This is a genomic window from Brevibacterium jeotgali (assembly GCF_900169175.1).
Lineage (GTDB): Bacteria > Actinomycetota > Actinomycetes > Actinomycetales > Brevibacteriaceae > Brevibacterium > Brevibacterium jeotgali.
In genome coordinates this window covers 113,661-171,331 of sequence record NZ_FXZM01000008.1, presented here as the reverse complement: position 1 = coordinate 171,331, position 57,671 = coordinate 113,661, and the positions used below count along the sequence as shown (strand labels likewise).

At 69.5% G+C, this 57,671-nt stretch carries 47 protein-coding genes and 1 pseudogene (2 of these 48 cut by a window edge); 32 read left to right on the top strand and 16 right to left on the bottom strand.

Annotated features, from left to right (window positions below; translation table 11 throughout):
• Positions 1-268: the start of a mechanosensitive ion channel gene (locus tag BJEO58_RS09625; protein WP_101589257.1), read on the bottom strand. Its footprint begins 1,001 nt before the window's first position; 268 of the gene's 1,269 nt are visible here — the first part of the coding sequence; the start codon lies at positions 266-268; the stop codon falls past the left edge of the window.
• Positions 269-606: 338 nt separating this feature from the next.
• On the opposite strand from BJEO58_RS09625, the gene groES reads away from it, so the two are divergent.
• From groES to BJEO58_RS09610, 3 genes are all read left to right on the top strand, one after another.
• Positions 607-900, top strand: a complete 294-nt coding sequence (groES, locus tag BJEO58_RS09620; protein ID WP_101589256.1) for a co-chaperone GroES — start codon at positions 607-609, stop codon at positions 898-900.
• A 78-nt stretch (positions 901-978) separates the two neighbouring features.
• Entirely contained in the window at positions 979-2,568 is a 1,590-nt protein-coding gene (groL, locus tag BJEO58_RS09615) for a chaperonin GroEL (RefSeq protein ID WP_101589255.1), read from the top strand.
• Between the two features lie 153 nt (positions 2,569-2,721).
• The gene (locus BJEO58_RS09610; protein ID WP_101589254.1) at positions 2,722-5,334 is read left to right on the top strand and encodes an ATP-dependent Clp protease ATP-binding subunit; all 2,613 of its coding nucleotides are present in this window, start codon (positions 2,722-2,724) and stop codon (positions 5,332-5,334) included.
• Between the two features lie 139 nt (positions 5,335-5,473).
• Here BJEO58_RS09610 and BJEO58_RS09605 read toward each other — a convergent pair whose 3' ends face one another.
• From BJEO58_RS09605 to BJEO58_RS09575, 7 genes are all read right to left on the bottom strand, one after another.
• Complete coding sequence (locus BJEO58_RS09605; protein WP_180951899.1) at positions 5,474-6,952, bottom strand: LLM class flavin-dependent oxidoreductase; 1,479 nt, start codon at positions 6,950-6,952, stop codon at positions 5,474-5,476.
• A gap of 2 nt (positions 6,953-6,954) precedes the next feature.
• Complete coding sequence (locus tag BJEO58_RS09600) at positions 6,955-8,889, bottom strand: dipeptide ABC transporter ATP-binding protein (RefSeq protein ID WP_101589253.1); 1,935 nt, start codon at positions 8,887-8,889, stop codon at positions 6,955-6,957.
• A gap of 1 nt (position 8,890) precedes the next feature.
• Positions 8,891-9,793, bottom strand: a complete 903-nt coding sequence (locus BJEO58_RS09595) for an ABC transporter permease (RefSeq protein WP_101589252.1) — start codon at positions 9,791-9,793, stop codon at positions 8,891-8,893.
• Positions 9,790-10,839: an ABC transporter permease gene (locus BJEO58_RS09590; protein WP_101589251.1), complete on the bottom strand. Its 1,050-nt coding sequence runs from the start codon at positions 10,837-10,839 to the stop codon at positions 9,790-9,792. Before BJEO58_RS09590 ends, BJEO58_RS09595 begins: the two co-directional genes overlap by 4 nt.
• On the bottom strand, positions 10,817-12,484 hold the full coding sequence (locus BJEO58_RS09585) for an ABC transporter substrate-binding protein (RefSeq protein ID WP_101589250.1): 1,668 nt from the start codon (positions 12,482-12,484) through the stop codon (positions 10,817-10,819). Before BJEO58_RS09585 ends, BJEO58_RS09590 begins: the two co-directional genes overlap by 23 nt.
• 254 nt (positions 12,485-12,738) lie before the next feature.
• Positions 12,739-14,376 (bottom strand): thiamine pyrophosphate-binding protein, encoded by a 1,638-nt coding sequence (locus BJEO58_RS09580; protein WP_180951898.1) that lies wholly within the window; start codon positions 14,374-14,376, stop codon positions 12,739-12,741.
• Between the two features lie 159 nt (positions 14,377-14,535).
• Positions 14,536-15,417, bottom strand: coding sequence for a glutamate ABC transporter substrate-binding protein (locus BJEO58_RS09575; RefSeq protein ID WP_101589248.1), 882 nt, complete (start codon positions 15,415-15,417; stop codon positions 14,536-14,538).
• A gap of 130 nt (positions 15,418-15,547) precedes the next feature.
• Between BJEO58_RS09575 and BJEO58_RS09570 the strand changes: the two genes are divergently transcribed.
• From BJEO58_RS09570 to BJEO58_RS09560, 3 genes are all read left to right on the top strand, one after another.
• Positions 15,548-16,600: a pseudouridine synthase gene (locus tag BJEO58_RS09570; RefSeq protein WP_101589247.1), complete on the top strand. Its 1,053-nt coding sequence runs from the start codon at positions 15,548-15,550 to the stop codon at positions 16,598-16,600.
• A gap of 118 nt (positions 16,601-16,718) precedes the next feature.
• Positions 16,719-17,375, top strand: a complete 657-nt coding sequence (locus tag BJEO58_RS09565; protein ID WP_101589246.1) for a hypothetical protein — start codon at positions 16,719-16,721, stop codon at positions 17,373-17,375.
• A 182-nt stretch (positions 17,376-17,557) separates the two neighbouring features.
• Positions 17,558-18,382, top strand: coding sequence for a lytic transglycosylase domain-containing protein (locus BJEO58_RS09560; RefSeq protein ID WP_101589245.1), 825 nt, complete (start codon positions 17,558-17,560; stop codon positions 18,380-18,382).
• Here the strand turns inward: BJEO58_RS09560 and BJEO58_RS09555 are convergent.
• Positions 18,367-19,458, bottom strand: coding sequence for an alcohol dehydrogenase catalytic domain-containing protein (locus BJEO58_RS09555; protein ID WP_101589244.1), 1,092 nt, complete (start codon positions 19,456-19,458; stop codon positions 18,367-18,369). The two genes, BJEO58_RS09560 and BJEO58_RS09555, sit on opposite strands and share 16 nt — an antisense overlap.
• 54 nt (positions 19,459-19,512) lie before the next feature.
• Positions 19,513-21,297 (bottom strand): AMP-binding protein, encoded by a 1,785-nt coding sequence (locus BJEO58_RS09550; protein WP_101589243.1) that lies wholly within the window; start codon positions 21,295-21,297, stop codon positions 19,513-19,515.
• Between the two features lie 173 nt (positions 21,298-21,470).
• On the opposite strand from BJEO58_RS09550, the gene BJEO58_RS09545 reads away from it, so the two are divergent.
• From BJEO58_RS09545 to BJEO58_RS09530, 4 genes are all read left to right on the top strand, one after another.
• Positions 21,471-22,214, top strand: coding sequence for a GntR family transcriptional regulator (locus tag BJEO58_RS09545; protein ID WP_101589242.1), 744 nt, complete (start codon positions 21,471-21,473; stop codon positions 22,212-22,214).
• Between the two features lie 43 nt (positions 22,215-22,257).
• Complete coding sequence (locus tag BJEO58_RS09540; RefSeq protein ID WP_101589241.1) at positions 22,258-23,697, top strand: short-chain fatty acid transporter; 1,440 nt, start codon at positions 22,258-22,260, stop codon at positions 23,695-23,697.
• A gap of 192 nt (positions 23,698-23,889) precedes the next feature.
• Complete coding sequence (guaB, locus tag BJEO58_RS09535) at positions 23,890-25,416, top strand: IMP dehydrogenase (RefSeq protein ID WP_101589240.1); 1,527 nt, start codon at positions 23,890-23,892, stop codon at positions 25,414-25,416.
• 62 nt (positions 25,417-25,478) lie between these two features.
• Complete coding sequence (locus tag BJEO58_RS09530; RefSeq protein ID WP_101589239.1) at positions 25,479-26,798, top strand: MFS transporter; 1,320 nt, start codon at positions 25,479-25,481, stop codon at positions 26,796-26,798.
• A gap of 239 nt (positions 26,799-27,037) precedes the next feature.
• Here BJEO58_RS09530 and BJEO58_RS09525 read toward each other — a convergent pair whose 3' ends face one another.
• On the bottom strand, positions 27,038-27,844 hold the full coding sequence (locus BJEO58_RS09525) for an acyl-CoA thioesterase (protein WP_101589277.1): 807 nt from the start codon (positions 27,842-27,844) through the stop codon (positions 27,038-27,040).
• A gap of 312 nt (positions 27,845-28,156) precedes the next feature.
• On the opposite strand from BJEO58_RS09525, the gene thiM reads away from it, so the two are divergent.
• The 14 genes and pseudogenes from thiM (at position 28,157) to BJEO58_RS09455 (ending at position 40,652) form a co-directional block, all read left to right on the top strand.
• Positions 28,157-29,008 carry a hydroxyethylthiazole kinase gene (gene thiM / locus BJEO58_RS09520; RefSeq protein ID WP_101589238.1) on the top strand — a complete coding sequence of 284 codons (852 nt, stop codon included), beginning with the start codon at positions 28,157-28,159 and terminating at the stop codon, positions 29,006-29,008.
• A complete protein-coding gene (locus tag BJEO58_RS09515; protein WP_101589237.1) occupies positions 29,005-29,889 on the top strand; it encodes a thiamine phosphate synthase in 885 nt (294 codons plus the stop codon). Before thiM ends, BJEO58_RS09515 begins: the two co-directional genes overlap by 4 nt.
• A gap of 77 nt (positions 29,890-29,966) precedes the next feature.
• Positions 29,967-31,019, top strand: a complete 1,053-nt coding sequence (gene thiD, locus BJEO58_RS09510) for a bifunctional hydroxymethylpyrimidine kinase/phosphomethylpyrimidine kinase (protein WP_101589236.1) — start codon at positions 29,967-29,969, stop codon at positions 31,017-31,019.
• Positions 31,016-31,720, top strand: a complete 705-nt coding sequence (locus BJEO58_RS09505) for a TenA family protein (protein ID WP_101589235.1) — start codon at positions 31,016-31,018, stop codon at positions 31,718-31,720. The genes thiD and BJEO58_RS09505 overlap by 4 nt, the downstream gene beginning before the upstream one ends.
• Before the next feature lie 136 nt (positions 31,721-31,856).
• A complete protein-coding gene (locus BJEO58_RS09500) occupies positions 31,857-32,138 on the top strand; it encodes a mycoredoxin (protein WP_101589234.1) in 282 nt (93 codons plus the stop codon).
• A gap of 147 nt (positions 32,139-32,285) precedes the next feature.
• A complete protein-coding gene (locus BJEO58_RS09495) occupies positions 32,286-33,422 on the top strand; it encodes a GuaB3 family IMP dehydrogenase-related protein (protein WP_101589233.1) in 1,137 nt (378 codons plus the stop codon).
• On the top strand, positions 33,423-34,319 hold the full coding sequence (locus tag BJEO58_RS09490) for an SURF1 family protein (RefSeq protein ID WP_101589232.1): 897 nt from the start codon (positions 33,423-33,425) through the stop codon (positions 34,317-34,319).
• A complete protein-coding gene (locus BJEO58_RS09485) occupies positions 34,316-34,759 on the top strand; it encodes a DUF3817 domain-containing protein (RefSeq protein WP_101589231.1) in 444 nt (147 codons plus the stop codon). The genes BJEO58_RS09490 and BJEO58_RS09485 overlap by 4 nt, the downstream gene beginning before the upstream one ends.
• 46 nt (positions 34,760-34,805) lie before the next feature.
• Positions 34,806-35,192: a GntR family transcriptional regulator gene (locus tag BJEO58_RS09480; RefSeq protein WP_101589230.1), complete on the top strand. Its 387-nt coding sequence runs from the start codon at positions 34,806-34,808 to the stop codon at positions 35,190-35,192.
• Positions 35,193-35,214: 22 nt separating this feature from the next.
• On the top strand, positions 35,215-36,819 hold the full coding sequence (guaA, locus tag BJEO58_RS09475; protein WP_101589229.1) for a glutamine-hydrolyzing GMP synthase: 1,605 nt from the start codon (positions 35,215-35,217) through the stop codon (positions 36,817-36,819).
• A 158-nt stretch (positions 36,820-36,977) separates the two neighbouring features.
• Complete coding sequence (locus BJEO58_RS09470) at positions 36,978-37,607, top strand: biotin transporter BioY (RefSeq protein ID WP_101589228.1); 630 nt, start codon at positions 36,978-36,980, stop codon at positions 37,605-37,607.
• Positions 37,604-38,410: an energy-coupling factor ABC transporter ATP-binding protein gene (locus BJEO58_RS09465; RefSeq protein ID WP_101589227.1), complete on the top strand. Its 807-nt coding sequence runs from the start codon at positions 37,604-37,606 to the stop codon at positions 38,408-38,410. Before BJEO58_RS09470 ends, BJEO58_RS09465 begins: the two co-directional genes overlap by 4 nt.
• Before the next feature lie 10 nt (positions 38,411-38,420).
• Positions 38,421-39,032, top strand: coding sequence for an energy-coupling factor transporter transmembrane component T family protein (locus BJEO58_RS09460; protein ID WP_101589226.1), 612 nt, complete (start codon positions 38,421-38,423; stop codon positions 39,030-39,032).
• Between the two features lie 120 nt (positions 39,033-39,152).
• Positions 39,153-40,652, top strand: a pseudogene (locus BJEO58_RS09455) (alanine/glycine:cation symporter family protein).
• An 11-nt stretch (positions 40,653-40,663) separates the two neighbouring features.
• Here BJEO58_RS09455 and BJEO58_RS09450 read toward each other — a convergent pair.
• A complete protein-coding gene (locus BJEO58_RS09450; RefSeq protein WP_219617100.1) occupies positions 40,664-41,851 on the bottom strand; it encodes a glycosyltransferase family 4 protein in 1,188 nt (395 codons plus the stop codon).
• 234 nt (positions 41,852-42,085) lie between these two features.
• Between BJEO58_RS09450 and BJEO58_RS09445 the strand changes: the two genes are divergently transcribed.
• The 3 genes from BJEO58_RS09445 (at position 42,086) to BJEO58_RS09435 (ending at position 46,083) form a co-directional block, all read left to right on the top strand.
• A complete protein-coding gene (locus tag BJEO58_RS09445; protein ID WP_101589225.1) occupies positions 42,086-42,700 on the top strand; it encodes a hypothetical protein in 615 nt (204 codons plus the stop codon).
• Positions 42,697-43,602, top strand: coding sequence for a tRNA pseudouridine(38-40) synthase TruA (truA, locus tag BJEO58_RS09440; RefSeq protein WP_101589224.1), 906 nt, complete (start codon positions 42,697-42,699; stop codon positions 43,600-43,602). Before BJEO58_RS09445 ends, truA begins: the two co-directional genes overlap by 4 nt.
• A 117-nt stretch (positions 43,603-43,719) precedes the next feature.
• Entirely contained in the window at positions 43,720-46,083 is a 2,364-nt protein-coding gene (locus tag BJEO58_RS09435; protein ID WP_101589223.1) for a bifunctional metallophosphatase/5'-nucleotidase, read from the top strand.
• A 379-nt stretch (positions 46,084-46,462) separates the two neighbouring features.
• On the opposite strand, the gene BJEO58_RS09430 is transcribed toward BJEO58_RS09435, so the two are convergent.
• Entirely contained in the window at positions 46,463-48,580 is a 2,118-nt protein-coding gene (locus BJEO58_RS09430; protein ID WP_101589222.1) for a hypothetical protein, read from the bottom strand.
• Positions 48,577-50,955 (bottom strand): hypothetical protein, encoded by a 2,379-nt coding sequence (locus BJEO58_RS09425; RefSeq protein WP_101589221.1) that lies wholly within the window; start codon positions 50,953-50,955, stop codon positions 48,577-48,579. The genes BJEO58_RS09430 and BJEO58_RS09425 overlap by 4 nt, the downstream gene beginning before the upstream one ends.
• Before the next feature lie 263 nt (positions 50,956-51,218).
• On the opposite strand from BJEO58_RS09425, the gene rplM reads away from it, so the two are divergent.
• The 3 genes from rplM (at position 51,219) to glmM (ending at position 53,747) form a co-directional block, all read left to right on the top strand.
• Entirely contained in the window at positions 51,219-51,662 is a 444-nt protein-coding gene (rplM, locus tag BJEO58_RS09420) for a 50S ribosomal protein L13 (RefSeq protein ID WP_101589220.1), read from the top strand.
• Positions 51,663-51,695: 33 nt separating this feature from the next.
• Positions 51,696-52,193, top strand: coding sequence for a 30S ribosomal protein S9 (rpsI, locus tag BJEO58_RS09415; RefSeq protein ID WP_101589219.1), 498 nt, complete (start codon positions 51,696-51,698; stop codon positions 52,191-52,193).
• Positions 52,194-52,382: 189 nt separating this feature from the next.
• The gene (glmM, locus tag BJEO58_RS09410) at positions 52,383-53,747 is read left to right on the top strand and encodes a phosphoglucosamine mutase (protein WP_101589218.1); all 1,365 of its coding nucleotides are present in this window, start codon (positions 52,383-52,385) and stop codon (positions 53,745-53,747) included.
• Positions 53,748-53,767: 20 nt separating this feature from the next.
• Here glmM and BJEO58_RS09405 read toward each other — a convergent pair whose 3' ends face one another.
• Both BJEO58_RS09405 and coaA read right to left on the bottom strand, forming a co-directional pair.
• Positions 53,768-55,645, bottom strand: a complete 1,878-nt coding sequence (locus BJEO58_RS09405) for an ABC transporter ATP-binding protein (protein ID WP_101589217.1) — start codon at positions 55,643-55,645, stop codon at positions 53,768-53,770.
• 142 nt (positions 55,646-55,787) lie between these two features.
• On the bottom strand, positions 55,788-56,834 hold the full coding sequence (coaA, locus tag BJEO58_RS09400) for a type I pantothenate kinase (RefSeq protein ID WP_101589216.1): 1,047 nt from the start codon (positions 56,832-56,834) through the stop codon (positions 55,788-55,790).
• Positions 56,835-56,921: 87 nt separating this feature from the next.
• On the opposite strand from coaA, the gene BJEO58_RS09395 reads away from it, so the two are divergent.
• Together BJEO58_RS09395 and BJEO58_RS09390 are read left to right on the top strand one after the other, a co-directional pair.
• Positions 56,922-57,503: a TetR/AcrR family transcriptional regulator gene (locus tag BJEO58_RS09395; protein WP_101589215.1), complete on the top strand. Its 582-nt coding sequence runs from the start codon at positions 56,922-56,924 to the stop codon at positions 57,501-57,503.
• Positions 57,503-57,671: the beginning of a DMT family transporter gene (locus tag BJEO58_RS09390; RefSeq protein WP_101589214.1), read on the top strand. It continues 200 nt past the right edge of the window; 169 of the gene's 369 nt are visible here — the first part of the coding sequence; the start codon lies at positions 57,503-57,505; its stop codon lies beyond the right edge, outside the window. The genes BJEO58_RS09395 and BJEO58_RS09390 overlap by 1 nt, the downstream gene beginning before the upstream one ends.

Below are 57,671 nucleotides of genomic sequence, written 5' to 3'. Positions count from 1 at the left end.
GGACGGGCCGCAGGACCTGCTCGAGTGCGAAGACCTGCAGAATCGCGATGAGTGCGAACAGCCACACCAGCAGGGAGGCGATCTGGCCTATCGAATTGCCGAGCGATTCTCCGTTGCCGTCACTCCTCTGCAGGAGTGGAACTCTGGTGACCAGTTTCTTGAGCACCCATTTCACAGCCCAGGCCACGATCCACGCGACCAGTAGGATTGCAATGACTGCAATGGCCTTCTCCAGTAGTGCTGCCCAGTCGAATGATTGCAGGTCCATTGAGTCTCCTCAGGAAAGCTGACGTCGTCGGTGACGCATTCGGTGCGACGGCGGGATGATGACCGCCAGTTTTCACACTACCTGCTTCTATATCTGTCAGCGATACCTGCTCGGCAACAGGTCAGGGGCGGTGCGAGAAGCGGCTGGCACTCGGGTTGACCGAGTGCCAGCGCCTTACTAGAGTTCTGATTAGCACACGCACCACGTGAGTGCTAGAAGTGCGCAATCGGCATCGCAGCCCGGCACCCGCGACGACGGGCCGCGATACACGCCCCGCCCGGGGTGTGCAGTCCTGGCGCACGCAGTCACGACATACCTATTAAGGAGAGTGTCCGCACATGTCGGTCTCCATCAAGCCGCTCGAAGATCGCATCGTCGTCCGTCAGGTCGAAGCAGAGCAGACCACCGCTTCCGGTCTGGTCATCCCTGACACCGCCAAGGAGAAGCCCCAGGAGGGCGAGGTCGTGGCAGTGGGCCCCGGCCGCGTCGCTGACAACGGCTCGCGCGTCCCGCTGGACGTCAACGTGGGCGACAAGGTCGTCTACTCGAAGTACGGCGGCACGGAGCTCAAGTACAGCGGCGAAGAGTACCTCGTCCTGTCGGCTCGCGACGTCCTCGCAGTCATCTCCTGACTCCCTCGCGCGTTCTGAACGCGCATCGCAGCACATTCGCTGATACGTACTCACTCCAGAGGGAGGAAGAACTCAGATATGGCAAAGACCCTTCAGTTCGACGACGAGGCGCGCAAGGCCCTCGAACGCGGCGTGAACGTGCTGGCAGACACCGTGAAGGTGACGCTGGGACCCCGCGGCCGCAATGTCGTCCTCGACAAGGCGTGGGGCGCTCCGACCATCACGAACGACGGTGTGACCATCGCTCGTGAGGTCGAGCTCGACGACCCGTACGAGAACCTCGGCGCACAGCTCGCCAAGGAAGTCGCGACGAAGACGAACGACGTCGCAGGCGACGGCACCACCACCGCGACCGTGCTCGCACAGGCACTGGTCCACGAAGGCCTCCGCAATGTGGCGGCCGGAGCAGCGCCCAGCCAGCTCAAGGCGGGCATCGAGGCAGCAGTCGAGGCCGTCGAGGCCCGTCTGCGCGAGAACGCCCGTGAGGTCGACGGCTCCGCAGAGATCGCGCACGTCGCGGCCCTGTCGGCCCAGTCGCAGGAGATCGGCACGCTCATCGCCGACGCCTTCGACAAGGTCGGCAAGGACGGCGTCATCACGATCGACGAATCGCAGGCATCCTCCGTCGAACTCGAGTTCGCAGAGGGCATGCAGTTCGACAAGGGCTTCCTGTCCCCGTACTTCGTGACGGACGCGGATCGTCAGGAAGCAGTTCTGACCGATCCGTACATCCTCATCAACCAGGGCAAGATCTCGAACATCCAGGAGCTGCTCCCGGTGCTCGAGAAGGTGCAGCAGGCCGGCAAGCCGCTGTTCATCGTGGCCGAGGACATCGAGGGCGAGGCGCTGTCGACGCTGGTCGTCAACAAGATCCGCGGCATCATCAACGTCGCCGCGGTCAAGGCGCCCGGTTTCGGCGATCGTCGCAAGGCGATCCTGCAGGACCTCGCGACGCTCACCGGCGGCGAAGTGGTCACGCCCGACATGGGCATGAAGCTCGACCAGGTCACGCTCGACCAGCTGGGCTCGGCACGCACCGTCACCGTCACGAAGGACGCCACGACCGTCGTCGACGGCGCGGGCTCCGATGAGGACGTCGCCGGACGCGTCGCGCAGATCCGCTCCGAGGTGGAGAACACCGATTCGGACTGGGACCGCGAGAAGCTCCAGGAGCGTCTGGCAAAGCTGGCCGGCGGCGTGGCCGTCATCAAGGTCGGCGCAGCCACGGAGGTCGAGCTCAAGGAGCGCAAGCACCGTGTGGAGGACGCTGTGTCCGCCACGCGCGCTGCGATCGAAGAGGGCATCGTCCCCGGCGGCGGCTCCTCGCTCATCCACGCTGCGAAGGCGCTGGACGGCACGGACCTCGGGCTCACGGGCGACGCGGCCACCGGTGTGAACATCGTCCGCCGCGGCATCGTGCAGCCGCTGCGCTGGATCGCTGCGAACGCGGGCCAGGACGGGTTCGTCGTCGCGAACAAGGTCGCAGAGCTGGAGCCCGGCCAGGGCTACAACGCTTCGACCGGCGAGTACGGCGACCTCATCGCCGCAGGCATCATCGACCCGGTCAAGGTGACTCGCTCCGCACTGCGGAACGCAGCCTCGATCGCGGCCCTGGTGCTCACGACGGAGACGCTCGTCGTGGAGAAGCAGGAGGACGAGGAGGCCTGATCCTCTGACGTCCCCTTCGCTCACGCGAAGACCGAGGCCCCGATCGCCGCCCGGCGACCGGGGCCTCGGTGCATCCGGGTGCTCGCATCGGGAATATCTGGATCGCCCATACGTTGACTTGAGCGTACGTCACTCAATCTTTCGGGAGTTCTCTTGGCAACCTTCTTCGGATCATCCGGTGCGGGCGGCGATTCCTTCGAGGAGTTCCTCGCCCGTCTGCTGCAGAATCAGGGCCGCGCTCGTCGGCCCGTCGACATCACGCGCCTGCTCACGCGCCGCACGCACGAGCTGCTGGGCGCTGCGGGGACTTTCGCCGCAGAGCACGGTCATGCGGAGGTCGATGTCCTCCACCTGCTCCGCGTCATGATGGAGCACGATCAGATCAGCGCCCAGGTCGCAGCGACGGGCGCGGACCCGAAGGCGATCGCGCAGGCGGCGGAAGCCCGACTGCCCGAACGCGCCGAGTCCCGAGTGCCGGGGCAGGTGGCGCTCACGCAGGCGACCCAGAAGTCGCTGCTCGACGCCTACCAGGTGGCACGCGGCTTCGGCTCGACGTACATCGACCCGGAGCACGTGTTCCTCGCCTTCGTGCTGAATCAGGAATCATCCGTCGGTCAGCTGCTCGTGAGCGCGGGGGTCACCCCGCAGTCGCTGCAGCAGGCCGCAGCGCAGGCGGCCGAATCCGGTCAGGCCTTCGGCCAGTCCGAGGACGGCATGGACACGGAGTTCGGAGAGTCCGCCACCCCGATGCTCGACGCCTACGGCCACGACCTCACGGCCGAAGCCCGCGAAGACCGGTTGGACCCGGTCATCGGGCGGACCGAGGAGATCGCCGAGGCCATCGAGATCCTCGCTCGCCGGACGAAGAACAACCCGGTGCTGCTGGGCGAAGCGGGCGTCGGCAAGACCGCCGTCGTGGAAGGACTGGCGCGCGCGATCATCGCCGACGAGGTCCCCGCACTGCTGCGCGGCAAGCGCGTCATCTCCATCGACCTGGCGGCGATGCTCGCCGGCACCAAGTACCGCGGTGACTTCGAGGAGCGCCTCACGACGATGCTCGACGAGATCAGCGACGGCGAGGGCGAGTTCATCGTCTTCCTCGACGAGGTGCATACGGTGCTGGGCGCCGGTGGCGGCGGTGACTCCGGCGGCATGGACGCCGGGAACATCCTCAAGCCGCGCCTGGCCCGGGGCGAGTTGCGTCTCATCGGCGCGACGACGCTCGACGAGTTCCGCCGTGTGGAGAAGGATCCCGCGTTCGCGCGCCGCTTCCAGCCGGTGACGGTGGACGAGCCGTCGCGCGACGACGCGGTGACGATCCTCATGGGCCTCAAGGAGCGCTACGAGGAGCACCACCAGGTCCGGTACACGGATGAGGCGGTGCGCGCGGCCGTGGAGATGTCCTCCCGCTACATCACGGACCGACAGCTGCCGGACAAGGCGATCGACCTGCTCGACCAGGCCGGGGCCCGCGTGAGCCTCACCCGGGTGCCGACGATCGACATCGCCGCACTCAAGGAGAACGAGGACAAGCTCGAGAAGGAGAAGAGCGCAGCCGTCGCGGCGGAGCTCTTCGAGGACGCCGCCCGCCTGCGCGACGAGATCGTCGGTGTGCAGGAGCAGATCGCCGCGGCCTACCAGAAGCAGCCCGGGGCCGGGACCTCGGCGGGGGCGGCCGGTGACCGGACGTCGGACGAGGTCCTTCCCGTCGACGAGGAGCGCATCGCAGAGGTCGTCGCACGGGCGACGGGCGTCCCGGTCGCACGCCTCACCCAGAACGACCGCCAGCGGCTCGGGAGCCTGGAGACGGAGCTGCACGAGCAGGTCGTCGGCCAGGACGACGCGGTGGCCGCCGTCGCGCGGTCGGTGAGGCGCAGTCGCACGGGCATGAGCGACGCCAGCCGGCCGGTCGGGTCGTTCCTGTTCCTCGGACCCACGGGCGTGGGCAAGACGGAGCTCGCACGGGCGCTCGCGACGTCGCTGTTCGGCGACGAGGACGCGATGGTCCGCTTCGATATGAGCGAGTTCGGCGAGAAGCACACCGTGAGCCGCCTGGTCGGTGCTCCTCCCGGCTACGTCGGCTATGACGAGGCCGGTCAGCTCACCGAGCGAGTGCGGCGCCGTCCCTACTCCGTCGTGCTGCTGGACGAGGTCGAGAAGGCTCACCCGGACGTCTTCAACCTGCTGCTGCAGGTGCTGGACGACGGGCGCCTCACCGACGGTCAGGGGCGCACGGTCGACTTCCGGAACACGGTCATCATCATGACCTCGAACCTGGGATCGGAGTTCCTCACGAGCTCGATCGGCACCATCGGGTTCTCCGCCGGCGACGGGTCGGGGACCGGTGCGGATGCGGAGGTCCGCAGCAGGGTCATGGGCCGCCTGCGGGAGGTCATGCGTCCGGAGTTCCTCAACCGGATCGACGAGACCGTGCTGTTCCGCAAGCTCGATCGGGAGCAGCTGCGTACGATCGTCCGCCTGCAGCTCAAGGATTCGGAAGCACGTCTGGCCGCACAGGGCATCGCGCTCACGGTCGACGACGCGTCCGTGGACCTCATCGCGGACCGCGGATACGAACCCGAGTACGGAGCGCGTCCGCTGCGCCGCGTGATCCAGCGCGAACTGGATGATGCGATCGCGGACCTCCTCGTCGCCTCCGCCGTGCACGAGGGCGACCGTGTGAGGGTCACGGTGGAGGGCGATGCGCTCAGCGTGGTCCCCGTCGTGCCGGCCGGGCCTGCGCAGCCCGCCCTCACCACTGGCTGACGGACTCGGCGACGCCCGCAGCGAGAGACACCAGCTTTCATCAGACCGCAGAGGAAAGAAGTTCTGCGGTCTGATGAAAGCTGGTGTCTCTTCGTTTCAGACGTCAGCCGTTCGGAGTCGGTCGGCAGCGGTCCAGCTGTCAGCCGGCGACTGATGAGGGCGCCGATTCGACGCGCTGCGCCGCTGCGCCCTCTCCCGTGGCCGCGCCCTGCCCCGCAGCCGCGCCCCGTCCCACAGCTGCACCCCATCCCGCAGCCGCATCCTCACCGAATGCGCCCCGGTACTGCGCTGCCGGGTGCCGCTCCGGCAGGCGGTCGGTGCCGAAGATGCGTCCGCGCAGCGTCGTGGCCTCCCCGTACTCCGTCTTCGCGAGTCCACGCTCCTGCAGGGTGGGCAGCAGATCGTCGATGAACTCCTCGTAGCTGTCGGGCAGGCGCCAGTTGACGACGTTGATCCCGTCGACGCCCGCATCGCGCCACGTCTCGAGGGAATCCGCGATCTGATCGGGAGTGCCCACGACGGTGCGGCCGATCATCCGCTCCCGCGCCAGATCGCCCAGGACCGGCTCACGGCCCAGACCCGCGCGCAGCCACTCGACGTGGCCCCGGCCACCGTTGTTCGGGATCGCGGACAGGGGCGTGTCCGACGGCAGGCGGGAACCATCGGGTCGGATTCCCAGGGACGCGTGGGTGGTGTAGCCGGTGTCGGAGGCGTACTCGAGCAGCTCGGCCTCCTTCGCCTTCGCCTCGGCCTCCGTCGAACCGATGACGAAGCTCATGCCCGGGAAGAACCGGATGTCATCGGCACGGCGCCCTGCGGAGACCGCCTGCGCACGGGTCTTCGCGATGTGGTCGCGGGCGACCTCCGGATTCGGCGGCGCGATGAAGACGGCCTCCGCGTGGCGCGCCGCGAACGCGATGCCGCGCGGTGAGCCGCCGGCCTGGAACAGCAGCGGCGTGCGCTGGGGGCTGGGTGCCGGCAGATGCGGGCCCTCGACCCGGTAGCGCTCGCCGGAATGGAAGATCTTGTGGATCTTCGCGGGGTCGGCGTACCGGCCGCCCTCACGGTCGACCAGCACGGCGTCCTCGTCCCACGAGCCCTCCCACAGCTTGTAGGCGACGTCCACGTACTCCTCCGCCCACTCGTAGCGCGCGTCGTGCTCCACCAGTGCGGGCAGCCCGAAGTTGCGGGCAGCGTTCTCCTGGGTCGAGGTGACGATGTTCCACGCGGCCCGTCCCTTCGACAGGTGGTCGAGGGTCGAGATCTGACGGGCGAAGTTGAACGGGTGGTTCTGCATGACATTCGAGGTCGTGGCGAGCCCGATCCTCTCCGTCACCGCCGCGAGCGCACCCAGCAGGACGGTGGGGTCGTTGCTGGGGATCTGCAGGCCTTCGTGCACGTTGTCGGTGTACACGCCGTCGGCGGGCCCGTAGAGGCCGGACACGTCGGCGAAGAACATCGCGTCGAAGAGTCCGCGCTCCAGCGTGCGGGCGAGGTCGATCCACAGGTCGAGGCCCTCGAACTCGGTCTGCCGGGCGTCGGGGTGACGCCACTGTCCGTGCTGGATGTGCGATGGGGTGTTCATGAGGAATGCGTTGAAGAGGAGTGGTCGGGTCATGCTCAGGCCTCCGTGAGTGTGCCGGTGGGTGGGTGAGTGTGTGCTGGTGTACGTGCGGCCGTCGTGGACACGAGGCCCAGGGCACTGTCGACCAGGGTTCGTGTGTACGGGTGCTGGGGATCCTCGAAGATGGACTGCGGGTGCCCCTCTTCGACGACCGCGCCGTCCTTCATGACGAGGACGCGGTCGCTCAGGTGCGCGATGACTCCCAGATCGTGGGAGATGAAGAGGCAGCTGAGACCCCGCCGGGCACACAGGTCGTGGACCAGGTCGAGGATCTGGGCCTGGATGGAGACATCGAGGGCGGACACCGCCTCGTCGAGCACGAGCACGTCGGGCGACGCAGCCAGTGCGCGGGCGATCGCCACCCGCTGCCGCTGACCTCCTGACAGCGTTCGCGGATCCCGTTCGGCGATGGCGGGTGCGAGGCCCACCGACTCGAGCAGCTGCTCGACAGTGCTCTCTGCACCGGCGTCCGGCTGCGGGGTGCCCGACCGGTCGTCTGCGCGCGTCGCCGCGCGGATCGCATCGTCGAGTATGCGACGCACGGGCCACCGCGGGTCGAACGAGCTGAGCGGGTCCTGCCACACGACGGACAGTCGGTGCCGCAGCACCCGCCGTCGCGCCTCCGGTGCAGACGACCAGTTCTCTCCCAGCAGGCGGACGTGCCCGCCATCCAGGTCCTCGAGACCGAGCACGATCCGCCCGGTCGTCGACTTCCCCGACCCGGATTCGCCGACGATGCCCAGCACCTCGCTCCGGCCCAGCACGAAGGACACGTCGTCGACCGCGACCCGGCGTTCGCCGCCGGGCGGGCGGAAGGACTTGCGTGCGCCTCGCACCTCGAGCACCGACGCCGAGGCCCCTGCCGACTCGTGCGCGTCCGGCGCCGCCTCCCTCGGAACCTCGCCCCCGCCCTCGCCTGCAAGTCTCCGACCCCGCGTGTGCGGGCCGGGGACCGCCTGGATGAGAGCGCGGGTGTACGGGTGGCTGGGGGTGGAGAGGATCTGCTCGGGGGAGCCCTGCTCGACGACCTCGCCGGCGCGCATGACCAGCACCTCGTCGGCGAGCTCCGCGACGACCGCCAGGTCATGGCTGATGAGGATGAGCGACTGGCCGGCCGCGCGCCGCTGGGCCAGCAGCTCGAGGACCTGGGCCTGGACCGTGGCATCCAGAGCAGTCGTGGGCTCGTCGGCGATGAGGACCTCGGGGCCGGCTGCCAGGGCGGAGGCGATGAGGGCCCTCTGCCGCAGCCCTCCGGACAGCTGGGCGGGTCGTTCTCGGGCACGCAGCCGAGGTTCCGGCACACCCGCATCCGCGAGCAGGCGGTGGACCTCTTCCTTCCGGGCTCGACGGGAGAGCCCGGTGTGGACGCGCAGGGCCTCGTCGATCTCCGCACCGACGCGCCGCAGGGGATCGAGCGACACGAGCGCGTCCTGGAGCACGAACCCGATCCGGCCTCCGCGCACCCGTCGCCAATCGCGTGGGGTGAGGCGCAGCAGGTCGAGGGTGCCGGAGTCGGCGCCCAGGCCGCTCGTGCCCGGGTCGTCCGCACCCGGGTCGTCCGCACCCGGGACCGCAGACCGGCCCTCACCCAGCACCAGGCATTCTGCGGCCACCTGCGCGCCGGGACCGGTGAGGCCCACGAGGGTGCGGGCGGTCAGACTCTTTCCCGATCCGGATTCGCCGACCAGGGCGACGCAGCGGCCACGGTGCAGATCGAACGAGACGCCGCGGACCAGCGGTCCGTCCATGTGCTCGAATCCGATCGTGAGATCGCGGACGCTCAGCAGCGCAGCGGAAGGTGTGTGGGCCTCGAACCCGGTTCTGCGGGGACCCGTGGGGTCGGGGTGCGCACCGGTCGTGCTCCCGGCTGCGCCCACGGGGGCGAGGGCGCCATCGGTGGCCGATGCCTGTGTCGTGAGTGTCGTGGTCATGTCAGCGTCCTCCTTCGAGACGGTCGCGCAGGTGCGCTCCCACAGCGGTCGTGGAGAGTGAGAGTGCGACGATGACGAGCCCCGGGACGACGACCAGCCATCCGGCGGCCGTGAGGTATGTGCGGCCCGCGTCCAGCAGCGCGCCCCATTCGGGCGACGGCGGCGCGACGCCCAGCCCCAGGAACGCGAGGCTCGAGGCCCACACGATCGACTGGCCGATCGACATCGTGAAGACCCCCACCAGTGGTCGCAGAGCATTCGGCAGCACGTGCTGCATGAGGATCCGTGTGCGCGGGTGCCCCAGCACGGTCGCCGCCTCGACGTAGCCGGAGTCCGCCGCCGCGTGCAGCTGGGCGCGGATCATCCGGGCGTATCCCGGTGCGGAGCCGATCCCCACCGCGACTGCGAGCGTCGTGGGGCTCGGGCCGAACATCCCGACCACGAGCAGCGCGAGCAGCAGGGTGGGGAACGCGAAGAGGACCTCGATGATGCGGTCGACCACCACTGCGACTGCGTGCCCCGTCAGGGTGAGGGAGGCCAGCGCCAGTGCCAGGATGAGGCTGACGGCCGCCGCTCCCAGCCCCACTGCCAGCGAGTCCCGCGTCCCGTGCACCACGCGGGTGTAGAGGTCGCGGCCCAGTTCGTCGGTGCCGAACCAGTGCTGGAGGCTTGGGCCGCTCAGCGTCGCGGCGAGGTCGATCTCGCCCGGATCGCCGGGTGCCAGCACTCCGGGTGAGACGGCCGCGACGGCGAACACCGCGAGTCCCGCTCCTGCCACCCAGACGTGGGGCGGCAGAGCGGCGGCGGCGCGCCGTGCGCGTGAGGCGGACGCGGCCGAGCTCCCGGTCCGGTCGCTGCGTGCGATACCGGCGACGGCCTCGGCGTGTGCGGGTGGGGTGGTCATGCGTTCCTCCGGGGGTCGAGGGTGAGAGTGAGGGCATCGACGAGCAGGCCGGCGACGACGTAGACGGCTGCGATGAGGACGACGATCCCGGTGACGACGGGCAGGTCCTGCGATTCGATCGCGGCCACGAGCACACGGCCGATCCCGCTGCGGCTGAACACGCTCTCCACCACCACCGCGCCGGACACCGTCGCGCCCAGGGCCCAGCCGGTCAGCTGCAGCGGTGAGCGCAGCGAGTGCTTGAGTGCGTGGCGCAGGCGGACGCCGGTGTCGGACAGGCCGCGGATCCGTGCGCTCAGTACGAACGGCTGCGCGAGTGCTCGTTCGAAGTCCGTGCGCGCGGCCTGGCCCAGGAATCCGGCGAGCGGGATCGCCAGCGTCAGCACCGGGAGCACGAGGCCGACGGCCCCGCGGCCCACGACCGGGAACAGGTCCAGCTGCATCGCGAGGCTCAGCAGGAGGAGCACGCCCAGCCAGTAGTGGGGGAGGCTGGCGGCGGCGATCTCCAGGGAGGAGCCGACGCCGCGCAGCCAGGGGGCCCGCCCCGCGGTGAGCGTCGTCCACACGATCATGAGGATCCACGCGACCGCGATCGCAGAGACGCTCAGCACCGTCGTGGGTGCGAGCTGCTCGGCGATGACGTCCCACACCGGCCTGTGCTGCTGATAGGAGGTGCCGAGGTCGCCGCGCAGCAGTCCGCCCAGGTAGTCGACGTACTGGGCGAGGACCGGCTGGTCGAAGCCGTACTCGGCGGCGACGGGTGCGGTCTCTTCGGCGGTCCGCTCCTGGAACTGGCCGGAGCGCAGGTTGAGGATCGTCGTCGCGCGATCCCCGGGCTGGGCGACCTGCGCGAGGAACGCTGCGGTTGCGGCGCCCCACAGGACCACCAGCGCACCGATGATCCGCACGGTGGCGGTGCGGGCGACGGTCGCCCCGCGGGTCCGGTCGGTGCCGGGCCGGGACGCGTCGGACGGCTGATGCGTGACTGCGGCCTCGGGCGCGGTGGGGTGCGTGTATGCGGTGTCAGTCCTCGAGGTATGCGTCATGGAAGACCGGTCCTCCCTGCGAGTTCTCCTGACGGAGGCCGTGGAGCCGGGGGCTCGCGGCGAGCGTGCTGAGGCGGTCGTAGACGCCGATCGACAGTGCTTCGTCGGCGATGAACTCCTGGGCCTGCCGGTAGAGGGCGTTCTGTGCGTCGGGGTCGGTGGTCGAGTTCGCGGTGCGGATGAGGTCCTCCAGGTCGTCGTCGAAGAAGAAGGCGGAGTTCGACGCGTTCGGCTCTCCGCCGACCTCCTGCTGCCAGATGACGTGCAGGATCCCCGCGTTGATCGAGGTCCAGTAGCCGATCGACAGGTCATACTCGTCCTGCCCGGTGTAGGCCCCGGCAGCGGCTTCGGACGGTGGGAAGGGGATGAGGGTGACCTCGAATCCGATGGCCTCGGCCTGCTGCTGGAGTCCCTGGATGATCGCGGCGCCGTCCTGGTTGATCGTGCGGCCCCCGGCGTAGGGGAACTCGACGTCCAGCCGCTCGCCGTCCTTGAGCCGCGTGCCGTCCGTCGCGCGCTGCGTCCATCCGGCCTCGTCGAGGAGGCGGTTCGCCTCGTCGGGGTCGAACGAGTAGCGGTCGGCGGCGGTCTGGCTGTATCCGTCGGTCGCTTTGCCGACGGGCCCGTTGCCCTCGTAGGGGATGACGCCCTTGCCGACGGATTCGACGACGGCCTCGCGGTCGAGGCTGAGCGCGAAGGCCTGCCTGACCCGCCGATCGTCGAACGGTGCGCGCGTCGTGTTGAAGCTGATCTGCTGCGGGCGGCCCGGGGTGTTGTAGAGGTGCGTCTCGTAGCCCTCGTCCTGCAGCTTCGTCCATTCGAACGCCTGGACGTCGTAGATCGCGTCGAGTTCTCCGGCGCGCAGGGCGGCCGTGCGGGCAGTGGGGTCGGCCAGGAAGCGCCAATCGATCCGCTGCGCCCTCGCGGGTCCCTGTGACGCGGCGGTGGCAGGCGCCCAGTCGTAGTCGTCGCGGCGGTCGAGGAGGATGTTCGTCCCGCGGTTCCATTCCGTGACGGTGAAGGGACCGGAACCGATCGGAGCGGAGCAGTTCTCCTCCGCAGAACGGGTGGCGAGCGCGGTGGGCGACTGGATGCCGAAGTACGGCTGCGTGAGGTTCTCCGCCAGGAGCGGGTACGGATCGGCGAGTGCGATCTCCACGGTGTGGTCGTCGACCGCGGTGGCGTCCTGGACATAGCCCTCCAGCCAGACCCGGGCGGTGCTGTTGCCGCCCTCCAGCCAGTAGTCGATGTTGTCCACGATCGCCTGGGCGTCGACGGGTGTGCCGTCGGAGAACGTCGGCTCCTCGCGCAGGTGGAACGTCCAGGTGAGGTCGTCGTCGGACACGTCCCAGTCGGTGGCGAGCCATGGCTCGACCGTGCCGTCGTCGCCCAGGGACACGAGCGCGTCGAGTACCTGGTGCGAGAGGTAGCCCTGCTCGATCCAGCCGCCGTGGACGCAGGGCGGCTCCTGCTGGTGGCCGTACGTGATGACCTCCGCGGGGGCGGCTGCGTCCGCTGAGGAGGTGGAGGTGACGGAGGCGTGGTGCCCTCCGCACGCTGTGAGGGCGAGAACGGAGGCTGCGGCGGTGACCGCGAGTGCGTATGGACGGTGCGAGCGTAGCCGGTGCGGCGGCGAGTCGGTCATGTTGTGCGGTTCTCCCTGTGCGTCAGTGCGATGACCGTCACAGTAGGGAAAGCAGTGCCCTCACCGGCATCGATGCCGTCATGACATGACGCGCACAGTCATGTGGGCCAGAAGATCCGCGTGTTTCCGGGGGAGCGGGAAGACCGCAGCATGACGGAATGCGACAACGAAAGACACCAGCTTTCGTCAGACCGCACGACTTCTTTCCTGTGCGCTCTGATGAAAGCTGGTGTCTTCTGGGATCAGCCTCCGGTTCAGTCCGCCTGCGGCACGAGTCCGGGACGGTTCGCGACCTTGTGCGGGTCTGCGATGACCTCGATGAGCAGCGGGAACTGTCCGTCGGCGATGAGCTGCCCCGCCGCTTCCAGATCCTCCATGCTGGTCGCGCGCACTGCCCGGGCTCCCAGCGAACGGGCGACGTCGGCGAAGGAGGGCCAGTCGATGAGAGCGTTGTCCACCGAGCTGCCGAAGTGGTCGAGCTTGAGGTATTCGGCGCCGTAGCAGCCGTCGTTGAGCACCATCACCACGAGCGGCAGGTTGTGGCGCACGGCGGTGTTGAGCTCGACGATCCCCTGCATGAGGCCGCCGTCTCCCACATAGAGCCCGGTCGGCACCTCCGGATGCGCGGCGGCCACTCCGACCGCGGTCGCCGTGCCCAGCCCGATCGACCCGAAGGTCCCGGCGTACACCCAGCGCTCGGCATCGACCGTGATGTGGGGCCAGGTCGAGTAGAGGAAGCGTCCCACATCGCTCACCTGTGGGGAGCCCTTCGGCAGCACGCTGGAGAACCAACGGGTGGCATCGCGCATGTCGATGTACCCGTCGCCGGTCGTGGACGTGTACATGTCCTTGGCCTCCCGGTGGGGCGCCGCTGCGATCGCATCCATGTACGCGGCGTGCTTGACGTCGATCTCGGATTCGACGAGTCGGTCGAGCAGCGCCTGCGCCAGGCCGCGGGCGTCCGCGACGATGACCTGATCGGCGGGACCATAGCCGCTCAGGGCCGCGGGATCGGCATCCGACTGGATGAGGACCCGGCCCCGCATGAGCTCGAACGTGTCCGTGGTGTGGGAGTTGAGCGAGGCGCCGAAGGTCAGCACGACATCGACATCGGCCATGTAGTCGATCGCGACGGAGTTCGACAGCGTTCCGTGGATCCCCAGATTCTCCGGTTCGCCGTCGAAGTAGTCCTTGGCCAGAACCGTCGTCATCACCGGAGCGCTGATCGCACGCGCGAGCTCCAGGATCTGCTCCCGCGCACCGGACACCACAGCGCCGCGTCCGGCGACCAGCAGCGGCCGCTTGGCGGACACGAGCAGGGCCAGCGCCTCGTCGACGGCTCCTGCATCCGGGAGGACGCGCTGGCCGCGCACGTCCGGGAGCGTGGGCGAGCGGTACTCGACCTCGTGCCGGAGCAGGGCGAAGGGCACATCGAGGACCACGGCGGTCGATGACGCAGCAGCCAGCATGAAGGCCTTGTCGAGCATCGCGATGAGCTCATCCGACCTGCGGACCTTGACGAAGCCGGCTCCGGCATACCGGGCGAAGCCCTCGATGTCCGTGTACTGGAAGTGGCCGTTCACCTCTGGAGGGGAGCCGGCGATGACCACGAGCGGGCTGCGGGAGCGCACGGCCTCGGTGAGTGCGGTGAGGGTGTTCGTGAGCGCCGGTCCGTGGGTCACCGAGACGACCCCGACCTCGTTGGTCTGCCGCGCCCAACCGTCGGCCATCGATACTGCTCCGCCCTCCAGCGCCGCTCCGATGTACCGCCCGCCCTCGTGTTCGATGAAGGCGCCCAGGTATCCCAGGTTCGCGTCGCCCATCAGGCCGAAGACCGGCCGTCCGTCGCGCTCTTCGGCCAGGTACCCGGCCACCGCTTCGTACACTCGCATAGCTTCCTCGCTCAGTGTGTTGACGGATGCGCGGATCAGCCCCGACCCGCGCATTGCTTAACGATCGTTCAGCCGAAGTCTAGGGCACCCGGCGCAACCCGGCGCAACCCAGCGCACCCCAGCACCACCACTCAGTGCAGGCGTCCTGCCCGGCAGTGCTCAGTACCGTTCGGGCTCCGGCTGCTCGACATCGGAGGAGTCGCCCAGGGTGTGATCGAACGCCTCGACCCACGTGCCGTCCTCCGCGGAGGCCTCGAGGATGTCGTTGATCGCATTCCGCAGCGATTCGTCGTCCTTCGGCAGGCCGATCCCGTAGGGCTCCTCGGAGATCTGCTCGCCCAGGACGCGGAACCCGCTGTCCTCCGTCGCCGCGTAGCCGCGCAGGATCGAATCGTCGGTGGTCATCGCGTCCGCGGTGCCGGCGCGCACATCGTCCAGGCACTTCGGGTACGTGTCGTACGTGATGAGTTCTGTGTCCGGGAAGTCCTCTTCGATGCGCATCGCCGACGTCGACGCATCGACCGAGCACACCACCGTGTCCGCCAGGTCGTCCGCCGACTGGATCGCCGAATCCTCCATGACGAGGAAATCCTGCCCCGTGCTGTAGTAGGGGCCGGCGAAGTCGACGACCTCCTTGCGCTCCTCGTTGATCGTGTAGCTCGCGACGACCATGTCGACCGTGCCCTGCTGGAGGAACGGCTCGCGGTTGGGCGTGAACGTCTCGACGAATTCGATCTCACTCTCGTCGAAGCCCAGGCCGGCCGCGGTGAGCTTCGCGATCTCGACGTCGAAGCCCGCCGGCCGCGTCTCTCCCGGTGCCATGTTCGCCAGCCCGGGCTGGTCGAACTTCACCCCGATCCGCAGCAGGCCGCGTTCAGCCGCGCCGCTCCAGACGTCCGAATCGGAGAGGTCGACGTCATCGGCGACCGTGTATTCGGGGGCTTCTCCGGAGCCTGGGCCCTCGGAATCGGGTGTGCCCTCCTGGCCGCATCCGGCCAGCAGCACAGTGAGTGCGGCGAGTGAGCAGACGGTAGTGCGCATGCGCACCGAATCTCCACACGACCCACCAGCTTTCATCAGACCGCATAGGAATGAAGTCTGTCGGTCCGATGAAAGCTGGTGGGTTCCGCTCGCGACTCGGTCCGCCGGTCCGCGACTATGCTCGTGGATCATGGCCCGTTCTCCTCTTCTGCCCCGCGAGGGGATCTCCGCCACGCGTCTGCGGGCGCCCGGCGGCGCCGGCATGCACGCGCGGATGCACCAGCCGGTGCCCCCGTCCGTGGGCGCCTGGCTGCGCGCAGACTTCCCCGATGCCTCGGAGGACGAGATCCTCGATCTCACCGCCACGCGCGAACTCACTGCGGACGACGGGTCCCGCGTGAGCCTCGACGACCCGGTGATCCCGGGCGGCTTCTACTGGTTCCACCGCAGCGTCCCACCGGAGGAGCGCGTGCCGGTCGAGATCGGCATCGTCCACGAGGACGAGCACCTCCTCGTCGTGGACAAGCCGCACTTCCTGGCGAGCACTCCGAACGGGCGCTTCGTCCGCGAGTGCGTCGTCACCCGGATGCGTGTCGAGCGCGACGACCCCGACCTGGTCGCGATCCACCGCCTGGACCGCGTGACGGCGGGCCTCCTCCTCCTGTCGAAGCGGCCGGAGACCCGCGGCGCCTACCAGACGCTGTTCCAGAACAGGCGCATCCGCAAGACCTATCGGGCGCTCGCCGCCCTCCCGCCTGCGCCCGGTGCCGAGTCCGCCGGCGATGCCGGACGCGGACTCGCTCAGGAGACCACCGTCGCCGAGGTCCCGCCCGGCTGGGCCGCCTGCCGCGCCACCCTGCTCCACAAGGAATCAGGGGACCGGCAGGTGCGCGAGGTCCCGGGCCCTCCGAACTCCCGCACCGAGGCCCGCCTCGTGCGGATCCTCGAGGAGGCCGATCTGCCCATCGCGCCCGCGAGCGCGACTCCGCGGATCGGCGAGTTCGAACTGACTCCGCACACGGGGCGCACCCACCAGCTGAGGGTGCATATGCAGGGGTGGGGGATGCCGATCCTCGGTGACCCCGTCTACCCCGTGGACCTGGGCCCGGATCCCTACGATCTGTCGTCTCCGCTCCAGCTGCTCGCACACCGCCTGGAGTTCCGCGACCCCCTCACCGGTGAGGGGCGCGTCTTCGACAGCAGGCTGACTCTGGTCCCCACGCGGTCGCAGCTCGAGAAGTGAGCCCGGTCCGCCGCAGAGGCGCTCGCACTCTGGGTGCCCGCGCCGCCGGCGGCGCCCCGGGCGGACGAGTTCATGTTCCACGACTAGCGTGAAGGGCGTTCCAGATGAGAGGCGCACCGTGACCATTCTCGACCCTTCCGCCGCAGACCCTCCCGCAGCAGAGCCTCCCGCCGCCGATGTCCTCCGCCCCCCGCGCGTCCTCCGGATCGCACTCGTCGTGTTCGAGGTCGTCTGCTGGGTCGTGTCGGGAGTCCTCGTGCTCGCCGGGGTCGCCGGCGTCATCACCATCCTCCTGGGCACCGTGCCCGGCACGGCACGGCTCATCGGAGGCGCCACTCTCATCGCGGAGGGCGGCGGGGTCGTCGAGGGCGGCACGATCGACGTTGTGCTCGAGGGCGTGCCGGTGGAGGTCTCGTGGCCCTACCTCGTCACCATCATCGTCTCGTTCGGTGCGTGGATCGTCCTGTGCGTCGCGCTCGCCCGTGTCTCTCGCGGACTGCGGTCGGGAGTCCCGTTCCGGTCCGTGACGCCCAGGTTCCTCTACGCCTTCGCCGCGATCTGGACAGTGCTCGCCTTCGCCGCACCCTTCGTCATCGGTGCGACCCAGCCGGCGATGGCGCGGGCGGCGGGCATCGTCATCCCGGGGGCCACGTTCTCCTACACGATGCGTGTCGAGGATCTGCTGGGGATCCTCGCCGGGCCGGTCATCGCGGTCGTGGTCGCGGTGCTCGCCACCGGATCCCGCATGTGGGCCGAACACAGGAGGGTCGGATGAGTGTGCGCCGGGCGACCCGCCGGAGCTGACTGGTCGGCTCCGGTGCGGCGCACCTCACCCCCGCGCTCTCAGCGGGCACTCCAGTGCGGACGGTACCGTTGACCCGGCTCTGAAGGTCCCGGCTCGATCGGCCGCGGGACCCCTCGCCGCAGCACTCACCACTGCCCGGAAGGAGGGCGCGCATGTCGCCCGGACGCGTCGTCGCCACGCTCTGCGCCTGCCTCCTCGTGGCCGCGATGGGAGCCGGACTGTGGATCCTCGTGTCCTTCCTGGCGCTGGCTCCCGGGCCGCAGTCGTCCCCCTCCGACGCCGAGGCCGACTACGGTCCCGCTGACGGCGCCCCATCCCGGCCCGCGTCCCCGGAGAGGATCGGTGGTGGGATCGCTGCGGCCTCGGGCACGGCGGCGGAAGGCCGGACCGAGCCGGCCGCCGGCTCGCCCGCCGCGGACTTCGCTGTGGCGCCCGGCTGGGTGGAGGACCACGCGCAGCGCACGGGAATCCCTCAGCGAGTCCTGGAGTCGTATGCCGCGGCCTCGCTGTGGGCCGGGGAGGAGCACCCGGGCTGCGGACTCGAGTGGAACACCCTCGCCGGCATCGGCTGGATCGAGAGCCACCACGGGTGGCTGCAGGGGGCCTCGGTGACGGCCGACGGAGACGTGCGACCGGAGATCATCGGAGTGCCGCTCGACGGGACCGGAGGAACGGCAGAGGTCACGGACACCGACGACGGACGGCTCGACGGCGACACGGAGTACGACCGCGCAGTCGGTCCGATGCAGTTCATCCCGGAGACGTGGGAGATGTTCGCCGTCGACTCGCGGGGGCTGGGCAGCGCGGATCCGCATCAGGTCGACGACGCGTCCTTCACCGCCGCGAACTACCTCTGCAGCATGCGCGTGGACTTCTCAGCAGACGACGAGTGGAGGAACGGCATCCTCCGCTACAACGCATCGGACCAGTACGTCGACGACGTCTACTCCGCGGCGCAGCACTACGCGGACGCGTGAGGCCGTGGGGTCTGCCTTCCCGCCACCTCGAGCACGATGCGCCCCATCGACCCGCCCGCCTCCAGCTTCTCGTGCACGTCCCGAGCCTGCGTGTAGTCGACGACGTCGGTCACGTCCGCTGTCAGACGGCCGGCGGCGACCTCGGCCAGGAGCGCCTCGAGCTCCTGATTCGTGCACGACTTGGTGCCGACCAGTGCGATCTCCTTGAGGATGAGATAGGCGGGAGGGATCGACACCTCAGCGCCCTCGACGTTGCCCACGACGACGACCGTCCCGCCGGGCTTCACCGCGTGCAGCGATTCGCGCAGAGTGGGTGCCCCCACCACTTCGAGCACCAGATCCGCCTTCAGCCCGAGCTCGTCCTTCAACCGGCGCGCGAACCTCCGCTCCGCATCGACGATGACGGCGTGGGCTCCCGCATCGCGCGCGACCCGGGCACCGGACTCCGTCGACGTGACGGCGGTCACTCGGGCGCCCTGCGACGCTGCGATCTGGACCGCGTGCAGTCCGACGCCGCCGCTGGCTCCCGTGATGACGACGTCCTGACCGGCCCTCAGCCGACCGCGCGTGACGAGCGCGTGCCATGCGGTGCCCAGTGTGCAGGTGACGATGGCAGCCGACGTGAGCGAGACCTCGGCGGGCACGTGGACTGCGGTCGACGCCGGGATCACGACGTACTCCGCATAGCCGCCGTCGAGGTCCTCGCCCAGGAACTTCGGTGTGACGACGGTGCACAGCGACTGGTTGCCCCCGCTGCAGTTGGCGCATTCCCCGCAGCCCGAGAAGATCATCGACATGACGCGGTCGCCGGCGGTGAATCCCTCCACCCCGTCGCCCACCGCGTCGATGACGCCGCTGACCTGGTGTCCCAGAGTCAGCGGATGGATGGCGCGGGGGAACTTGCCGGCGCGGGTCAGGAGGTCGTGGCGGCACACGCCGCAGTAGGCGACGCGGATGCGGACCCATCCGGGCTCCGGCTGGGGGACCGGGACCGTCGCACGGTGGAGGACCTCGGGTCCGCCGAAGTCCTCGAGTCGGATCGCGTGCATCTGCGTCGGCGTGGGGGTCGTCGTCATGGAGGTCCTTCTGTTCGTCCTGTGCGTGGGAAGTGCGTGGGAAGAGGAGGTGGATCAGTGCGCGGCGAGGACGTCCTCCGCCATCTCGCGCAATCGGTTCCGCTGGATCTTGTCGCCGTTGGCTCCGCGCACCGTGGGGAACTCCTGGAGGGGGACCACGCGCCTGGGCACCTTGAACCCGGCCAGGACGGCGCGGCAGTCGGCGAGCACGGCGTCTTCGTCGAAGACCGCTCCTGCGGCCGGATCCAGGATCACGAAGGCGACGGGGACGAGGCCGCGTGGTCCCGGAACCGCGACGAACTGCGCCTCGCTGATGCCGGGCAGGTCGATGAGGAGGTCCTCCACCTCACGCGGCGCGACGAGGAAGCCGCCCAGTCTGAGGACATCGCCCATGCGGTTGAGATAGACGACGTCGTCCTCCGTGCGCATGTACCCGAGGTCACCCGTGCCGAACCAGCCGTCCTCATCGACCGGGGTGTCCTCATAGCCGTGCTCGGTGATCCTGCCCGGGGAGACGAAGGGGCCGCGGATCTCGATCTCTCCGGTCAGCGGGTGATCGGCGGGAGAACGGAGGCGGCCGCCGGTGGGGTCGGCGCCCGTCCCCTCTGCCGGCTGCGATCCCGGTGCCGCCGAGGTGTCAGGTGCGACCCGGACGCCGATGAGCGGTGAGACGGGCACACCGCCGCCCTGCGAGAGGCGTTCCGGATCCGCACCGACGGGCGGATAGCACATGAGTGCCTGGACCTCGCTGGATCCGTAGGTCTGGAAGAACCTCTTGCCGAGCTCCGCTCCGCGGCTGATGATGCCGCGGACGTCCGTCGCGGTGAAGTTGCCGAATCCCACTTCGCGCAGCGTGCTGATCCGTGCGGGGTCCTCGGCGGCGTCGAGCAGCATGGCGAGCATGGCGTCGGCCATGTTCGTGTGCGTGATCCGGTGCCGTTCGACGAGGTCGATCGTCTGGTGCGGATCGAAGGCGGCCTGGAGCACAGCGGGCCGCCCGGCGCACAGCGCGGCCATGAGTGTGTTGAGGCCGAACACTCCGCACAACGGGAGGGTGGCGAGCACCACCGTGGACGCATCCGTGTAGCCGAACGCGCGAGCCACAGCGGTCGAATGCCCGATGAGGCCGGCCTGCGTGTGCATGATGATCTTCGGGACCCCGGTGCTCCCGGACGACGTGAACGCGCTCGCGGGGCTGTTCGCGTCGTGGGTGACCGGGTCCCGAGGATCGGCCTCCAGCAGTCGGCCGTAGTCGACCGTGGCGAACGGAGCGGGTTCTGCGCCGGTGCCGGCGGGCGCCAGGGCAGCGGTGGGTGAGACGGCCTCGGGCGCGGATGCGTCGCCCGACGGGCGCGGGACTTCCACGACCAGGCGGATGGCTGCGGGGTCCTCCTCATGGATTTCGCTCAGCATGCCGCGGAAGTCGATCCCCCTGAAGCCGGGATCGGTGACCACCAGATCGCAGTCCGCACGTGCCAGGAGTCCCCTCACGTCGTGGCTGCGGAGCTTCGTGTTGATGCCCAGCGCGGTGGCGCCCAGGGCGGCGAGCGCTGCGGCGGTCTCCACCCACTCGATGCGATTGGGCAGCCAGACCGCCACGATCTGGCCCGGCTGCACGCCCAGGTCTGCGAAGCCGCCGGTGAGGCTGCGGACGCGGGCGAGCAGCTGCGCGTGTGTGAGGGTGCGCTCGCCGTCGATCAGCGCCTCGTCGTGAGGAGCGGTGCGGGCGTTGTGCTCCAGCAGTCCGTGCCAGGTCAGGGGGGAGTGCGCCGCGGGTCCGCCTGCCGCGTGTGTTCGATCGGCCTGCGCGGCCTCCCGCGTCGTATCGCCTGCAGTCATCACTGAATCTCCTCACGCGCGGCGTCCTCGCCGCGTCGATGTCCGCCGACCATCCGCGACTCTGCCGTGTGGTCTGGATCATAAGCGTTTCGTCCAGTATGGTTCATAGAAAATATTCTGTAAACACGGGGTGAGCGGTTCGCCTCGGGATCTCGAAGGGGAGGTGCCACAGGATGAACACTCTGCGAAGTCGCAGGAATCGACGCAACAGGCTCAGCGACAGAGCGGCCTCATGGGTGCGGGAGGCGATCATCGCGGGCACGCTCCAGGAGGGTGATCGGCTCTATCCGGAGAAGCTTGCGGAAGAGCTCGACATCAGCGTGACGCCGGCTCGTGAAGGGCTGCTGGCGGTTGAAGGTGAAGGTTTCGTGGAGATGGTGCCGCGGAAGGGCTTCGTCGTCTCGCCACTGTCCTCGGAGGACATCCGGGACATCTTCATCTCCCAGGCGCTCATCTGCGGAGAGCTCGCGAGCCGCGCCGCCCAGACGATGTCCGACGCGGACGTCGAGGCGCTCTTCGCGGTGCAGGCCGAGTTGGAGCGGGCGGTCGCTGACAAGGATCACACCGCCTATGCGGCGGCGAACCACCAGTTCCACCGCACGATCAATGTGGCCGCGAACGCGCCCAAGATGGTGTGGTTGCTGGCCATCACGCTGCGCTACACGTCGCCGTCCCTGTACACGGAGACATCAGGGTGGCTCGAAGCGTCCTGCACCGATCACCACACGATCCTCGAGGCGCTCAGGCAGCGCGATGCAGAAGCGTCCCGCGCTGCGATGGTCGAGCACATGACACATCTGGGGGACCTGCTGGCGGCGCGCATCGCAGCCAGCGAAGGCCGTGCCGGCGGCGATGGCGCCGCAGACCGCGCGGGCAGCCTCGCGGGGGCGTCGGCTCCCGCAGCGAAGCTCGCCTAGACGACCCCACACGATTACCTATCCGGTTCAGAGAGGAACCCCCATGAGAAACGAGCAGAACACCGCAGTGGAGGATCAGTCCGCCCCTGCCACGACATCGACTGGGAGCGGCGGTCACGGCCTGTCGCTGCGGACGATCACCGCGCCCTTCAGCCGCTTCGTCGAGAGGTGGATGCCCGCTCCGCTGATCTTCGCGGTGGCCCTCACCGTCATCGTCGCCATCATGGCGCTCACGATGACGCCCGCGACCCCGGTCGACGTGCTCTCCGGCTGGGGCACCGGGCTGTCGGACCTGCTGGCCTTCACCACGCAGATGTGCCTGATCCTGCTGCTGGGGCACGCCCTGGCGAACACCGCGCCGGTGCGCAGAGCACTCGTATCGATGGGAGCGCTTCCGCGCACCGCGTATCAGGCGTACGCGTGGGTCACGCTCGTCGCGTGCGCGGCGTCGATGCTCACCTGGGGACTGGCGCTCGTCGTCGGCGGCCTGCTGGCACGGGAGGTCGCCGTCCAGATGCGCAAGCGCAGTGTCCAGGTCCACTTCCCGCTGCTGGTCGCGTGCGCATACACCTCGATGAGCGTGTGGTCGATGGGATACTCGAGCTCCCCGCCGCTCGCGGCCGCCACTCCCGATACCTTCATCATCGACACCCTGGGTGCGACGATCCCGGTGTCGGAGACTCTCGGCGCCTGGTGGAACCTCGTCGGCATCGTCGTCGTCGTGCCGGCGCTCGTTCTGATCATGCCCACGCTCCGCCCTCGCTCCGGGGACAGCATCGTGCAGCTGCCGAAGGATCTGGCGGGCGGCGACGGCGTCGAGACGGTCGAGTCGCACATCGACGCCGAGGACACGAGCCCTGCGGCCCGGATGGACTCCTCCCGCATCGTTCCGCTCATCCTGGGGTCGGGCGTCGCCGCGTACATCATCTGGTACTTCTCCACCAATGGCTTCGCTCTCACGCTCGACATCGTGAACTGGACCTTCCTCGCGGCACTCCTGCTGCTGTCGCGGTCCACGTACGAAGTGGGCCGGCTCGTCAAGAACGCGGCCTCCACCGTGGGCGACATCCTCCTCCAGTTCCCGCTGTACGCGGGGATCATGGGAATCATGGTCTCGACCGGACTGGGAACGCTGATCGCCAACTTCTTCGTCGACATCTCGAACCCGGTGACATTCGGTCCCATCGCCTTCGTCGCCGCCGCTCTGCTCAACATCGCCATCCCGAGTGCCGGCGGTCAGTTCGCCGTGCAGGGGCCGGTGATGCTGGAGGCGGCACAGGCGATCGGCGTCGACCCCGCCGTCGTGACGATGGCCATCGGCTACGGCGACAGCATCACGAACATGATCCAGCCGCTGTTCGCGCTGCCGCTGCTCGCGATCGCCAACAGTCGGCTGCGCGACATCGTGGGGTACACGTCGGCCTCGATGCTCGTGTCCGGAACCGTCCTGCTCGGGGTGACCTTCGTCGCCAGTCTCCTGTGAGCCAGGGTCTGACGGTCTCGTGAGCCCGGCGCGAGACCTGTGGAGCCGCGCCGGGCGTGAGCAGACTCATGCCCGGCGCGGTGCCGCTGCGGAGTACCATGGCGTGCACACGCGAAGCATCGAGGCGGCAGCGGCAGTCGCCCCGCGCACAGGCGGTCAGCGCGAGCAGTTCATGAGGATGATGGGGGACACATGGCGGACGACCAGACAGACTTCACAGTGGCGGGGGACCCCTTCGGACTGACCGGTCTCACCTACGACGACGTGCTCCTGCTCCCGGGCGATACGGACGTGATCCCCTCGGAGGCCTCCACCGCGACGCGGGTGACGCGTGAGCTCGAGATCAGCATCCCGCTCGTGTCCGCGGCGATGGACACCGTGACGGAATCCCGCATGGCGATCGCCATGGCGCGGATCGGCGGTCTGGGGATCATCCACCGCAACCTGTCCAAGGAGGACCAGGCGGAGCAGGTGGACTACGTCAAGCGCTCCGAGTCCGGGATGATCGACAACCCGGTGACGATCACGCCGGACCGCACCCTGGCGGAGCTCGACGAGATCTGCGGCCAGTACCGCATCTCCGGGCTGCCCGTCGTCGACGAGGGCGGCGTGCTGCTCGGCATCATCACGAACCGCGACCTCCGCTTCATTCCGCGGAACACGTTCGACTCCGCGACGGTCGGCGAGTTCATGACCAAAGCCCCGCTGCACACCGCGAAGGTGGGTGTCGAACCGGACGAGGCGTACGCGGTCCTGCGTGAGCACAAGATCGAGAAGCTCCCGCTGGTCGACGACGACTACGTGCTGCGCGGCCTCATCACCGTGAAGGACTTCGTCAAGAGCGAGGAGTACCCGCTCGCGGCGAAGGACGGACAGGGTCGCCTTCTCGTGGGTGCAGCGGTGGGCTTCCACGGCGACGCGTACGAGCGCGCGGGTCTGCTCGCGGAGGCGGACGCGGACGTGCTCGTCGTCGACACCGCGAACGGCCACGCTCGCGGCGTCACGGAGATGATCCGGACCCTCAAGCGCGATCCGGCCTTCCGCGACGTGCAGATCATCGGCGGCAACGTCGCGACGACGGAGGGTGCGCAGGCACTCATCGAGGCCGGTGCCGATGCCATCAAGGTGGGCGTGGGCCCCGGCTCCATCTGCACGACGCGCGTCGTCGCGGGCGTGGGCGTCCCGCAGGTCACCGCGATCCACCTCGCCGCGCAGGCGGCGCAGAAGGCCGGCGTCCCGGTGATCGGCGACGGCGGCCTCCAGTACTCCGGCGACATCGGCAAGGCGCTGGTCGCCGGTGCGGACGTCGTCATGCTGGGATCGCTGTTCGCCGGCACCGCGGAGAGCCCGGGCGAGCTCCTGCTCATCAACGGCAAGCAGTTCAAGGGCTACCGGGGAATGGGGTCGCTCGGTGCGATGGCACCGCGCCAAGGGCAGTCGTTCTCGAAGGACCGCTACTTCCAGGCCGATGTCGCAGCGGATACGGACCTCGTCCCCGAAGGCATCGAGGGGCGCGTCGCCTACCGCGGGCCGCTGCGGCAGGTGGCCAACCAGCTGACCGGCGGGCTGCGTCAGACGATGTTCTACGTGGGCGCGCGGTCGATCCCCGAGCTCAAGCAGCGGGGCCGTTTCGTGCGCCTCACGGCTGCGGGGCTCAAGGAGAGCCACCCGCACGACATCCAGATGACGGTCGAGGCGCCGAACTACCACTCGAGCTGATCCGCCCTCCTCACCTGCCCCCGGCCGATCACACCGCGCCGGGGGTAGGGGAGGATGACCGTATGACTCCTTCCCCCGCGCCGGGGCGCCCCACACGGTACCTGCCGGTGCTGCTGCTCTTCGTCGCCGTGTTCATCGCGGCGATCAACCTCCGCGCTGGTATCGCGTCTCTGGGGGCAGTGCTCGACGGGGTGCTCACCTCGTTCGGCGCCGGCGGCCGGCTGGCCGGTGTCGTGACGGCGATGCCCGGGCTCTTCTTCGCCGTCATGGGGCTCGCCGCAGTTCCCCTGGCCGCACGCTTCGGGCTGAGCAGGATGCTCACGTGGGGCATGGTGCTCACGTTCATCGGCCTGGCAGCGCGGCCGTGGGTGGGCGAGTTCTGGCTCTTCATCGCGCTCACCGCGTGCGTGGTCGTCGGCATCGCACTCGCCAACGTGCTGCTGCCCGCATGGATCAAGAATCACGGTGGGCGCAGCATCGTCGCGCTCATGACCGTCTACACGTCGGTGCTGGGACTCTCCGGCGCGCTGGGGCCGCTGAGCGCCCTCCTCTTCCACGGCGATGACGCGTGGAGGGGAGCGCTGTTCGTCTGGGCGATCTTCGCCGCGGGCCAGGTCGTCGTCTGGGTGGTCATCGCCGCGCGCACAGGATTCGACTTCCCCTCGTTCGCCCGGGCCCGGGTCGTGCCTGCGACGCCTGACGTACCGGAGTCGCCCGAGGTGCCGGACGGCTCGGACGCGGCCGTCGCCTCGGCGCCGGTGGCCGGTGCCGGCCCATCGGCCCGCGCCCGCGTCTCGCTGTGGCGGGCACCCACTGCCGTGTTCCTCATGATGTTCTTCGGACTGCAGTCCATGAACGCGTACTTCCAGATGGGCTGGCTGCCGCAGGTCTACATCGACAGCGGTGTGACGGCCTCGGTCGCATCCGTGGCGCTGGCACTCGTCGGTGCACTCAACATCATCGGCGGTCTCACGATGCCCACGGTCATCGACCGATCGCGGAAGCTGGCGATCTATCCCGTCGTCTTCTCCGTGTTCGCCGCTGCGGGCTATCTGGGGCTGTACCTCGCGGCGGACACGTGGCCGCTGCTGTGGGCGTTCCTGCTCGGACTGGGTGGATTCTGCTTCCCCACCGCGATCGCCCTCATCCCCGCGCGCAGCCGGACTCCGCTCGTCACGGCCCGCGTGTCCGGATTCGTCCAGCCGTACGGCTACTTCGTGGCGGCGGCTGGCCCTCTGGTCGTCGGCATCGTGTACGGCGCGACGGGGGAGTGGTCCGCGATCCTCCTGGCGCTGGTCGCTGCGACGGTGCTCATGGCCATCGCCGGCTACCGCGCCAGCCGCCGCGGCTTCATCGACGATGAGCTCGAGGCAGCAGCGTAGTCAGCGGGGTCGTGCCGGGACGGCTGCCCGGAGTCACTCAGATCGGTCGAGCAGCCACCACGTCCGCCCGCCCAATCACTCACCCACCCACCTACTCACTCACCTACCGACTTTCATCAGACCGCATATGAAAGAAGTTGCGCGGCCTGATGAAAGGTGGTGGCTCGCGCGAGAATGGGGCGGCGCGTCACTCTGCAGCCAGGTCCGATGAGTCACCCTGGTGCCGGTCCCGCCCCTGATCACCCCTTCCGGGTCGGGCGGAACAGCGTCTCCTGCGCGATCGTCGCCAGATGCGCACCGTCCTCGTCCCCCAGCCGTCCGCGGTACAGCCCCCGGCCGTGGGTGACGGCCTCCGGGTGCAGGTCCATGAGCACCCAGCCGTTCATGTCGATGCTCCGGTGGAACCACACGACGTGGTCGAGGCTCGCATCCGACTTGAAGTCCTCCGTGTTGTAGGCGCCCACACCGGACGAGATGTCGGACAGGTACGTGAGCGCGCACTGATGCAGCAGCTGCGAGGTGCCCAGATCCTCCGTGCAGCGTGCCCAGAAGCGCAGCGGGTAGTCCTTCGCGGCGTACACCTGCTCCGTCGTCCGCGCTTCGAAGCCGAACATCCGCGGCAGCGAGGAGAGCGTGCCCTTCGGCGCCTCGTCGACCGGCAGCGGATCGCCGTACTCGGGGCTCTCCACGGGATGGGCGAACGACGCGGACATGCTGAAGATGACCTTGCCCTCCTGCAGTGCCACGACGCGGCGCGCGGAGAACGACCGGCCGTCACGGTCGCGGAAGACCTGCAGGACGGTGGGCTTCGCCGCGTTGCCGGGGCGCAGGAAGTAGCCGTGCAGTGAATGCGGCGCCCGGTCGTCGTCCACGGTCAGCCCCGCCGCCATGAGCGACTGCGCGGCGACCTGTCCGCCGTACAGGGCGTAGGGCTCTTCGAAGACGTAGCCCGCGCGGTAGATGTTGGTGTCGATCTCCTCGAGCGACATCATCTCCGTGAATGACCCGTCCATCGGGGCGGCGTGGGAGAACTGGACTTCCGGCATGGAGCCTCCGATCAGCGAGCGAGGACACATGCGTGGCATGTGCAGGGCATCACCCGATCCTAGGCCGAAGCCCCAGACCGGTGGTCGCCGACCCGCCCCGACCGGACCGCCCCGACCGCCCCACCCGGACCGCCCCACCCCGACCAGCCATCATTCCGCCACCACACCTGCCCACGTGCGCAGCCAGCAGTTACACTGCGAGGACACGTGACATGGGGTGCCCCACCTCACGCGCCGCTGCGGTGCGCGAGGTGGAGGGCTGAGAACACACCCACCGAACCTGCTCTAGTCAGTACTAGCGAAGGGATCGTCATGACGACAGTCGACGTCGCCGGACACCTCCGTACGATGCGCGCCCACGTGCCGCTCGTCCAATGCATCACCAACACCGTCGTGCAGCAGTTCAGTGCGAACGTGCTGCTGGCGGCCGGGGCCTCGCCCGCCATGCTGGACCACGAGGCGGACTCCGCCCAGTTCGCCCGCATCGCGAACGGGATCCTCGTGAACTTCGGCACGGCGACCAGCCATCAGCTGCTCGCCGCCGACGCCGCGACCGCAGCCGCCGCAGAGACGGGCACGCCCTGGGTGCTGGACCCGGTCTCCTTTGGCGGCGTCGCCCACCGCTCGGTGCACATCCGCCGCCTCGCCTGGTCCCGCCCCACCTGCATCCGCGGCAATGCCTCGGAGATCGCCGCACTGGCAGGCGCCGGCGCCGGCGGACGGGGCATCGAGTCCACGGACGAGGTCGACGTGATCCTCGAGCATGCCGGACGCCTCGCCACCAGCACAGGCGCGATCATCGCCGCCTCGGGCCCTCGCGACGCGATCATCGACACCCACCCGGACGCCCCGGACCGCCTCCTCCTCGCCCGTGTGGCAGGCGGCTCCCCCCTCATGCCGCTCGTCGTGGGCACGGGATGCTCGCTCGCCGCGCTCACTGCGGCCTACCTGGGTGCCGTCCCGTCCGAGGACGCCCGGGATCGCTTCGCGGCCGTCGTGACCGCCCACGTCCACGTCGCAGCCGCGGGTGCGGTCGCCGCACGCACCGCGGAGGCCCCCGGCTCCTTCGCCGTCGCCTTCCTCGATGCGCTGCACACGGTGTCGGAGGACGACCTCACCGCAGTCGACGTCACGGTCGAGACCGTGGAAAGGACACATCGATGACCACTCCCGACCCCGCCGCCGCCACCGCCGCCACCGACCCGCACCCCCAGACCGGCCCCGCCCTCGTGCTGCCCGCGCGTCTGGCTCCCTATGACTGGAGCCTGTATCTCGTCACCGACACCGAGCAGTGCGCGGCTGCGGGCCGCACCGTTCCGCAGACCGCCGCCGAGGCCGTCGCCGGCGGCGCCGGGATCGTCCAGATCCGCGACAAGCACGCTTCCGACGCGGAGGTCGCGGCCCTCACCCGCGACACCATCTCCGCGATCGAGGCCACCGGACGGTCGATCACTCCGGTGGCTGCCTCGGGATCAGGCGACGTCCCCGGTCCGGACGCCAGCCGCGCCCCAGGCGCAGCCCCCGGCACAGACACTGCCTGCGCGGCATCGTCCGATCGTCCCGTCGCAGTCTTCGTCGACGACCGACTCGAGGTCGTGAAGTCGCTCCGCGCCGAAGGCCTCGACGTCCACGTCCACGTGGGACAGACCGACGAGCCGGTCGAGGACGTCCGCGCGGCGCTGGGCCCGGAGCCGCTCGTCGGGCTGTCCGCAGGCACCCCCGCGGAGTTCTCCGTCGCCGGCTCCCTGCGTGATGCCGCGACGGGCGCCGCGCTCGTCGACCTCGTCGGCATCGGACCGGTGCACGACACGACGACCAAGGAGGGGGCGCCGGCCGGCATCGGTCCCGAGCGCACCGCCGCACTGGCCTCCATCGCTGCAGAGATGGGGCTGCCGGCTGTCGCGATCGGGGGAATCACCGCGGACCGTGCCCACGCACTGCGCGACGCTCCGACCCTGGGCCTCTGCGTCGTGTCCGCGATCTGCACGGCCGATGATCCCCGCGCTGCGGCGCACGCGATCCGCAGCTCCTGCCCCGCTGCCTGACCGCAGCGCCTGATCGAGTCCTCGCGCACTCCTCGCCAGTGCCCACGCGCACACCCGGCTCCACCCGAAAGGCCTCTATGACCTCGCCCGCGCCTGCGTGCCCCCGTCCTCCCGTCGCCCTGTCGATCGCGGGGACGGACCCCTCAGGAGGTGCGGGCATCCACGCGGACCTCAAAGCGTTCACCGCCCGCGCCGTCTACGGCACGACCGTCATCACCGCCCTCGTCGCCCAGAACACGCACGGCGTCAGCCGCGTCTACCCGATCGACACGGACTTCGTCGCCGACCAGTTCGACAGCGTGCTCGATGACATGCCGGTCGACGCGTCCAAGACGGGGATGCTGGGGTCACGCGAACTCGTCGAACTCGCAGTGGACCGCGCCGCACGGACCCGTAAGGACGGGCGCTCCCACCTGGGCTTCCTCACCGTCGACCCGGTCATGGTCGCGACGTCGGGGCATCGCCTCCTCGAGCGAGACGCGGTGAGCGCGGTGCGCGATCTGCTCACTCCGGTCGCTCAGCTCATCACCCCCAACATCCCGGAGGCCGCGCTGCTGCTGGGCGACGACGTCCCCGAGGCCGCGGACGTCTCCCAGCAGCGTGCCCAGGCCGTCGAGCTCGTCCGCCGAGGCTCCCGTGCCGTCCTCCTCAAGGGCGGCCACATGCTCGGCGACCGGCTCGTCGACGTGCTCGCGGTCGCGGCCGCGACCGGCACCGCGACCGGCACCTCGGCGGCGACTGCGCCGTGGTCGGGGGAGTGGACCCGGGACGGCGACGTCGTCCTCCGCGAGTTCCACCACCGGCGGATCGCCACCCCGCACACCCACGGGACCGGGTGCACGCTGTCGGCCGCGATCACCGCGGAGACCGCGGCGGCCGTGCAGGCCGGCCGGGACATGTCGTCGCCGGATGCCATCGCCGATGCCGTCGCCACCGCACTGGCCTACCTCGCCCGGGCGATCCGGTCGGGGTCCGGGTGGCGGCTCGCGTACGACCCGGAGGGCGCCCACGGGCCGGTCGACCATGTGGTCGACCTCACGATCGACGGACGTGGACAGCACGATGCACGACAGCACGACGGACGACAGGACGACAGACGACAGCTCGATGGACGACAGGGAGACGCATGATGCGGACGTATGACCAGGGAGAGCACAGCAGCGCCGTCTGGGCCGGAGTGTCGGACACACTGGAGAAGATCGAGACGCTCGACTTCCTCGACCGTCTGGCCGCGGGCGACCTCGACGCCCGGTCCTTCGTGAACTACATCCATCAGGACGGGCTCTACCTCAACGGGTACGCGAAGGCGATGTCGCTGCTCGCGGCGAAGGCTCCCACCGCTCAGGAGTCACGGTTCTGGAACCGGTCCGCCGCAGACGCCGTCGAGGCGGAGACGGCGATGCACGCCGACCTCCTGGCGGATGAGCAGTTCGCGAAGGTCTCCGAGGAGATCGCTCCCGGAGGCGCCGCGAAGGCCTCGCCCACCACACTGGGCTACGTGTCCTACCTCGTGGCGACCGCCGCGACCGAGCCCTACGAGGTGGGAGTCGCGGGAGTCCTCCCGTGCTTCTGGGTGTACGCCCACATGGGGAAGGTGCTCGTCGGGCGCGCCGGCGATCTCACCGCCAATCCCTACGCGGCGTGGGTGCAGGCGTATGACTCACCGGAATTCGACTCCGCGGTCGTCGACGCGGTCACGCTCTACGAACGCTGCGCGGCCGGGACGACGGAGGAGGGCCGGAGGCGGATGGCTGAGGCCTTCGCGCAGGCGACGGTGTACGAACTGCACTTCTGGGCGACCTCGGCGGCACTCCAGGACTGGAGCGTGTGAGCAGGACTGGACTGTGCGAGCAGGTCTGGGCTGTGTGCGGCACGACGTCTGGCCTGGGACACGACGTCTGGCCTGGGAACAGCCGCGGGTCGTGTGCTGTTGTCGGTGGTGAGAACACACCAGACGAGGAGAAGACATGAGTGCTGAGCAGTTCCTGCCCGACGAGGGTGCCGTCACGATGTTCACGACGTCGTGGTGCGGGTACTGCCGCCGGCTCAAGCCGCAGCTCGACCAGATCGGGATCGGCTACACCGAGGTGAATATCGAGGACATCGACAACGGTGCGGCCATCGTCGAAGAGGCGAACGGCGGCAACCAGACGGTGCCCACCCTCCTGTTCTCCGACGGATCCACCCAGACGAATCCGTCGCAGGCACAGGTGAGGGCGAAGCTCGAGGAGCTCTCCGCCGCAGGGTGAATCACCTCACGCTCGCGCAGGAGTTCCGGCATCGAGCTGGAGGAGGCGGTCGGAGTCGGCTCTGGGCTCGTGGCCGCACGGCCCGCCGCGCTCTCCCGTGACAGGTCCCTGAAGATCTCCGTCCCGCCCAGCCGGTAGGCTGGGCGGGTGAGCCAAGAGATTGAGATCGGTCGCGGGAAGCGGGGTCGTCGCGCCTACGGGCTGGACGACATCGCCGTGGTCCCGGCCCGTCGTACCCGTGACCCCAAGGACGTCGACCTGTCGTGGCAGATCGATGCCTATCGCTTCGAGCTGCCATTCATCGCCGCGCCGATGGACTCCGTGATGTCCCCGGCGACGGCGATCGCGCTGGGCAGGCTGGGCGGACTGGGCGTCCTCGACCTCGAGGGGCTGTGGACCCGCTACGAGGACCCGCAGCCCCTGCTCGATGAGATCTCCCGGCTGGACCGCGCCTCTGCCACGGCACGCATGCAGGAGATCTACTCGGAGCCGATCAAACCGGAGCTCATCACCGCGCGCATCGAGGAGATCCGCGACGCCGGCGTGACCGTCGCCGCGGCGCTGTCGCCGGCCCGCACGCTCGAGCACTGGAACACCGTCGTCGAAGCCGGTGTGGAGCTGTTCGTCATCCGCGGCACGACCGTGTCCGCGGAGCACGTCTCCAGCGGCGACGGCACCCTGAACCTCAAGCAGTTCATCTACGAGCTCGACGTCCCCGTCATCGTCGGCGGGGCCGCCACCTACACCACCGCGCTCCACCTCATGCGCACCGGCGCCGCAGGCGTGCTCGTCGGCTTCGGCGGCGGCGCGTCCTCCACCACGCACCGCACCCTGGGGATCCGCGTGCCGATGGCCACCGCCATCGCAGACATCCATGCCGCGCGCCGCGACTACATGGACGAGTCCGGCGGCCGCTACGTGCACGTCATCGCCGACGGCGGCCTGGGCAACTCCGGCGATATCGTCAAGGCCTTCGCGATGGGAGCCGACGCCGTCATGCTGGGCACCGCCCTGGCGCGCGCGGACGAAGCCCCGGGCCGCGGTTCGCACTGGGGCGCGGAGGCGCACCACGTGCAGATGCCGCGCGGCCACAAGGTCGAGCTCGGCACGGTGGGCCCCCTGGAGCAGGTGCTCCAGGGGCCCGGCCACACCGCGATCGGCGAAGTGAACATCGCGGGCGCGCTGCGCCGTGCGATGGCGACCTCCGGCTACCTGGAGCTCAAGGAGTTCCAGCGCGTCGACGTCGTCGTGTCCCCGGAGTCCGATAAGCGGAAGCTGGCCTGAGTGCTCCGTCTCGCCCTGACGCCGCGGTGGCTGTCGTTCCTCGCGCTGGTGCTCGTCCTGGCGAGCATCTTCGTCGGCCTGTCCGTGTGGCAGGTCGACCGTGCCCAGCACAAGAACGACGTCCTCACCCACCAGGACGTCGACACGACGCGGCCGTTCAACGACGTGCTCGACGCGCAGGTGCCCATGCCCCAGCGCCTCATCGATCAGCGGGTCAGCCTGTCCGGCCGCTACCTCCCCGATGCCGAGGTGCTGGTCACCGACCGCATCCACGAGGGGGAGTCCGGATTCTGGGTCGTGACGATGTTCGAGGTCGCGGGCGCGCAACTGGGTGAGGACGCCCGGCTGAGCAGTGCTGATGCGGCCGTCGCCAAGCCCATCGCCGTTCCGGTGATCCGCGGCTGGGTGGCCGATGCGGCCTCGGCGGCGGCGAATCCCGCACCCGCGGGAGACATCGACATGGAGGCCCGGCTGGGACCCGTCGAGGGTCCGCTGCAGGCGTCCGATCTGCCCGACGGGCAGGTGCGCAGCGTGTCGACGGCGCAGCTGATCAACCGGTTCGACGTCCACACTTACTCCGGCATCCTCTTCCCGGAGGACGCCTCGATGACCGGGGCCGGTGACGGCATGCCGCACGTCGATCTCGAAGCACAGGAGGAGGGCCGGGGCGTCGACTGGCAGTCGGCGATCTACGCGCTCGAATGGATCTTCTTCGCCGGATTCGCCTTCTACATCTGGCTCCAGCTGCTGCGCGACGCATACCGTGCGCAGCAGGAGGAGGCCGGCGGGCCCACGGAGTACGTCATCGTCAAGCAGGCCGGTCAGAAGGACCTGCAGACCAGCGGCACGCACACCGGAAACACCCAGGACATGCACGCAGGAGGAGCACCGCAGTGACGCCGAACCCCGATGCCCCGCCGCAGTTCGACCCGGACGAGGTGTGGACGGTCAAGCAGTTCACCTCCGCCCGGAACGCCGTGCGGTTCTACCGCGTGCTGGCGCTCATCACCGGCACGATGCTCATGATCCTCACGGTCGAGATGCTCTACAAGTACCTCTACGTGCCGTTCGTGCTGGGCGGTTCCCCCGCTGATGCGCTGAACTTCGGGGGCTTCGACCTCGCTGCGGCGATCGCCATCAGCCACGGCTGGTGCTACGTCGTCTACCTCATCGCGTGCTTCTGGCTGAACTCGGCGATGCGGTGGAGGCTCGGGCGCCTGCTGATCCTCGCGCTCGCCGGCGTCGTGCCCGTCATGTCGTTCATCCTGGAGCGCCGGATCCACCGCCAGGTCGAGGCGGAGCTCGACGCCGCGGTCGTGGTCGCACCGAAGGAATGACCTCGCCGTCGATGTCCGACGGATCGGCACAAGCCAGGAGCACCTGATGACCACCAGCCTCACCGTCGACCTCGACGACTCCACCCCTCCCTATGAGCAGATCCGCCGCGGCATCGTCACCCGAGTCGCGAGCGGATCCCTGCTCGCCGGCGACAGGCTGCCGGCGATCCGTGCGCTCGCAGCAGACCTGGGAGTGGCCGTGAACACCGTCGCCCGTGCCTACCGCGAGCTCGAGGAGGCCGGGATCGTCACCACGCGTCGGGGTGCCGGGACCCGCATCAGCGAAGGGTTCGATACGGCGGATCTGCCGACGGGCTCGGGCCTGGATCCGGCCGTGGAGACCTACGCCGCCGAGGTCGTGGCCACCGCCCGTGACCGCGGACTGCCGCTCGCCCAGCTGGTCGTCGCGGTGCGCGACGCCATCGAGCGCTGACGGGGGACGTAGGATGGAGCGCATGAGTGAGTCCCCCTCCGCTGCGGGTATCCCGCACCCGCAATCACGTCCGGTCCTCGTCGTCGACTTCGGCGCCCAGTACGCCCAGCTCATCGCACGCCGTGTGCGGGAGGCGGGCCTCTTCTCCGAGGTCATCCCGCACACCGCCACGGCCGAGGAGGTCGCGGAGAAGGACCCCCGCGCCATCGTGCTGTCCGGTGGTCCGTCCTCGGTGAACGAAGAGGGGGCCCCAGCGCTGTCGGCAGGCGTCCTCGATCTGGACGTGCCGGTGTTCGGCATCTGCTACGGCTTCCAGATGCTCGCCCGTGCATTCGGGGGGACGGTCTCGAAGACCGGCAGGCGGGAGTACGGCTCGACGGTCGCGACCGTCGCCGAGGACGGCGGCGCGCTGCTCGACGGCGTCAGCGGAGAGCAGAAGGTGTGGATGTCCCACGCGGACTCCGTCACGGACGCCCCTGCGGGCTTCTCCGTCCTCGCCGCCACCGCGTCGACCCCCATCGCCGCGTTCGAGGACCGCGCGCGGAAGTGTGCAGGCGTCCAGTGGCACCCGGAGGTCCTCCACTCGGAGAACGGCCAGAAGGTGCTCGAGAACTTCCTCTTCGAGGTGGCAGGTCTTGAGGCCGACTGGACGGACCAGTCGATCATCGAGGACCAGGTCGCACGGATCCGCGAGCAGGTGGGCGACAAGAAGCTGATCTGCGGACTCTCCGGCGGCGTCGATTCGGCAGTCGCGGCAGCGCTCGTGCATCGAGCTGTGGGCGACCAGCTCACGTGCGTGTTCGTCGACCACGGGCTGCTGCGCGAAGGCGAGCGGAGGCAAGTCGAAGAGGACTTCGTCGGCTCGACCGGCGTGCGTCTGGTGACGGTCGACGCGGTCGACACATTCCTGGGCGAGCTCGACGGTGTGACGGATCCGGAGATGAAGCGGAAGATCATCGGCCGCGAGTTCATCCGCTCCTTCGAGCAGACCGCGGCGGACCTCGTCGCAGAGTCACGTGAAGGGGAGAGCGGGGACATCGAGTTCCTCGTCCAGGGCACCCTGTACCCGGACGTCGTCGAATCCGGCGGCGGGGCGGGCACCGCGAACATCAAGAGCCACCACAACGTGGGAGGTCTCCCGGAGGACCTGCAGTTCCAGCTCGTCGAGCCGCTGCGTGAACTCTTCAAGGACGAGGTCCGGGCGATCGGCCGCGCCCTGGGTCTGCCCGAGAACATCGTCGGCCGCCAGCCGTTCCCCGGTCCCGGCCTGGGCATCCGCATCGTCGGTGCCGTGTCCGCGGAGCGGCTCGCGATCCTCCGTCGCGCCGACGCGATCGCCCGCGAAGAGCTCACGCAGGCGGGCCTGGACGATGAGATCTGGCAGTGCCCGGTCGTGCTGCTGGCCGATGTCCGCTCCGTGGGCGTCCAGGGTGACGGCCGCACGTATGGCCACCCGATCGTGCTCCGCCCGGTCAGCAGCGAGGATGCGATGACGGCGGATTGGACGCGGGTGCCGTTCGACGTGCTCGCGCAGATCTCCAACCGCATCACGAACGAGGTCGACGAGGTCAACCGCGTCGTGCTCGATGTGACGTCGAAGCCCCCGGGCACGATCGAGTGGGAGTGAGGGACGCTCGCTGACCGGCCGGGCGACCGGGCTGATGCCTGATCGAGGGGACTGGTCCACAGACGACCCCTCGCCTCCTGAACGGTGTTCAGGTACTGTGTGACTCACGCCCTGAACGCCGTTCAGGAGTGCGGTGTCGAGCAGACGGAGGAGTCCCCATGTCACAGGCAGCGACCGCGGACCGCGGAGCGGCATCCCAGTCCGAGGTGTCGGCCCCTCGCGGCCGATGGGGCGCCGGCGACCTGGCGTTCATCGCCGTCTTCGCCGCTCTCCTCGCGGTGTTCGCCGCGATGCCGGCGATCCCCGCGGGCGGTGCGGGCGTGCCGATCACCCTCCAGACGCTCGCCATCGCGCTGTGCGGGATGGTTCTGGGGCCTGCGCGCGGCTTCCTCGCCACCGCGCTCTACGTGGCACTGGGACTCATCGGCCTGCCGATCTTCTCGAACTTCTCCGGTGGCCTGGGTGTGCTGGCAGGGCCGTCGGCCGGATACATCGCGGGCTTCGCGCTGTACGCACTGGTGGTCGGCGCAGTCGCAGGATGGGCGGTCAGGCGCCTGCGCGGCTGGAGGCTGTGGCTGGTCCTCTTCCTCGGCGGACTCCTCGCGAGCTTCCTCACCGTCCACCCGCTGGGCATCGCGGGCATGTCGCTCAACCTGGGCCTCACCCTGCCGCAGGCGTTCTTCGCGGACATGGCCTTCTGGCCGGGCGACGTGCTGAAGAACGCGGGCGCCGCAGCTCTGGCGGTCGTCGTCCACCGTGCATTCCCCGCTGTGCTGATCCGACGATGACCACGCCGCATCCGCAGCCGGCCGACGCTCATCCGCAGCCGGCCGACGCAGCGATCGTCTTCGATCGCGTCGGCGTGCACGTGCTCGAACCATCGAGCGATCGCCGTCCGGATGAGGCAGCGCGCCGCACGGTGCTCACGGACGTCACGTGCACCCTCACGGAGCCGACGGTGACCGTCATCGGAGCGAACGGGTCCGGCAAGTCGACGCTCCTCCAGCTCATCAACGGGCTCATCCCCGCCGATGAGGGGAGGGTGGTCGTCGATGGGCTCGACGTCGCGGACCGCGGCCGTGCGGTCCGGCGCCGCGTCGGGTTCGTGTTCACGGACCCGGCCGCGCAGCTCGTCATGCCCACCCCGCTCGAGGACGTCGAGCTCTCCCTCAAGCGCCTGGTCCGCGACCGGCGAGAGAGGCGCTCCCGCGCCCTCGCTGTCCTCGACGAGCTGGGGGTCGCCGACCTCGCGCAGCGCAGCGTGTACGAACTGTCCGGCGGGCAGAGGCAGCTCGTGGCCCTGGCGACCGTCCTCGCCGTCGACCCGGCGGTGCTGGTGCTCGACGAGCCCACGACCCTGCTGGATCTGGCGAACAGGGAGAAGCTGCGCGGCGTGCTCGCCGACCTCGTCACCCGCCGCGGGGTCCGCACCCTCCTCTCCACCCACGACCTCGATGTCGCCCATGACGCCCAGCGCACCCTCCTCATCCACGAGGGCCGACTCCACGCGGACGGCGCGCCCGCCGACGTCGTCGCCGCCTACCGCGCAGTGGTCGCCGAGGAATCGCGAGCCGCTCAGGGCCCCGAGTGACGGTCCGCGCGTGAAGGCCCGCCAGCGCTTCCTGGGGCGCCGGATCCCCGGTCACTCATGGCTGCACCGATCGCCCGCGTGGACGAAGCTCGGTGGAGTCGCCTCACTGAGCGTCATCGTGCTCGCGACGCGCGACGCGCAGGTGAACGCGGGCCTCATCGTGCTCATCGTCGCCGCGGCCCTCAGCGCCCGCCTGCCGCTGCGCGAACTCGTCGCCCCCGTCTGGCGGATCGGCTTGATCATCGTGGCGGTCGTCGCCGCGCACCTGTGGCTGACGGACTGGACCACCGGCCTGAGGCTCTCCTCGACCATCGTCGTGTGCATCCTCGCGGCCGCTCTGCTCATGCTGTCCACGACGGTGGGCGAGCTGATCGCTGTGTTCGAAGTCCTCGCCTGGCCGCTGCGGTTCGTCGGTCTGCGACCGGCGACCGTCGGACTGGCGGCCGGACTGGTGGTCCGCAGCCTCCCCGTCATCGCCGACCTCGCACGGGTCGCCGGAGACTCCGCCCGCGCCCGAGGTCTCGACGCCTCCCTGCGCGCACGCACCATCCCCCTGGTGCTGGGGACGGTGAAGTACGCGCAGGACACCGGACGCGCTCTCGAGGCCCGCGGCCTGGGCTGATCCGCTGAGCCTCGACCAGGCTGCGCTGCCGCGCTCACGCTGCGGCGCGTCGAGGTGAGTCACGTCATAGCAGGGGTGCTCCTCGTCACCTCCTCCTCCGGTCCGACTATCGTGGCGCGTATGGGACTCGTAGAAGATTTCAACGCCTGGCTCGGCAACGCCGAAGGCTGGCTGTGGACCTGGCTGGGCATGCCCGTCGTCGGGCTGCTCGCCCTGTACTTCACGCTGCGCACCGGCGCCGTCCAGTTCCGTATGCTGCCGGCGATGTTCCAGTCCATCAGGGAGAATCCGCAGTCCGACGAGGGCGCCAAGCATGACACGAAGTAGCTGTCCGCGTTCCAGGCGTTCCTGATCTCCGCGGCCGCCCGCGTGGGCACGGGCAACGTGTCCGGCGTCGCCGGCGCGTTCTTCATCGGCGGCCCCGGCGCCGTCGTGTGGATGTGGATCATGTGCCTCTTCACCTCGGCAGCGAGCTTCATCGAGTCGACTCTGGCTCAGCTGTACAAGGTCCGTGCCGAGGACACCTACAAGGGCGGGCCGGCCTTCTACATCCACCGTGGCCTGGGCACCCGTGGGTTCGGCGCGTTCTTCGCGCTTCTCTTCATCTTCTGCTTCGCGCTGGCGTTCACCTCGCTGCAGGCCAACACGATCACCGATGCCGTGAGCGGTGCGGTCGGGACGTTCACAGATCCCGCCGGCCTGCCGTGGCTGCCGTTCCTCCTGGGCATCGTGCTCGCGCTCGTCACCGCGGGCATCGTGATCGGCGGCATGCGCCGCGTGGCGAACGTGGCCCAGAGCATGGTCCCGATCATGGCGGTCGTCTATCTGCTGGTGGGCCTCATCGTCATCGGCATGAATGTCGGCGAGGTGCCCCGCGTCTTCGGTCAGATGTTCGAGGGTGCCTTCAGCCCGCAGGCCGCGGTGGGCGGCGGCATCGGCGCTGCGATCGTCAACGGCGTGCAGCGCGGAATGCTCTCCAACGAGGCGGGCATGGGCTCGGTGCCGAACGTCGCTGCGACCGCCTCGGTCAGCCACCCCGTCAAGCAGGGTCTCGTCCAGACGCTGGGCGTCTACTTCGACACGCTGCTCGTCTGCACGATCACCGCGTTCATCGTGCTCGTGGCGTTCCCGGACCCCTCGACCGGCGGCGAGGGCCTCGTCATGGTCCAGGAGTCGCTGACCGCGAGCCTGGGAGCATGGTCGGCGGTCCTCCTGGGCGTCATCATGCTGCTGCTCGCGTTCACGTCCGTGCTGGGCAACTACTCATACGGTGAGGCGAACGTCCACTTCCTCACGGCGAAGCGCGGCTGGCACCTGACGTTCGGGGTGTCCGTGGTCGCGATGGTGTTCATCGGCTCCGTCATCTCCGTGGAGCTCGCCTGGTCGATCGCCGGGGTGACGATGGTCGTCATCGCGCTCATCAACCTCGTCGTCATCACGATCCTCGCTCCGACGGCGATGCGCCTGCTGCGCGACTACCGGGCCAAGGCCGCCAAGGGGGAGGACCCGATCTTCCTCTCCTCGGACATGCCCGATCTGGCGAACGTGGACACGTGGGCTCCGGAGGACGTCAGCGACTACGTGGACATCCGCGACCGGGCGTCCACCGACGGGAGCTGAGCCCGAACGCCTCAGACGCGGTCCTGCGCCCAGCGGGCGGTGCCGGTGTACGACCGGCCGATGACCTGCGGCGCGGGCCGCGCGATCGCCGCCGAATAGTGGCCGATCAGCTGCGAGCAGACGCTCTTCCACGTCCGTCCCAGCACCGTCTCCCGAGCCGTCCGCCCGAAGGCCCTCCGCTTCGCCGCGTCACCCGCGAGGTCCGCGACATGTGCGCGCATTCCCGCGAGGTCGCCCGGGCTGTACAGCCACCCGGTGCGCGAGGAGTCGACCAGGTCGAGCGGACCGCCGCGTGCAGGCGCCACGACCGGGACGCCGGAGGCCATCGCCTCCTGGATGGTCTGGCAGAACGTCTCGAACTCGCCCGGCGACGCCATGATGTCGAAGCTCGCGACCGCCTGCGCCAGGGCATCGCCGCCCAGGAAGCCGGTGAAGTGCGCGTCGGGCAGCAGCCTCCGCAGACGGTCCTTCTGCGGCCCCTCGCCGACGATCACCAGCTTCACGTTCGGGACCGAGGACAGGACCTTCAGGTCCTCGACCTGCTTCTCCACCGCGAGGCGCCCCACGAAGCCGACGACGACCTCGGTCCCGGTCCCGTTGTCACTCACGCCGACCCCGGCCCGGAACGATGCGGACCGATGGGTGGGGTCGAAGCGCGAGGAGTCGACGCCGCGGGCCCAGAGGCGCACATCGCTCACGCCGATGCCGGTGAGCTGGTCGACCGTGTAGGACGACGGTGCGAGCGTGAGCGATGCGTGCTGGTGGATGTTGCGGACGTGGTTCCACAGCACGGTCTCAAGCCCCCGCATCCCGTAGCGGGCGGCGTACGCGGGGACCTCGGTCTGATAGACGGCGACGGAGGGGATCCCCAGATCCTGCGCGGCGAGCACGCCCCGCCAGCCCAGGACGAAGGGGGAGGCGACGTGGACGACGTCCGGGTCGAAGTCCGCGAGCAGTCGCCGGATCCGGGCGACGCCGCCCGGGGCGACGCGGACCTTGCGGTACTTCGGCATCGCGAAGCTGGGGACTCGGAGGACTCGGGCACCGGCGACCTCGCGCGGACGGTCGCCGCGGCTGCCTGGTGCGATGACGATGGCCTCGTCTCCGCGCTCGGCCAGATGGTCGAGCACTCGGAGCAGGCTGTGGCTGACCCCGTTCATCTGCGGGAGGAACGATTCTGCGATCACTGCGACTCTCACATGATTCATTTCACGCGAGGAAGATGACGGATTGCAGGGTGAACAGGTGACGTGCCGGCGAACGCCTCGCGAATCCGCGGTGCGCTCCGGTCGGGGGCCGGTCCGGACCGCCGCGACCCCTCGTCGCGCCACCGGCCAACGGGGCCTGAACGACCGATGAATATGTGTATCCTGCGGATAGCGGAGTCCCTGAGGGCTCGGGGACACGTCGTCGGAGTGGAGGCTTCCGGACACATGCAGTGGGGTTGGATCGTTCTCGTCGCAGTGATCGCGCTGGTGGCAGGCATCGTCGTCCTCCTCACCATCCGCTACAACCAGCTGTCGCTCAACCGCTCGCTCACGCGGGAGGCGCGTCGTCAGTTCGACGTGGCCCGCGCCGCCCGGCACGGGCTCATCCCGGTGTACGTCGGTGCGGCCCGTCGCGTCCTGGGTGAGGATCCGCGGATCGCGGACCTCGAATCGGCGGTCGTCACGGCGCAGGCCGTCCGCACCCGCAGCGACGCCGGTGTCGCCGAGCACGCCATGACCGACGCCGTCCGCGTCGTCGCCGCGGGGACGTGGGAGAAGGCCGCCACTGCCGAGGCCGCGGTCCGGTTCGCTGATGACCTCCTCGTCCAGCTCGAGGCTCACGAGACCCATATCGGCGCTGCGGTCCGCCACCACAATGCGAGCGTCCGCGCCTACACCCGGCGGCGTGCCCGGATCCTCTCCCTGCCGTGGCACGGCGTGTATGCGGAGATCACGCAGATCGACTACGCCCCGTCGGAGCTCGACGAGCACCACATCGAGGACACCGTCTCACCGGGGTCGGAGAACTACCGGCCCGGACGGGTGGGGGAGGACCTGTGACGCATTCGCCGGGCGGTGACGCGTCCCGCTTCCGGGTCGATCTCGGATACGTCGGGACGGACTTCCACGGCTGGGCTGCCCAGCCGTCCCTGCGGACCGTCCAGGGCGTCCTCGAAGAGGGCTTCGCCACGGTCTTCGGGGAGCGGGTGCGCACTGTCGTCGCAGGGCGGACGGACGCCGGCGTGCACGCGCGGAGGCAGGTGGTCCACTGCGACCTCCGGCCGGAGTCTCTCGCCGGACTCATCGGACGGGGGAAGCGGGTCAGAGAGCCGGCCGACGGGCTGGTGAGCCGTCTGCGCGGCGTGCTGGGGCATCTGCGAGCCCCGGACCTCGTGATCCATGGGGCACAGGAGGTGTCCCCGGCATTCGACGCACGGTTCTCCGCCGTGTGGCGCAGGTACTCCTACCGCATCGCGGACGAGGGCGCGCTGCGCGACCCCCTCGCGGCGCAGCACACGGTCGTCCACCGCGGGACGCTCGACCACGACGCGATGGCGCAGGCGGCCGGCGAGGCGCTGGGGCTCCATGACTTCCTGCCCTTCTGCAAGCCCCGACCGGAGTCCACGACGATCCGCACACTGCTCGACCTCTCCGTGGTCCGTGAGGATTCGGGAGTCATCGCGCTGGACCTGCGCGGGGACGCGTTCTGCCACCATATGGTCCGGGCGCTGGTGGGCGGCCTGGTGCGTGTCGGATCCGGTGCGTGGGGGGTGACGGAGCCCGCGCGGCTGCTGGCGCGAGCAGAGGCGGGGGCGGATCGCGCGGAGCTGCCGCCCATGCACCTCATGCCTGCTCACGGACTGGTCCTCGAGGAGGTCGGGTACCCCGACGGGCCGGATGGGTGGGCGCGGCAGGCGGAATCCGCGCGCAGCCGGAGACAGGCGCAGGAGCTCCACAGCTGAGCACGGGTGAGATCGGCCGGAGGAATTCACACCGCATTCATGCTGAATCGGGCTATTCTTCGAGTGTATTCACAAGAATCTCGGACGTAACACCCACTGTCTGTTGTGAGGATGACGATGAAGAAGACACTACTGCGCGGCGTGGTCGCCGGCGCGGCCGCCACGGGAATGGTGCTGCCCCTGGCGGCGCTGCCCGCATTCGGTGAGGCACCTGCCGGCACCCAGGTCCAGCTGCTCAACATCACCGACTTCCACGGACGGATCGCAGAGACCGGCCACGAAGTCGCCTCCGTCGTCGAACGCGAACGCGCGGCCTTCGACGGCGAGACCGTCTTCGTGACCGCCGGTGACGACATCGGCGCCTCCACCTACGCGTCCTCCTCCCAGGAGGACAAGCCCACGATGGACGTGCTCAACGCGCTCGGCGTGGACTCCGCATCGGTGGGCAACCACGAGTTCGACCGCGGCTACGACGATCTGCGCGACCGCGTCGGTCCGGCGACGGACTTCGCCAACGTCGGTGCGAACGTCTACAAGGCGGGCACGACAGAGATCGCGGACGGGGTCGACCCGTACACGATCGTCGAGCAGGGCGACGTGCGGATCGGCGTCATCGGTGCGGTGACGGAGGATACCGCGCAGCTCGTGAGTCCCGGCGGCATCGAGGACATCGAGTTCGGTGACCCTGTCACCGGGATCAACGCCGCGGCAGAGGAGCTCGAGGCGCTGCCGGACGACGAGAAGCCGGACCTCACGGTCCTCGCCGCCCACCTGGGCCCTGCCAGCGTGTCCGATCTGGATTCCGCGCTGGGATCGAACGAGGAGTTCAACTCCGTCGTGACGGGTGCAGACCCCTCCATCGACGCGATGTTCTTCGGCCACTCGCACCTGCAGGCGAACTTCGCAGCCCCGGTGCCGGGTGAGGACGGGCGCACGCGCCCTGTGGTCCAGTCGGGCAACTACGGCGATACCGTCGGGAAGGTCACGCTCACCAATGAGGGCGAGGGCGACTGGGCGGTCGACGAGCAGGAGCTGCTCGACACCGCAGATCAGACCTTCGACACTCCGGTCGTCGATGAGGTCGACGCGATCGTCGCGGACGCGGTGGAGAAGTCCCAGGAGATCGGCTCCGAGGTCGTCGGCACGATCGATGAGGACATCACCCGTGCGTTCAGCGAGGACGGTTCGGAGGACCGCGGCGCCGAGTCCCAGCTGGGCAACCTCGTGGCGGATGCCCTCAAGGAGGGCGTGGAGATGTCGCAGCTCGACGAGGCCGACTTCGGCATGACGAATCCCGGCGGCCTGCGCACCGACCTGCTCGTCGACGACATCTTCGGCGATGAGGAGCCGGGGGAGGTGACGGTGGGCGAGCTCAACGCGGTCCTGCCGTTCGCCAACGACCACGGCGTCGTCACGCTCACGGGCGCGGATGTCATCCAGCTGATCGAGGAGCAGTGGCAGCCGGACGGCGCGTCGCGGTCCTTCCTGCACATGGGCATCTCCGACGAGCTCGATGTCGTCTACGATTCCGATGCGGAGCGCGGCGAGCACGTCGTGTCCGTCGAGGTCGACGGCGAGCCGATCGACCCGAACGCGGAGTACCGCGTAGCGACGCTGAGCTTCCTGGCGTCCGGCGGCGACAACTTCGCCGCCTTCGAGAAGGGCGAGTTCCAGCAGTCGGGCCTCACCGATTTCGAGATCTGGGAGAACTACTTCGAGTCGCGCGACGTCGTCGAGGGCGATCCGCAGGAGCGTCAGGCGGACTTCGCTCTCGACGTCATCCGCACGGAGGATCTCGAGGCGTCGTTCACCTATGAGGGCGGTGAGGAGATCGAGGTCGAGCAGGGCGGCGATGTCGGGCTCACCTTCATGACCGAGGCCGCGCGCGATATCGAGGGACCCTTCGACCTGGCGCTCGAACTGCCGGACGGCTTCTCCGCCGACCTCGCAGGGGTTGAGGACGCGTTCACGGCGGCGAACGCCACGACTGTGGAGTCCGCGGTGCTCGACGCGATCGCAGAGGGCTCGACGGAGAGCGAGCTCACCGTCGCAGCCGGCGATGACGTGGCGACCGGTGAGCACACGGTCACCGCGACGCTCGTCGCGGATCCGGAGCACGCATGGTGGGATGACAGCCCGCTGCCGGTCAGCCGTTCGCTCGACCTCACGGTCACCGTCACGGATGCTCAGCCGGGCGAGGACGGCGACGACAACGGGTCCGATGGCGGCGATGGCGACGAGGACAGCGAGGGCGGTGGCGATGACGGCCGCGACGATGACAACGGCGACGACGGTGACAACGGCGGCGACGGCGGCGGCAGTGGTGACGACGGTCGCGACGACGAGGCCCGCGACGATGACAGCGGCGATCTGCCTCGCACCGGCGCAGAGCTGGGCGGCATCCTCGGTCTCGCGGCGGCACTCGTCGCGGCGGGCGGTGCAGCACTGGCAGCCAGCCGCAAGCGCGGCAAGGGCCTCTGACGGAGGTCTTTGACGGAGGTCTCTGATGTGTCAGGGCCTCTGAGGAGTGAGAGCCTCTGTCTGATGAGAGTCTCTGACCGGTGAGGACCTCAGCGTCACCGGTACCTCGGCACACGAAGGGTCCGCACGGAGACGTGCGGGCCCTTCGCCGTGCTTCCCGGCAGATTCTCCTGCCCACGACCGCCTGCGATATCGAGTGCACCAGTGAGTGAGCCCGATTCGGCCCCGACGCGCGCGGAGCGGACCAGGTCGTACGCACTCGAGCAGGAGACGGCCCAGAGGGGGACTGGTCAGCAGAGGACCAGCCAGCAGGGACCAGCCGGCAGGGACCAGCCGGCAGGGACCACCCGGCTGCAGGCCGGGAGCCGTCCGCTCAGCCTCACCGGTCGAGTGGCAGTGCCTTCGCCTTCGCCCCGACGAGGTGGGTGAGGGCCGGCACCAGGAAGAGGATGCCGACGGCCGGCACGACGATGCCGGAGTCGTTGATGAACGTGCCCACGGTCAGCAGCACGGCCAGTGAGATGACGGACGTGCGCAGCAGCGGCATCTCGCGGTACCACTCACCCAGCAGGGGGATGCGGAATCGATTCGGGGAGATGGCGGCCCACAGAATCGCCGCCAGCGCGAACGGCAGGAGGATCGTCATCCAGCTCTGCGTGAGGATGTCGATGTTCATGCCGATCTTCCGCAGGAGCACGGCACCGGCTTCTCCGGTGAGGATCGAGTCGAAGAAGTTCCCGAAGTGTGTCCGCCGGTCCGTGGGGCGCGTCCAGTCGAGGAACAGCACGAGCAGCATGAGCCCTGCCGCGCCACCGCCGCCGATCAGCATGAGGCGCCTCCACGACATCGTCACGCCTGCGGCGGTGACGGCGAAGAAGGCCGTGCCCAGGAGGAGCGTGGGCACGGAACCGAACTTGGTGCCGAGCCCAGGGGTCGCGAGCAGCACGCAGGAGCCCAGCACTGCTGAGACGACGACCGCTGTGATCGACCAGCGTCGTCGCATCCAGGAGCAGACGACGCCCAGGCCCACCAGCAGAGCGGTGCAGTACAGTGCGAGCGCTGAGTTGCCGATCCCGTAGAACCGCGACGCGATGAGCAGCGGTTCTCCCAGCAGCGTCGACATCTGGAGCGAGGACCCGGTGCTGACGTCGACGGCGAGCACCCCGACGGTCGTGACGGCGATGAAGCCCAGCGGGCCCCCCGGCAGTCTCCGCCACGGCCCCAGGAATCCGAGCGCGGTGAGCACGATCGCCCACCCGGCGACCCCGCCCAGCATCGCGACGTCCGCGGACGGCCAGCGCTCCCACGGCAGTACGTTGACGAGGAACGTGGAGATGGGCAGTGCGGCTCCGAGCAGTCCTCCGACCCGCATGATGTTCGCCGCCCTCCGCGGTCCGCGCCTCCTGACGATCACGGAGCACGTCACCAGCAGGCCCGCGAGGAGGATCCCCCACGCGGCATAGAACCAGGCGGAGACGTTCTCCTGCGTGAGGACGGCGGTCTGCCGGTCGATCATCCTCTGCTGCTTGTCCGCGGCATCGGCGGGGCCGTCGACGAACGACACGGGAGCGCCCGCGAACCCGCCGGCCCCCGTGACGCCCGCGGACGCGAGGAGCGTGGGGGTGAGGTCCGTGACCTGCACGAGCCCGGGCTGCCGCGTGGATGACGACGTGATCAGCTGTGACGATCCGTCGCCGCCCAGCGGTCCGCCGGCACCGATCCCGCCGCGCACGGCGGCGAACTGCATCCGCGAATCATCGGTGCGGGCATCGGCGATCGAGGCGGCGATGAGGGTGGGGGACTGGGCGGCAGGCAGCCCGTCGGTCGCTGCGAGGACCTCGCCGACGGCTTCGTCGATGCCCGTGACGGACTGCCCGGGCGAGTACACGCTTCCGAGGTCGACGAGCACGATGTCCGACGTCCCCGCGGCCGCCGTCACCTGCTCACCCACCTCACCGGGCTCGCGCAGGGGCTGCCAGTCCTCGGTGCGCCCGTCCGACCGCGCGGTGCCGATCGCAGCGCCGGGACCGATCCCCGTGACGCGGGCGTCGGCCGCCTCCACCGCCTCGGTGAGTGTTCCGACTGCCGGCGTGTAGTTGTCCTCCGCGGCCTGGTCCAGGTACACGTCCCAGTCGGGCACCCACCCGCCGATCGGCTCCTGCAGCACGCGGCACGTGGGCCGGGGCTCATCCGCTGCGCGCCGTCCGGAGCTCAGGGCTAGCCACCCGTCCGCCGCGCAGCTGGTGTCGCGCACGGAACGAGGGGTGAGCGAGCCGACGGCGCTCTCGTCGATGAGCCGCCACAGGTGCGGCGTCCGGTTCGGATCGAGGTCCTCGAAGGTCAGGCCGGCGAATCCCAGCAGGACGACGGGGTGAGCACTCGCCTCGTCCTGCTCGGGGTTGGGCGGCTGCGCCGGTGGACCGGCCGCAAGCGCGGGGGCGGCAGTCAGCGCGAGGAGGAGGATGATGGCCCACACCGCCGCGATCGCGCGCCTCATCGGAGGGCCTCGGGCGTCATCGTGGACGACCTCTCACGGTCGATGCCCACGCTCATGACGACGAGCATCGGTACGAGCATCATGGCTCCGGTCGCGGGGACCGCGACGCCGGAATCGGTGATGACGAGCCCCACACCCAGAGCGATGGCCGCGGACAGGAAGCCCGCATGGACGGTGGGGTGCGCGAGCGCCGGCGGCAGTGTGTGCGCCCAGGGGCGTGCGAGTCCCGCGGTGGCCGTGTAGCGCTGCAGGTACGCCAGACTGAAGAGGACCGTGAAGACGGCCAGCGGCACGACGATCGCGAGCGCCGGATTGATGACGATGATCCTCAGGTTCGCTTCCAGCTTGCGGGCGATGACGTCGAGGAGCTGGCCATCGAGGGCCTGGCCGAAGAAGTTGCCGAAGTGCGAGCGCTCGGCGGGCGGTCGCAGATAGTCCAGTCCCGCGACGCCCACGATGATCGTGAGCGCGCCCGCCCCGATGAGCACCAGTCGCAGGATGCTCACGCGGATCCGGAAGAGGGACAGCAGCAGGACGGTGAAGCCGACGATCGCGGCGACCGTGCCGCCGAACTTCGCACCCCATGCAGGGTTGCCCAGGACGATGACGGACACGACGGCGAATCCTGCGACCAGCAGACGTGCCGTCACGGCCCTGCCCGCGTCGACCAGGCGCGATGAGACGATGCCCAGACCCAGGAGCGCCGCCGTGAGGAAGAGCGCGGCGCCCTGATTGCCGAGTCCGTAGAAGCGGCCCGCGACGATCGGGTTGTACCCCATGAGAGCGTTGAACTGCAGGCGGGATCCCAGCGCGACATCGACGACGAGCACGACGGCGGACACCAGTGAGACGGCCGCCACGCGGCCCTGCCAGGTGCGCCGCCACGGTCCTGCGACGGACACGGCCAGGAGCGCCGCCGTGCCCAGCGCGATCGCACCGGTGAGTCCCCACCCGGGGGCCGGCAGGCGGCCCCACGGCAGGATCCCGGCCACGAAGCCCGCCATCGGCAGCAGCCCGATCGTGAAGCACGTCCATGCGCCGTATGTCCGCAGGGCGGCCAGCGTGCGGGGAGTCTTCGTCCGCAGCGTGCGGACGACGGGCGTCAGCAGCAGGATCGCCAGCGCGATCGTGAGCGCGTAGTGGATGACGTCGAGGAGGACGCTGAAGGTCTGCGCGTGCGTGTGGACCGTCCCCGCCTTGCGGGAGTCCGCGACCAGAGCGTTCATCCGGGAGGCGGCGTCGTCGGAGGGATCGACGACGAAGCTCGCGGGAGAGACCCCCGCTGACTCGAGTCCGATCTCACCGATCGCGGCCGGGAGCACGTCGGTGAGCTGCACGAGGCCCGGCTGACGGGTCGACGAGGAGCGCAGTGTGCCGGGCTCATAGGACGGGCCCGTGGCGATCACCGCACGCAGGCGCGAGGGGTGGTCGGCATCGCCCAGGCCCGCGACGATGATGTCGGAGGAGTCCGGCGTCTGCTCGAGGATCCGGCCGACGCGGGCATCCAGCGCCGCGATCTGTCCGGTGCGCGTGCGGCCCAGCGACTCGTCGTTCCACGCGTGCCACGCGTTCGGCTCCCAGGTGGGGTCCGCCGCGGTGCCCGCGTCGATGAGGGTGAGCGCGCAGGCGTCGAGGATCTGTGCGCTGTCCTCGCCCGCCGAGGCTTTGGTCGGATCGGTGACCAGGCTCGTGGTCGGGGCCCAGGTCGTCACGCGGCCCTCCTCGTCCGCCGCCGCGTATGCTGCGCCCCTGCCGTAGGCCGCCGTGCACCAGTCGTCGCTGTCCGCGGAGCGGGTGAAGACACCCGGATCAGCGCTGTAGCCCGAGCCCGCGTTCGCGGCGAGGACCCGGTCGAAGTCCTCGAAGGTGGCGGGGCCGGCCGCGACCGGCGTGCCGGCGGGGACGTCGGGGTCGTGGGAGACGTCGGATTCCACCGACGCCTCTGCGGCATCGGGATCGTCGGCGCCCGGGGCCTCGGCGGCGGTGTCCGGGACGGGGTCGATCATCCGCGGGCACGAGGTGTGGGCGAGCAGTGGACTGAACCAGTCCGGGGTGAGGTCGACGCTGTGCATCCGCGCACCTGCGCCGAAGCTCAGCCAGCCCGCAGCCGCGCAGGTCGCGGGCGTCAGCGTGCGGACGGCGAGGTTCGCGGACGCTCCGTCCTCCGCCATCGACCAGAGGTGCGGGGTGCGCTCCGGTCCGATGTCCGACAGCGTGAGGCCGGACGCGCCGATCACGACGACGCCGCTCGCGGCCTCGCCCGCGGCCGGAGGAGCGCTGGAACCGACGGCCTGGGCAGGTGTCGCGACGGCGACGCCCGGGACGACGAGGCCCAGGACGCAGGCGACGGACGCGAGCACACGGAGGAAGAGCACCGTTCAAGCCTACCGGCGAACCCTGCGGGCCGGCTGGGGCGGGTTTGCGGGGTCATGTGGGGATGCGGTAGATTTGAGCGTCGTTGCGTACGTCAGCACACGTTCCTCGCTAAGCCTCTAGTCGCGTTGCAGGTTTCAGGTGGGTCATCCGTGTCGGAAGCGTAGCGCGCACAGGACAGGCCCGTCCGCGGACTCGACGTCACGACTCGAGCGAGTGGGTGTGTATGGGCCCTAGGACTACTGACGAATGTAAGAAGGCAACTTTGCGTACGTACACCCTGAAGACCGGCGATGTTCAGCGCCAGTGGCATGTCATCGACGCCGCTGACGTCGTTCTCGGCCGGCTCGCTTCGCAGACCGCGCGTCTGCTCCGCGGCAAGCACAAGCCGACGTTCACGCCGAACGTCGACTCGGGCGATTTCGTGATCATCGTGAACGCCGACAAGGTCGCGCTCACCGGTGCCAAGCTGGAGCAGAAGCGCGCTTACCGCCACTCGAACTACCCGGGTGGCCTCAAGAGCGTCAACTACGCCGAACTCCTCGCGACTCACCCCGAGCGCGCGGTGGAGAAGGCCGTCACCGGCATGATCCCCAAGACTCGCCTCGGTCGGGCGCAGATGCGCAAGCTCAAGGTCTACTCAGGCTCGGAGCACCCGCACTCAGCCCAGAACCCCCAGCCGTACGAGATCACCCAGGTCGCGCAGTAAGCGCGCGGGTCGAACAGCTTACCGAGGAGAATCGTGGCAGAGAACACAGTCGAGGACGTCGACCTCACCGAATACAGCACAGAGACCCCGGCCTCCGCTGGCCTGGGCGAAGCCGTGGCCGGTGGCCGCGGACAGTCGATCACCGCACCGGGATCGGCAGTGGGCCGCCGCAAGCAGGCTGTCGCCCGCGTTCGCCTGGTGCCGGGCACGGGCGAATGGAAGATCAACGGCCGTGACCTGGAGACCTACTTCCCGAACAAGCTGCACCAGCAGCTCGTGAACGAGCCCTTCCGTCTGCTCGATCTGGAGGATCGCTTCGACGTGATCGTCCTCATCAGCGGCGGCGGCCCGTCGGGCCAGGCCGGAGCAGTCCGCCTGGGCATCGCTCGGTCGCTCAACGAGATCGACCGCGAGAACAACCGTGCAGAACTGAAGAAGGCCGGCTACCTGTCCCGTGACGCTCGCGTCCCGGAGCGCAAGAAGGCCGGACTGAAGAAGGCGCGCAAGGCGCCGCAGTTCTCCAAGCGCTGATCCCGCGCTCTCGCAGATCTCTGCAGAGCGGATCGCGCGAAGGCCCTCGACCCCAGTGGTCGGGGGCCTTCGTCGTCCCACGGGACATCGGCCCCGCTCCCTGCGCGCTCGTGAGCAGGGGCGCTGCGCACGTGTGGAACGCCGCGCCCCGTAGACTGGCGGAAAAGTCTCAGGAAGGACCCCGTGCACATGTCTCGACTCTTCGGTACGGATGGCGTCAGAGGTCTGGCGAACCGTGACATCACCGCTCGCCTCGCCCTGCAGCTCGCCGTGGCCGGCAGCCGCGTGCTCGCCCGCCCAGAGAATGCGCCGTTCGGCAAGCGCCCCGTCGCGATCGTCGGTCGTGACACACGGGTGAGCGGTGAGTTCCTCGCTGCGTCCACGTCGGCGGGCATCGCCTCGACGGGGGTCGACGTCCAGGACGTCGGCATCCTGCCCACACCGGGCATCGCCCACGCGGTGAAGGCGACCGGAGCGGCATTCGGCGTCGTGCTCTCCGCCTCCCACAACGCGATGCCGGACAACGGCATCAAGTTCTTCGGGCAGGGCGGCACCAAGCTCACGGACTCCCAGGAGGACGAGATCCTCGCACTGCTCGATGAGGAGTGGGAGCGCCCCACCGGGGCAGGAGTCGGCCGCATCGCGCGCTACCCCGCCGCCGCAGACGAGTTCACAGAGCACCTGGTGCGGGGCCTGGGGGAGAAGACCGATGCGAGCCCGCTGTCCGGCCTCACGGTCGTCGTCGACTGCGCACACGGCGCGGCGGCCGTCGTCGGACCCGCCGCTCTGCGACAGGCGGGGGCGGAGGTCATCGTCATCGCCGCGGAGCCCAACGGCTACAACATCAACGACGGCGTCGGCTCGACCCACATCGAGAACCTCCGTGCCGCAGTCGTGGGGCAGCAGGCAGACCTGGGAGTCGCCTTCGACGGCGATGCGGACCGCTGCCTGGCGGTGGACTCGCTGGGCCGCGAAGTCGACGGCGACCAGGTCATGGGCATCCTCGCGCTGGGGATGAAGGAGGCCGGGACCCTCGCGGACGACACACTCGTCGTCACCGTCATGTCGAACCTGGGCCTGCGCCTGGCGATGGAGAAGCGCGGCATCGCGATCGAGGAGACTGCCGTGGGCGACCGCTACGTGCTCGAGCGCATGCTCAAGGGCGGCTACTCCCTGGGTGGTGAGCAGTCAGGACACGTGCTGCTCCTGGAGCACGGCACGACCGGCGACGGAGTCCAGACCGCTCTGCACCTCATGCACCGCATGGCCTCCACGAAGAGGACGCTCGCGGATCTGGCGGCCGAGGTCCCGAAGCTCCCGCAGGTCCTCATCAACGTCAAGGGTGTCGACAAGACGGCTTCGGGCGCAGACACCGCGGTCCAGGCGGAGATCGCAGCGGTGGAGGAGGAGCTCGGTGAGACCGGGCGCGTGCTGCTGCGCGCGTCGGGAACCGAACCCGTCATCCGTGTCATGGTCGAGGCCGCTACTCAGGACGTCGCCCAGACCCAGGCTCAGCGCCTCGCCGCCGTGGTGGGGGAGCGTCTGGCGCTCTGAGCCGCTCAGCGGTGAGGCGCTCAGCGGTCCTGGCTGAACTGCGTGCGGTAGAGCTCCGCGTAGCGCCCGCCGCGTGCGAGCAGGTCCGCGTGTCCACCGCGTTCGGAGACCTGTCCGTCCTCGATCACGAGGATCTCGTCCGCGGCCTTGATGGTCGACAGACGGTGGGCGATGACGAGGGCCGTCCGCCCTTCCATCGCCTCGCCCAGTGCCTGCTGGATCGCCGCCTCGTTCGTCGAGTCGAGCGCGCTGGTCGCCTCGTCGAGGATGACGACGGGCGGTGACGCGAGCAGGAGTCTGGCGATCGTGAGTCGCTGACGTTCACCGCCGGACAGGCGGTACCCGCGTTCGCCGATCACGGTGTCCAGGCCGTCCGGGAGGTTCGCGAGCACCGCGGTCAGGCGTGCCCGATGCACTGCGGACTCCAGCTCGTCGTCGGTGGCGTCCGCCTTCGCGATGAGGAGGTTGTCGCGGATCGACTCGTGGAAGAGGTGGCCGTCCTGGGTCACCATCCCCACAGCGCGCTGGAGGTCCTCGAACGACAGGTCGCGGACATCGACGCCGCCCAGCTGCACGGCACCGTCGGTCACGTCGTAGAGGCGCGGCACGAGCGACGCGATGGTCGACTTGCCGGCGCCGGACGAGCCGACGAGGGCGACGGTGCGTCCTGCGGGGACCTCGACGTCGATGCCGTGCAGCACCTCCGTGCCGCCTCTCTCGTCCAGGACGGCGACCTCCTCGAGCGACGCGAGCGAGACCTCGTTCGCGGAGGGGTACGCGAAGCGCACGTCGCGGAACGCGACGGACAGCGCGCCGGACGGCAGCGGGGTGGGTTCGGCGGGCGGCCGGATGAGTGACACGAGGTCCAGCACCTCGAAGACGCGCTGGAAACTCACCACTGCGCTCATGATGTCCATGCGAGCGTTCGCCAGCATCGTGAGCGGGCCGTAGAGGCGGGTGAGCAGCATCGCGAGTGTGACGACCTGACCGGCGTCCAGCGAGCCGGTGACCGCCTGCCAGCCGCCCAGTCCGTAGACGAGTGCCAGCGCCAGCGCGCTCACCAGCGTCAGCGCCGTGACGAAGGTGGCCTGCAGCATCGCGACGCGCACGCCGATGTCGCGGACTCTGCCGGCTCGTTCGGCGAACTGAGACGATTCGTGCGCAGGGGAGCCGAACAGGCGCACGAGCGTCGCGCCGCCTGCGGAGAATCGCTCCGTCATCCGCGTGGACATCGCCGCATTGTGATCCGCCGCCTCGTGCTGGAGCTTCGCGAGCCTGTCTCCCAGCGTGCGGGCGGGGATGAGGAAGATCGGCAGGAGAAGGATCGACAGGACGGTGACCTGCCACGAGATCGTCACCATGACGCCCACCGTGAGGGCGAGGGAGACGATGTTGGACACGACGCCGGAGAGCGTGTTGGAGAACGCCCGCTGCGCGCCGATCACGTCGGTGTTGAGGCGGGAGACCAGGGCGCCGGTGCGGGTGCGGTTGAAGAATGCGATGGGCATCGTCTGGACGTGGTCGTAGACGGCCGTGCGCAGGTCGAAGATGAGGCCCTCGCCCACATGTGAGGACAGCCAGCGGTTGACGATCGTGAGGATCGCCTCCGCGATCGCGAGGCCCGCGATGCCTGCGGCGAGCCAGCCGATCGTGCTCACGGGCCCGCCTGCCGTGATCGCATTGACCACGTTGCCGGAGAGCACGGGGGTGATCACGCCGACGACGCTGACCAGCACGGACAGCAGGAGGAAGCCGATGAGGCGGCCCTTCTGGCGTCCTGCGAAGCCGATGATCCGCCGGATCGTCGGCCGGTCGATGCGGACCTTGCGGGCGGCGCCGCCCTGGCGTGCGCTGCTCGTCTGCCGTCGCATCATCATGTGCGGACTGGGCATACTCATGGGGCCTCCCTCCGTGCACGCGGAGCGCGCACCCGACGTGCAACACCATCGTCTGCGGTTTCATTTCCGCAGCGTGGAGCGGGCGATGCGGGCAGCACGTGCGGGCAGCGAGTGGAGGGGCGCGGACGGGGCCCAGCTCCGCTCAGAGCTTGCGCAGCTGTATGCGCGCCACGGAGTGGTCCGAGGCCTTCCGCAGCAGCAGATCCGCGCGACCGCGGGACGGCATGACGTTCTGGTGGAGGTTGGGGGAGTTGATGGAGTCCCAGATCTCTGTCGCGAGGTCCCGGGCCTCGGTGTCGCTCAGCTGCGAGTAGCGGTGGAAGAACGAGTCCGGGTCGGTGAAGGCGCCGTGCTTGAGGCGGAGGAATCGGCTGATGTACCAGGAGCGGACGTCCGCAGAGGCCGCGTCGACGTAGATGGAGAAGTCGAAGTAGTCGCTCACCGCGACCCCCAGCTTTCCGTCTGCGCGGGGGCGCGGCGGCTGGAGGACGTTCAGCCCCTCGACGATGAGGATGTCGGGGCGGCGGACCGTGATGCTGGCGCCGGGGACGATGTCGTACGTGTGGTGCGAGTAGACGGGGGCCCGGACTTCTCTGGCACCGGATTTCACCGCTGCCATGAACCGCAGCAGGGCGCGGCGGTCGTAGGACTCCGGGAAGCCCTTGCGCCCACTCAGTCCCCTGCGTTCCAGTTCAGCGTTGGGGAAGAGGAACCCATCGGTGGTGAGGAGCTCGACGCGCGGGGTGTCGGACCAGCGGGCGAGCATCTCACGCAGCAGACGTGCCGTCGTCGACTTGCCCACTGCCACGGAGCCGGCGACTCCGATGACGAACGGCGTGCGCTGGGGAGCGGGCTCGAAGCCTTCGTTCCGCAGGGGTGAGAGGAACTTGCGGGTGACGTCGTGCTTCTGGCCGCGCGCGGCCGAATAGAGGTTGAGCAGGCGCGACAGAGGGAGGTAGACGGTCTCCACCTCATCGATGTCGATGCGCTCGCCCAGACCGCGCAGCCGTGCGACGTCTGACGTGGTGAGCGGAAGCGGGGTCGAATCCGACAGGCGTGACCACTGCTCGCGCGTGAAGTGCCAGTACGGGGACTGGGCGCTCTCGGAGTCCTGGCGGGGAGCGGGCCGCAGTCCGGCGAGCCTGCGGGCGGCATCGGAGACGTGGGACTCGTCGGCATTCGCAACCATGTCCACGATTGTTCCACGGGCGGACGTGAGGGACGTCTCGTGGTCACCTGGTGACACACCTACCATACGGACGGTAGGTTCGCGGGTATGACGACGAGGGATGCGATTCTCGACGGTGCGCTCGAGGTTCTGCGGTGCGGCGACCCGCTCACGCTGGACGCCGTGGCATCGCGTGCCGGACTCACGAAGCCCGGGCTCGTCCACCACTTCCGGACGAAGGAGGTGCTCGCCGTCGCGGTCGTGGAGCACGTCGCACTGCGCTGGCTGGACGGACTGCGGAGGTACGCGGGAGAGTCCCCGTCGCCGGTGGAGCGCCTGCGCGCGTACATCCGGTACACGATGACCGAGGACATCGACGCGAGCGACCTCGCACTGCTGGCCGATGCGAAGCTGTCCGTGCAGCTCGTCGCGCTGTGGGACAGCACGCTCTCGCCGTGGATCGGTGAGGTCATCGACGCGTCGCCAGCGGACCGGGCGCGGTACCGCGCGGCACGACTCGCCGCAGACGGGGCGTGGTTCGACCGCGCGCTGGGGGTCGTCTCCTTCTCCCACGACGACTTGGCCGACGTCCTGGAGGTGGCACTGAGCCTCACCGTCGAGCCGCAGAGTCCCGGCGGTGAACCGGGCCCCTCTGCCGCACCGCCTTCCGACCGACCTGCGGGCAGCTGATGAGCGCCCGCGCTCGCGGATGGACCGCGCTGGCCTTCGCCGTGGTCCTGGAGGTCGCCGGCTCTCTGTCCCTGAAGGCGGCGCTGGAGGTCCCCTGGCTGTTCCTCCTGACCGGTGCCGCATACGTGGGCGCATTCGTCCTGCTCGCACTGGCGCTGCGGACGGGGA

Excerpts from the sequence above, each read along its gene's own strand:
- groES (WP_101589256.1), top strand. The coding sequence starts at position 607 with ATGTCGGTCTCCATCAAGCCGCTCGAAGATCGCATCGTCGTCCGTCAG.
- groL (WP_101589255.1), top strand. The coding sequence starts at position 979 with ATGGCAAAGACCCTTCAGTTCGACGACGAGGCGCGCAAGGCCCTCGAA.
- BJEO58_RS09605 (WP_180951899.1), bottom strand. The coding sequence starts at position 6,952 with ATGACCCGACCACTCCTCTTCAACGCATTCCTCATGAACACCCCATCG.
- BJEO58_RS09600 (WP_101589253.1), bottom strand. The coding sequence starts at position 8,889 with ATGACCACGACACTCACGACACAGGCATCGGCCACCGATGGCGCCCTC.
- BJEO58_RS09595 (WP_101589252.1), bottom strand. The coding sequence starts at position 9,793 with ATGACCACCCCACCCGCACACGCCGAGGCCGTCGCCGGTATCGCACGC.
- BJEO58_RS09590 (WP_101589251.1), bottom strand. The coding sequence starts at position 10,839 with ATGACGCATACCTCGAGGACTGACACCGCATACACGCACCCCACCGCG.
- BJEO58_RS09585 (WP_101589250.1), bottom strand. The coding sequence starts at position 12,484 with ATGACCGACTCGCCGCCGCACCGGCTACGCTCGCACCGTCCATACGCA.
- BJEO58_RS09580 (WP_180951898.1), bottom strand. The coding sequence starts at position 14,376 with ATGCGAGTGTACGAAGCGGTGGCCGGGTACCTGGCCGAAGAGCGCGAC.
- BJEO58_RS09575 (WP_101589248.1), bottom strand. The coding sequence starts at position 15,417 with ATGCGCACTACCGTCTGCTCACTCGCCGCACTCACTGTGCTGCTGGCC.
- BJEO58_RS09570 (WP_101589247.1), top strand. The coding sequence starts at position 15,548 with ATGGCCCGTTCTCCTCTTCTGCCCCGCGAGGGGATCTCCGCCACGCGT.
- BJEO58_RS09560 (WP_101589245.1), top strand. The coding sequence starts at position 17,558 with ATGTCGCCCGGACGCGTCGTCGCCACGCTCTGCGCCTGCCTCCTCGTG.
- BJEO58_RS09555 (WP_101589244.1), bottom strand. The coding sequence starts at position 19,458 with ATGACGACGACCCCCACGCCGACGCAGATGCACGCGATCCGACTCGAG.
- BJEO58_RS09550 (WP_101589243.1), bottom strand. The coding sequence starts at position 21,297 with ATGACTGCAGGCGATACGACGCGGGAGGCCGCGCAGGCCGATCGAACA.
- BJEO58_RS09545 (WP_101589242.1), top strand. The coding sequence starts at position 21,471 with ATGAACACTCTGCGAAGTCGCAGGAATCGACGCAACAGGCTCAGCGAC.
- BJEO58_RS09540 (WP_101589241.1), top strand. The coding sequence starts at position 22,258 with ATGAGAAACGAGCAGAACACCGCAGTGGAGGATCAGTCCGCCCCTGCC.
- guaB (WP_101589240.1), top strand. The coding sequence starts at position 23,890 with ATGGCGGACGACCAGACAGACTTCACAGTGGCGGGGGACCCCTTCGGA.
- BJEO58_RS09530 (WP_101589239.1), top strand. The coding sequence starts at position 25,479 with ATGACTCCTTCCCCCGCGCCGGGGCGCCCCACACGGTACCTGCCGGTG.
- BJEO58_RS09525 (WP_101589277.1), bottom strand. The coding sequence starts at position 27,844 with ATGCCGGAAGTCCAGTTCTCCCACGCCGCCCCGATGGACGGGTCATTC.
- thiM (WP_101589238.1), top strand. The coding sequence starts at position 28,157 with ATGACGACAGTCGACGTCGCCGGACACCTCCGTACGATGCGCGCCCAC.
- BJEO58_RS09515 (WP_101589237.1), top strand. The coding sequence starts at position 29,005 with ATGACCACTCCCGACCCCGCCGCCGCCACCGCCGCCACCGACCCGCAC.
- thiD (WP_101589236.1), top strand. The coding sequence starts at position 29,967 with ATGACCTCGCCCGCGCCTGCGTGCCCCCGTCCTCCCGTCGCCCTGTCG.
- BJEO58_RS09505 (WP_101589235.1), top strand. The coding sequence starts at position 31,016 with ATGATGCGGACGTATGACCAGGGAGAGCACAGCAGCGCCGTCTGGGCC.
- BJEO58_RS09500 (WP_101589234.1), top strand. The coding sequence starts at position 31,857 with ATGAGTGCTGAGCAGTTCCTGCCCGACGAGGGTGCCGTCACGATGTTC.
- BJEO58_RS09480 (WP_101589230.1), top strand. The coding sequence starts at position 34,806 with ATGACCACCAGCCTCACCGTCGACCTCGACGACTCCACCCCTCCCTAT.
- guaA (WP_101589229.1), top strand. The coding sequence starts at position 35,215 with ATGAGTGAGTCCCCCTCCGCTGCGGGTATCCCGCACCCGCAATCACGT.
- BJEO58_RS09470 (WP_101589228.1), top strand. The coding sequence starts at position 36,978 with ATGTCACAGGCAGCGACCGCGGACCGCGGAGCGGCATCCCAGTCCGAG.
- BJEO58_RS09465 (WP_101589227.1), top strand. The coding sequence starts at position 37,604 with ATGACCACGCCGCATCCGCAGCCGGCCGACGCTCATCCGCAGCCGGCC.
- BJEO58_RS09445 (WP_101589225.1), top strand. The coding sequence starts at position 42,086 with ATGCAGTGGGGTTGGATCGTTCTCGTCGCAGTGATCGCGCTGGTGGCA.
- BJEO58_RS09435 (WP_101589223.1), top strand. The coding sequence starts at position 43,720 with ATGAAGAAGACACTACTGCGCGGCGTGGTCGCCGGCGCGGCCGCCACG.
- BJEO58_RS09430 (WP_101589222.1), bottom strand. The coding sequence starts at position 48,580 with ATGAGGCGCGCGATCGCGGCGGTGTGGGCCATCATCCTCCTCCTCGCG.
- glmM (WP_101589218.1), top strand. The coding sequence starts at position 52,383 with ATGTCTCGACTCTTCGGTACGGATGGCGTCAGAGGTCTGGCGAACCGT.
- BJEO58_RS09405 (WP_101589217.1), bottom strand. The coding sequence starts at position 55,645 with ATGAGTATGCCCAGTCCGCACATGATGATGCGACGGCAGACGAGCAGC.
- coaA (WP_101589216.1), bottom strand. The coding sequence starts at position 56,834 with ATGGTTGCGAATGCCGACGAGTCCCACGTCTCCGATGCCGCCCGCAGG.
- BJEO58_RS09395 (WP_101589215.1), top strand. The coding sequence starts at position 56,922 with ATGACGACGAGGGATGCGATTCTCGACGGTGCGCTCGAGGTTCTGCGG.